The sequence below is a fragment of the Bifidobacterium hominis genome (genome assembly GCF_040095915.1).
Lineage (GTDB): Bacteria > Actinomycetota > Actinomycetes > Actinomycetales > Bifidobacteriaceae > Bifidobacterium > Bifidobacterium hominis.
Map to the genome: position 1 here is coordinate 230,687 of NZ_JBBMFR010000001.1, position 57,671 is coordinate 288,357.

General features: G+C 55.9%; 49 protein-coding genes and 5 tRNA genes (2 of these 54 running past the window's edge). 40 read left to right on the forward strand and 14 right to left on the reverse strand.

All coding sequences use genetic code 11. The annotated features are described in order from the left end of the window. On the reverse strand, positions 1 to 275 hold the 5' portion of the coding sequence (gene phoU / locus WMO36_RS01060) for a phosphate signaling complex protein PhoU (protein WP_349076463.1). The gene continues 406 nt to the left of window position 1, outside the view; only the first 275 of its 681 coding nucleotides appear in the window; the start codon lies at positions 273 to 275; its stop codon lies beyond the left edge, outside the window. A gap of 191 nt (positions 276 to 466) precedes the next feature. Between phoU and WMO36_RS01065 the strand changes: the two genes are divergently transcribed. Beyond that, positions 467 to 1,648: a sensor histidine kinase gene (locus tag WMO36_RS01065; RefSeq protein ID WP_099570926.1), complete on the forward strand. Its 1,182-nt coding sequence runs from the start codon at positions 467 to 469 to the stop codon at positions 1,646 to 1,648. Positions 1,649 to 1,760: 112 nt separating this feature from the next. Here WMO36_RS01065 and WMO36_RS01070 read toward each other — a convergent pair whose 3' ends face one another. Beyond that, positions 1,761 to 2,015, reverse strand: coding sequence for a DUF2530 domain-containing protein (locus WMO36_RS01070; RefSeq protein WP_144090075.1), 255 nt, complete (start codon positions 2,013 to 2,015; stop codon positions 1,761 to 1,763). Between the two features lie 21 nt (positions 2,016 to 2,036). Beyond that, on the reverse strand, positions 2,037 to 3,179 hold the full coding sequence (gene serC, locus WMO36_RS01075) for a phosphoserine transaminase (RefSeq protein WP_349076467.1): 1,143 nt from the start codon (positions 3,177 to 3,179) through the stop codon (positions 2,037 to 2,039). Between the two features lie 182 nt (positions 3,180 to 3,361). Here serC and WMO36_RS01080 point away from each other — a divergent pair, with 182 nt between their 5' ends. The 3 genes from WMO36_RS01080 (at position 3,362) to WMO36_RS01090 (ending at position 6,377) form a co-directional block, all read left to right on the forward strand. After that, entirely contained in the window at positions 3,362 to 4,303 is a 942-nt protein-coding gene (locus WMO36_RS01080; RefSeq protein WP_271745258.1) for a CHAP domain-containing protein, read from the forward strand. Between the two features lie 122 nt (positions 4,304 to 4,425). After that, positions 4,426 to 5,181: a C40 family peptidase gene (locus WMO36_RS01085; protein ID WP_211128844.1), complete on the forward strand. Its 756-nt coding sequence runs from the start codon at positions 4,426 to 4,428 to the stop codon at positions 5,179 to 5,181. Between the two features lie 161 nt (positions 5,182 to 5,342). Continuing rightward, entirely contained in the window at positions 5,343 to 6,377 is a 1,035-nt protein-coding gene (locus WMO36_RS01090) for a universal stress protein (RefSeq protein ID WP_195523622.1), read from the forward strand. A gap of 77 nt (positions 6,378 to 6,454) precedes the next feature. Here WMO36_RS01090 and WMO36_RS01095 read toward each other — a convergent pair whose 3' ends face one another. After that, the gene (locus WMO36_RS01095; protein ID WP_117611790.1) at positions 6,455 to 6,868 is read right to left on the reverse strand and encodes an OsmC family protein; all 414 of its coding nucleotides are present in this window, start codon (positions 6,866 to 6,868) and stop codon (positions 6,455 to 6,457) included. Between the two features lie 238 nt (positions 6,869 to 7,106). On the opposite strand from WMO36_RS01095, the gene WMO36_RS01100 reads away from it, so the two are divergent. Genes WMO36_RS01100 through WMO36_RS01110 form a run of 3 tightly spaced genes read left to right on the forward strand, consistent with a single transcriptional unit; the run spans position 7,107 to position 9,132 of the window. Continuing rightward, positions 7,107 to 7,907 carry a thymidylate synthase gene (locus WMO36_RS01100; protein WP_171025347.1) on the forward strand — a complete coding sequence of 267 codons (801 nt, stop codon included), beginning with the start codon at positions 7,107 to 7,109 and terminating at the stop codon, positions 7,905 to 7,907. A gap of 57 nt (positions 7,908 to 7,964) precedes the next feature. Continuing rightward, a complete protein-coding gene (locus tag WMO36_RS01105; RefSeq protein WP_004219905.1) occupies positions 7,965 to 8,630 on the forward strand; it encodes a dihydrofolate reductase in 666 nt (221 codons plus the stop codon). Between the two features lie 4 nt (positions 8,631 to 8,634). Beyond that, positions 8,635 to 9,132 carry a low molecular weight protein-tyrosine-phosphatase gene (locus tag WMO36_RS01110; RefSeq protein ID WP_033524216.1) on the forward strand — a complete coding sequence of 166 codons (498 nt, stop codon included), beginning with the start codon at positions 8,635 to 8,637 and terminating at the stop codon, positions 9,130 to 9,132. Positions 9,133 to 9,297: 165 nt separating this feature from the next. On the opposite strand, the gene WMO36_RS01115 is transcribed toward WMO36_RS01110, so the two are convergent. Continuing rightward, positions 9,298 to 9,371: transfer RNA gene (locus tag WMO36_RS01115), tRNA-Asp, on the reverse strand. A 249-nt stretch (positions 9,372 to 9,620) separates the two neighbouring features. Beyond that, entirely contained in the window at positions 9,621 to 10,631 is a 1,011-nt protein-coding gene (galE, locus tag WMO36_RS01120; protein WP_034880509.1) for a UDP-glucose 4-epimerase GalE, read from the reverse strand. 175 nt (positions 10,632 to 10,806) lie between these two features. Between galE and trmB the strand changes: the two genes are divergently transcribed. From trmB to fucO, 14 genes are all read left to right on the forward strand, one after another. Then, positions 10,807 to 11,700: a tRNA (guanosine(46)-N7)-methyltransferase TrmB gene (gene trmB / locus WMO36_RS01125; protein WP_117793666.1), complete on the forward strand. Its 894-nt coding sequence runs from the start codon at positions 10,807 to 10,809 to the stop codon at positions 11,698 to 11,700. A 167-nt stretch (positions 11,701 to 11,867) separates the two neighbouring features. Beyond that, a tRNA-Glu gene (locus tag WMO36_RS01130) sits at positions 11,868 to 11,939 on the forward strand. 25 nt (positions 11,940 to 11,964) lie between these two features. Next, positions 11,965 to 12,038 (forward strand) — tRNA-Asp (locus tag WMO36_RS01135). A 21-nt stretch (positions 12,039 to 12,059) separates the two neighbouring features. After that, positions 12,060 to 12,135 (forward strand) — tRNA-Phe (locus WMO36_RS01140). 320 nt (positions 12,136 to 12,455) lie between these two features. Then, complete coding sequence (locus tag WMO36_RS01145) at positions 12,456 to 14,612, forward strand: NAD-dependent epimerase/dehydratase family protein (RefSeq protein ID WP_349076473.1); 2,157 nt, start codon at positions 12,456 to 12,458, stop codon at positions 14,610 to 14,612. Further along, positions 14,609 to 15,523, forward strand: a complete 915-nt coding sequence (locus WMO36_RS01150; protein ID WP_349076475.1) for a hypothetical protein — start codon at positions 14,609 to 14,611, stop codon at positions 15,521 to 15,523. The genes WMO36_RS01145 and WMO36_RS01150 overlap by 4 nt, the downstream gene beginning before the upstream one ends. Beyond that, positions 15,520 to 17,400, forward strand: a complete 1,881-nt coding sequence (locus WMO36_RS01155; RefSeq protein ID WP_349076477.1) for a DUF2194 domain-containing protein — start codon at positions 15,520 to 15,522, stop codon at positions 17,398 to 17,400. The genes WMO36_RS01150 and WMO36_RS01155 overlap by 4 nt, the downstream gene beginning before the upstream one ends. Then, positions 17,397 to 18,833, forward strand: a complete 1,437-nt coding sequence (gene pelF / locus WMO36_RS01160; RefSeq protein ID WP_349076479.1) for a GT4 family glycosyltransferase PelF — start codon at positions 17,397 to 17,399, stop codon at positions 18,831 to 18,833. Before WMO36_RS01155 ends, pelF begins: the two co-directional genes overlap by 4 nt. A gap of 1 nt (position 18,834) precedes the next feature. Beyond that, on the forward strand, positions 18,835 to 20,379 hold the full coding sequence (gene pelG / locus WMO36_RS01165) for an exopolysaccharide Pel transporter PelG (RefSeq protein ID WP_195327657.1): 1,545 nt from the start codon (positions 18,835 to 18,837) through the stop codon (positions 20,377 to 20,379). Further along, positions 20,376 to 22,190 (forward strand): CotH kinase family protein, encoded by a 1,815-nt coding sequence (locus WMO36_RS01170; RefSeq protein WP_349076481.1) that lies wholly within the window; start codon positions 20,376 to 20,378, stop codon positions 22,188 to 22,190. Before pelG ends, WMO36_RS01170 begins: the two co-directional genes overlap by 4 nt. Continuing rightward, on the forward strand, positions 22,180 to 23,004 hold the full coding sequence (locus WMO36_RS01175) for a polyphosphate polymerase domain-containing protein (protein WP_080789766.1): 825 nt from the start codon (positions 22,180 to 22,182) through the stop codon (positions 23,002 to 23,004). Before WMO36_RS01170 ends, WMO36_RS01175 begins: the two co-directional genes overlap by 11 nt. Positions 23,005 to 23,093: 89 nt before the next feature. After that, the gene (locus WMO36_RS01180; RefSeq protein ID WP_349076485.1) at positions 23,094 to 23,759 is read left to right on the forward strand and encodes a DUF4956 domain-containing protein; all 666 of its coding nucleotides are present in this window, start codon (positions 23,094 to 23,096) and stop codon (positions 23,757 to 23,759) included. A gap of 33 nt (positions 23,760 to 23,792) precedes the next feature. Beyond that, entirely contained in the window at positions 23,793 to 25,961 is a 2,169-nt protein-coding gene (locus WMO36_RS01185) for a GGDEF domain-containing protein (protein ID WP_144165785.1), read from the forward strand. A gap of 183 nt (positions 25,962 to 26,144) precedes the next feature. After that, positions 26,145 to 27,296 carry a lactaldehyde reductase gene (gene fucO / locus WMO36_RS01190; RefSeq protein WP_118157779.1) on the forward strand — a complete coding sequence of 384 codons (1,152 nt, stop codon included), beginning with the start codon at positions 26,145 to 26,147 and terminating at the stop codon, positions 27,294 to 27,296. Positions 27,297 to 27,494: 198 nt separating this feature from the next. Here the strand turns inward: fucO and WMO36_RS01195 are convergent, their stop codons facing one another. Beyond that, positions 27,495 to 28,418 carry a glycosyltransferase family 2 protein gene (locus WMO36_RS01195; RefSeq protein ID WP_099570900.1) on the reverse strand — a complete coding sequence of 308 codons (924 nt, stop codon included), beginning with the start codon at positions 28,416 to 28,418 and terminating at the stop codon, positions 27,495 to 27,497. Between the two features lie 54 nt (positions 28,419 to 28,472). Between WMO36_RS01195 and WMO36_RS01200 the strand changes: the two genes are divergently transcribed. The 10 genes from WMO36_RS01200 (at position 28,473) to WMO36_RS01245 (ending at position 40,301) form a co-directional block, all read left to right on the forward strand. Further along, positions 28,473 to 30,020 carry an AI-2E family transporter gene (locus WMO36_RS01200; protein WP_144165763.1) on the forward strand — a complete coding sequence of 516 codons (1,548 nt, stop codon included), beginning with the start codon at positions 28,473 to 28,475 and terminating at the stop codon, positions 30,018 to 30,020. Further along, on the forward strand, positions 30,020 to 31,243 hold the full coding sequence (locus tag WMO36_RS01205) for a glycosyltransferase family 2 protein (RefSeq protein WP_072043308.1): 1,224 nt from the start codon (positions 30,020 to 30,022) through the stop codon (positions 31,241 to 31,243). The genes WMO36_RS01200 and WMO36_RS01205 overlap by 1 nt, the downstream gene beginning before the upstream one ends. Positions 31,244 to 31,336: 93 nt before the next feature. Continuing rightward, positions 31,337 to 32,782, forward strand: coding sequence for a D-alanyl-D-alanine carboxypeptidase/D-alanyl-D-alanine-endopeptidase (locus tag WMO36_RS01210; protein WP_349076488.1), 1,446 nt, complete (start codon positions 31,337 to 31,339; stop codon positions 32,780 to 32,782). 4 nt (positions 32,783 to 32,786) lie between these two features. Next, complete coding sequence (gene tilS / locus WMO36_RS01215) at positions 32,787 to 33,881, forward strand: tRNA lysidine(34) synthetase TilS (RefSeq protein WP_316104247.1); 1,095 nt, start codon at positions 32,787 to 32,789, stop codon at positions 33,879 to 33,881. Beyond that, entirely contained in the window at positions 33,868 to 34,431 is a 564-nt protein-coding gene (hpt, locus tag WMO36_RS01220; protein ID WP_180753654.1) for a hypoxanthine phosphoribosyltransferase, read from the forward strand. Before tilS ends, hpt begins: the two co-directional genes overlap by 14 nt. Then, complete coding sequence (gene ftsH / locus WMO36_RS01225; protein WP_302146418.1) at positions 34,428 to 36,530, forward strand: ATP-dependent zinc metalloprotease FtsH; 2,103 nt, start codon at positions 34,428 to 34,430, stop codon at positions 36,528 to 36,530. The genes hpt and ftsH overlap by 4 nt, the downstream gene beginning before the upstream one ends. Next, on the forward strand, positions 36,530 to 37,168 hold the full coding sequence (gene folE / locus WMO36_RS01230) for a GTP cyclohydrolase I FolE (RefSeq protein WP_302146420.1): 639 nt from the start codon (positions 36,530 to 36,532) through the stop codon (positions 37,166 to 37,168). The genes ftsH and folE overlap by 1 nt, the downstream gene beginning before the upstream one ends. Before the next feature lie 87 nt (positions 37,169 to 37,255). Beyond that, the gene (folP, locus tag WMO36_RS01235; RefSeq protein WP_302146421.1) at positions 37,256 to 38,137 is read left to right on the forward strand and encodes a dihydropteroate synthase; all 882 of its coding nucleotides are present in this window, start codon (positions 37,256 to 37,258) and stop codon (positions 38,135 to 38,137) included. Positions 38,138 to 38,232: 95 nt separating this feature from the next. Then, entirely contained in the window at positions 38,233 to 39,753 is a 1,521-nt protein-coding gene (folK, locus tag WMO36_RS01240; protein WP_349076493.1) for a 2-amino-4-hydroxy-6-hydroxymethyldihydropteridine diphosphokinase, read from the forward strand. Continuing rightward, on the forward strand, positions 39,750 to 40,301 hold the full coding sequence (locus tag WMO36_RS01245; protein ID WP_349076495.1) for a DUF3180 domain-containing protein: 552 nt from the start codon (positions 39,750 to 39,752) through the stop codon (positions 40,299 to 40,301). The genes folK and WMO36_RS01245 overlap by 4 nt, the downstream gene beginning before the upstream one ends. A 5-nt stretch (positions 40,302 to 40,306) precedes the next feature. Here the strand turns inward: WMO36_RS01245 and WMO36_RS01250 are convergent, their stop codons facing one another. From WMO36_RS01250 to WMO36_RS01265, 4 genes are all read right to left on the reverse strand, one after another. After that, positions 40,307 to 41,221 carry an acyl-CoA thioesterase gene (locus tag WMO36_RS01250; protein WP_349076497.1) on the reverse strand — a complete coding sequence of 305 codons (915 nt, stop codon included), beginning with the start codon at positions 41,219 to 41,221 and terminating at the stop codon, positions 40,307 to 40,309. Between the two features lie 430 nt (positions 41,222 to 41,651). Next, the gene (ettA, locus tag WMO36_RS01255) at positions 41,652 to 43,328 is read right to left on the reverse strand and encodes an energy-dependent translational throttle protein EttA (RefSeq protein WP_003835634.1); all 1,677 of its coding nucleotides are present in this window, start codon (positions 43,326 to 43,328) and stop codon (positions 41,652 to 41,654) included. A gap of 158 nt (positions 43,329 to 43,486) precedes the next feature. Beyond that, entirely contained in the window at positions 43,487 to 44,410 is a 924-nt protein-coding gene (locus WMO36_RS01260; RefSeq protein WP_099570889.1) for a serine hydrolase domain-containing protein, read from the reverse strand. 149 nt (positions 44,411 to 44,559) lie between these two features. Continuing rightward, a complete protein-coding gene (locus tag WMO36_RS01265; protein ID WP_349076500.1) occupies positions 44,560 to 44,985 on the reverse strand; it encodes a peptide deformylase in 426 nt (141 codons plus the stop codon). 3 nt (positions 44,986 to 44,988) lie between these two features. On the opposite strand from WMO36_RS01265, the gene WMO36_RS01270 reads away from it, so the two are divergent. Then, complete coding sequence (locus WMO36_RS01270) at positions 44,989 to 46,032, forward strand: bifunctional diaminohydroxyphosphoribosylaminopyrimidine deaminase/5-amino-6-(5-phosphoribosylamino)uracil reductase RibD (protein WP_337509530.1); 1,044 nt, start codon at positions 44,989 to 44,991, stop codon at positions 46,030 to 46,032. A gap of 228 nt (positions 46,033 to 46,260) precedes the next feature. Here the strand turns inward: WMO36_RS01270 and WMO36_RS01275 are convergent, their stop codons facing one another. Continuing rightward, positions 46,261 to 46,665 carry a hypothetical protein gene (locus WMO36_RS01275; RefSeq protein WP_186290998.1) on the reverse strand — a complete coding sequence of 135 codons (405 nt, stop codon included), beginning with the start codon at positions 46,663 to 46,665 and terminating at the stop codon, positions 46,261 to 46,263. Between WMO36_RS01275 and WMO36_RS01280 the strand changes: the two genes are divergently transcribed. Beyond that, positions 46,591 to 48,090: an amidohydrolase gene (locus WMO36_RS01280; protein ID WP_349076502.1), complete on the forward strand. Its 1,500-nt coding sequence runs from the start codon at positions 46,591 to 46,593 to the stop codon at positions 48,088 to 48,090. The two genes, WMO36_RS01275 and WMO36_RS01280, sit on opposite strands and share 75 nt — an antisense overlap. 298 nt (positions 48,091 to 48,388) lie before the next feature. On the opposite strand, the gene WMO36_RS01285 is transcribed toward WMO36_RS01280, so the two are convergent. Beyond that, on the reverse strand, positions 48,389 to 49,669 hold the full coding sequence (locus tag WMO36_RS01285) for an O-acetylhomoserine aminocarboxypropyltransferase/cysteine synthase family protein (RefSeq protein ID WP_144165678.1): 1,281 nt from the start codon (positions 49,667 to 49,669) through the stop codon (positions 48,389 to 48,391). Between the two features lie 233 nt (positions 49,670 to 49,902). Between WMO36_RS01285 and xylA the strand changes: the two genes are divergently transcribed. Next, positions 49,903 to 51,252 carry a xylose isomerase gene (gene xylA / locus WMO36_RS01290; protein ID WP_302694879.1) on the forward strand — a complete coding sequence of 450 codons (1,350 nt, stop codon included), beginning with the start codon at positions 49,903 to 49,905 and terminating at the stop codon, positions 51,250 to 51,252. 394 nt (positions 51,253 to 51,646) lie between these two features. On the opposite strand, the gene WMO36_RS01295 is transcribed toward xylA, so the two are convergent. Then, complete coding sequence (locus tag WMO36_RS01295; RefSeq protein ID WP_349076505.1) at positions 51,647 to 53,167, reverse strand: xylulokinase; 1,521 nt, start codon at positions 53,165 to 53,167, stop codon at positions 51,647 to 51,649. Positions 53,168 to 53,335: 168 nt separating this feature from the next. On the opposite strand from WMO36_RS01295, the gene WMO36_RS01300 reads away from it, so the two are divergent. The 6 genes from WMO36_RS01300 to WMO36_RS01325 form a co-directional block, all read left to right on the forward strand. Beyond that, the gene (locus tag WMO36_RS01300; RefSeq protein WP_349076508.1) at positions 53,336 to 54,562 is read left to right on the forward strand and encodes an ROK family protein; all 1,227 of its coding nucleotides are present in this window, start codon (positions 53,336 to 53,338) and stop codon (positions 54,560 to 54,562) included. 51 nt (positions 54,563 to 54,613) lie between these two features. Continuing rightward, positions 54,614 to 54,687, forward strand: a tRNA-Ile gene (locus WMO36_RS01305). A gap of 107 nt (positions 54,688 to 54,794) precedes the next feature. Next, on the forward strand, positions 54,795 to 55,007 hold the full coding sequence (rpmE, locus tag WMO36_RS01310) for a 50S ribosomal protein L31 (RefSeq protein ID WP_003808371.1): 213 nt from the start codon (positions 54,795 to 54,797) through the stop codon (positions 55,005 to 55,007). Between the two features lie 244 nt (positions 55,008 to 55,251). Then, on the forward strand, positions 55,252 to 56,340 hold the full coding sequence (gene prfA, locus WMO36_RS01315; protein WP_033500916.1) for a peptide chain release factor 1: 1,089 nt from the start codon (positions 55,252 to 55,254) through the stop codon (positions 56,338 to 56,340). Positions 56,341 to 56,348: 8 nt separating this feature from the next. After that, a complete protein-coding gene (gene prmC, locus WMO36_RS01320) occupies positions 56,349 to 57,323 on the forward strand; it encodes a peptide chain release factor N(5)-glutamine methyltransferase (protein ID WP_349076510.1) in 975 nt (324 codons plus the stop codon). A 243-nt stretch (positions 57,324 to 57,566) separates the two neighbouring features. Beyond that, on the forward strand, positions 57,567 to 57,671 hold the start of the coding sequence (locus WMO36_RS01325) for an ABC transporter substrate-binding protein (RefSeq protein ID WP_099570880.1). 1,092 nt of this gene lie beyond the right edge of the window; only the first 105 of its 1,197 coding nucleotides appear in the window; it begins with the start codon at positions 57,567 to 57,569; its stop codon lies off the right edge, out of view.

Consider the following 57,671-nt stretch of genomic DNA (forward strand, 5'->3'; position numbering starts at 1 on the left):
CGTTCGAAAGTGGTAGCCAAACGCATGGTGGAAACAACCACGCGCAGATCGGTGGCAACCGGGTTCTGCTTGGCCAGCAGCTTCACGCATTGGTCGACAACGCTGGCTTCGAGGGCGTCGATTTCGATGTCGCCGTCAATAACGGCCTGGGCGGCTTCAAGATTCTGGTTCAGCAGCGCGTCGCCGGCGCCGTTGATCGCCTTGCGAACGCCTTTGACCATATGGTCGAGATCATCGGCAACAGCCTTGAGCTCTTCGTTGAAAATAACGCGCATGTGACTTGCCTTTCAATGCTTCATAATTTCAGGTCTGGTAATACCTTTCATAAGTCTATTAGAGAAACGCCATATTCATAACCAGCGTTTGTGTTGTTCCGTGAAAGTTCACCGGCGCGTTCACCTTGCGTTCATGAACGGGCTGTGGTGTCGTGAACATAGGAGCCGTAGGAGTATGCGAGAATGAAACCATGGTTGAATCTTTGGGCTCGTGGTGGCGTTCATTGACGCACCGCAACGACGATGATGAGCATGATGCCGATGCTGATACATTGGATGATGCCACTAATGCGTTGCTTTCCGTGCTTCCGTTGGCTTCCATTGTGATTGATGAGCATGATGAGGTGATTCGTGCGCATCCTTCCGCATATTCGCTTGGCGTGGTGCGGGACGACGTCATCATCGAAGACAGTGTGCTTCAGGCGGTGCGCGAAGTGCGCTCCTTCGGTGGCAAAAAGCAGTTCGATCTGACCACCACCACCGCGTATGTTGCGCAGCGTGCGCCGAAAGCAGGCAGGCTTTCCACTCGCCAAGCCGCGAAACAGGCGCTGATTGGGCAACAGTCAGCCAGCAAGCCCACGGCAACCGTGTCAAGGCCAAACTGGTTGAAAGTCATCGTCGGCAAACTCAGCGACAATCTTGTGGTGGTGTTGATCAGCGACGTCAGCGAAAGCGTACGATTCTCGCAGATACGCGACTCCTTCATCACCAATGTGTCCGAACAGCTGCTCAAGCCCACGCAATCGCTGGAACAGTTGGCGGATATCGTGGAACAAGGTGGAACAAGCCAGCGGGATGTTGAGCGCGACGCCATGCAATTGCGTCAGTCCTGCTCTCGTTTGGAACATATGATTTCCGACCTGCTGCTGCTTATCAAGGCGCAGGAGCCGATTCTGCCGACCGCAGACAATCGCATCAATGTGATGGGCCCGGTACGGGCTGTGGTCGACTCCCATCGTGAGGTGGCGGCGCAACGCAATATCACCATCGATATGAAGGGCGACGAAAGCTTGGAAATCAATGGCGATGCCGAACAGATTCAGGCGGCGCTTGCCAAGCTGGTTGAAAACGCCATCACCTATTCAAAGGACGGTTCGACGATCAATGTTGTGGCCAAAGCCAATGAGGAGGGCACGGAGGCGGTGATCAGCGTGCTTGATCGTGGCGCTGGCATTGCCGTTGGCGAGCAAGGCCGCATTTTCGAGCGATTCTACCGTGGTAATAATCAGAATGATCATTCTGGCGATGGTATTGGTTTGGGACTTGCGATTGTCAAGCATGTTGCGTTGACACATCATGGTTCCGCTTCAGTGTGGAGCAGTCCGGGGCAGGGGAGCACGTTCGCACTGGTATTGCCGTTGGCTGGAGAATAATACAGGGAGACAACATGATGCCCGTCTTGCTTTCAACAAGGCAAGACGGGCATCATGCTTTTATTTATGAGAAAATTTTCGGGGGTATGCTGCCGGTTGTTCGTGTTGACGGTTACTCGCCGAGACGTCGGTAATCCCAGCGATCGAAATGTTCCCAAACTAGCATAAGCACACCGATGATCGTACCTGCTTCGCATACGGTCTGCGCGCGTTCGGCGTTGATGCCGAACGCAAGCAATACGATGCAGACGATCAGTGCGATGGCCCAAAGCGCGGTGCCGAACGTGAACACCTTGCGCAAGTCCACGCGCACTGGTTTTGGTGAGGGCTTCCTCACGCTGGGGTCAATGATCGGAGCAATCTTCATATCGCCATACCCTACCTTGCGTCACAGATGTTCCACCACATAGTCGATGCAGCGGGTGAGCGAGTCGACATCGCTCGGATCCACCGATGGGAACACGCCGATGCGCAGTTGGTTGCGGCCCAGCTTGCGGTATCCGTTGGTGTCCACAATGCCGTTTTCGCGCAGTGCGGCGACCACTTGGGTGGCGCTGATGCGTTCGTCAAGGTCGATGGTGACCACGGCGTTGGAACGAGCGTTCTTGTCGGCGACGAACGGGGAAGCGTAATCGGACTTTTCCGCCCACTGGTACAGCAGGGACGCCGACCTTGCGCAACGTGCCGAAGCCCAGGCGAGGCCACCGTTGTCGTTGAGCCAGCGCACTTGGTTTTCCAACATGATCAGCGTAGCCACAGCCGGAGTGTTGAGCGTCTGATCCTTGCGCGAATTCTCTATGGCCGAAGTGAGCGATAGGAACGGGGGAATCCAGCGGCGTGCGCCCGGAAGATCCACGCTTTTGGCGATGCCGTATGCGCGTTCGACCGCGGCGGGGGAGAGCACGGCGATCCACAGTCCGCCGTCGGAACCGAAGGCCTTCTGCGGGGAGAAATAATAGGCATCGGTCTGGCTGATGTCGACCGGCAGCGCTCCGGCGCCGCTGGTGGCGTCGATCAGCGTGAGCGCGCCCTGTTCCTTGGTGCCTGCTATGCGTTTGATCGGTGCGGCAACGCCGGTGGAAGTCTCATTATGGGCCCAGCAGTAGGTGTCCACGTATTCCGTGAGCTCCGGCAGACGGTAAGTTCCCGGCTCTCCTGCGAAAATCTCCGGCTCTTCGAGGAACGGCGCGGATTGCGCCGACTTGGCGAACTTCGAGCTGAATGAGCCGTACGTGCCGAATGCGGCCTTGCGGGTGATCAGCGAGGCACAGGCGATATCCCAGAACGCGCTGGCTCCGCCGTTGCCCAGCACCACTTCGTAGCCGTCGGGAATCTGGAAGAATTCGGACAGTCCTTCGCGGATTGAGCCGACCACCTGCTTGACGGGGGTCTGTCGATGGGAGGTTCCCAGAAGATTACGGGCTCCCTTATCGAGCGCTTGGATTTGCTCCGGGCGGATTTTGGTCGGCCCTGAGCCGAAACGTCCGTCTTCCGGAAGCACGTTGGAAGGAATGGTCACAGTATTCGTCATGACAACCTAGGGTAGTCAGATGGTCGGATTGTGCGTGGTGATGACCGCTTTTCGGAACCATGACGTGACGATGATGACTGCGATATCCCGGTGTCGGTGTAGCGTAAACTTCCGTGACGGTTCTGTAACCACGCGGCCATAAGTTTGCTGTGGTTGAAGTAATCCGCAAGGAGTGTTGATATATGAGGCATGCGGCGCATAAAGCTGCCAAGGTTTCGAATGAGCGTTTCAGCGTTGCCAAGGCGCTGTTCACCTCGAGCCGCGGTTCCCACACCGCCAAGGCCGTTCGTATGGTCCAGCTGGCAAATGGTGAGGGTGCCGTTGTAGGTCTTGAGCCTGCGGTTGCCAAGAAGCTGAATGAGGTGGCTCCGATGAGCCGCCGCGCCATGCGTGAGGCCGCTCGTGCAGCCGGCCGTCGCTCCGCATTCGTGACTTCCGCATCGCTGGCTGCGTTGGTTGGTACCGCGGCCACTGCCATGGCGGTCAGCCAGCAGAATGCGTCTGAAATGACTTTCGCTGACAATGCCACCACTACCACGCAGATGAAGCGTATCTCCGACGATGCGGCATCCCGTTCCGAGTCCCGCAGTAGTCTCGACTCCCTGGCCTCCACCAGCAACAATGGTGATTGGCAGCTCGGCGAGACCAACTCCTCCATGGATACCAATCTTCTGTCGAAGTCCATTGCTGACAATCCCAATGTCGCCGTTCTCATGGATCAGGATGCCGGTCAGCTTCCCTCGGATTTCAACCCGAACCACGACACCGGGGACACCGGCAATGACTACCCATACGGTCAGTGCACATGGTGGGCGTATACTCGTCGTGCACAGCTTGGTCTGCCTGTCGGAAGCCATTTTGGAGATGCGCGGAGTTGGGGTGATTCCGCTCGCGCTCTCGGCTATTGGGTTGATAATACGGCGCGTCATGTTGGCGATATCGTGGTGTTCGCTCCGGGCCAGCTGAATGCGGACAGCTTTTACGGGCATGTTGCAATTGTCGAAGAAGTGCATGCTGACGGTTCAATTAAGATTTCGGAATCCAATGTCAAGGGTCTTGGCGTGATTTCCGATCGTACGTTCACTGCGCAGGAAGCTTCGCAGCTGACATATATTCATTACTGATTTCACTGTTCTTCAGTCTATTTGAGTTTGCCTTCTCCTTTGGGATAGCGCGATTTTATCGGCGTGTCGCATGATATGGCACTGTTCCTGTTGTCTTGTTGTTCTGTTGTCGGGGAACGTTCATGGTAGCTTTAGATACGATGAATATTGCTAAACGTTTCACGAGTATCTTCGCCGTTGTTGCCGTCTCTGCCGTGTTGGGTGCGGCGGTTCCGATCGCAAGCGCAGGCAATGCTATGGCTGGTACCACGGTAACCGCTACGCGTTCTTTCCCGAAGACCACCGCGGCCAAGCGTAATTTCCTTGCCGAGCACACATCCACGGATGTTGAGTCCAACGCCGATTGGGGTGGCATTGAAAGCTTGGATGTTCCGCAGACTGAGTCTCAAGCGGAAAAAGACCAGAAGGCTCAGGCGCAAGCTGAGGCTGAAGCCCAGGAGCAGGCGGCTCAGGCGCAGGCGCAGTCTGAAGCCCAGGCTGCCAGCCGTTCCTCCGAACGCGCTGCAATCAGCGTTCCTACCGCCCCTGCGAGTGCTACTGGTCAGGCGTTAGCCAACTATGCTCTGCAGTTCCAGGGCTATCCGTATGTGGCTGGGGGCAATACTCCGTCCGGTTGGGATTGCTCTGGTTTCGTGCAGTGGGTGTTCGCCCAGTTCGGCGTGAGTCTCCCGCATTATTCCGGTGCTCAGATGAGCGTTGGAACGGCTGTTGGAAGCATTGCCGAAGCGGCTCCTGGAGACATTATTGTTAATGCACAGCACGCTGCGATCTATATTGGCAACGGCATGGTGATCAATGCGCTGAACCCAGCTCAGGGAACGCAGGTTACGTCGCTGGCCGTGTTCTCGGGTGGCTATGCTATTCGTCGTGTGCTCTGAGTGAACATACGGTTTGTTTTTTAAGGCGTGTCCTTTCGGGATACGCCTTTTTGTATGGAAATGGCCGAGTCGTTGCTGACAAAACCGCATGTCGCGCGGTATGGTGGAGCCTAGAGGCAATGCATGGTGGCGTTGCCGAGGTGATTCAAGGAGGTCGTCCCATGATTAACGACAAGGCAATCCTCGTTGGTGTTGATGGATCCCACGCCAGCTATAAGGCAACATGGTGGGCTGCAAACTATGCGAAACATGCGGGATTGACGTTGCAAATCGTATGTGCGTATTCGCTGCCGAGTTATGCGGCGGTTTCCTTCGATGCGACGTATACCGCCATGGGCGATGACAATGCGGCCCATAGCGACGCTCAGGAGATCCTGTCGAAGGCCAAGGCCATCGCCGATGAGCAGGGTGTGGAGGCGACGACCCTCATCGTCACCGGCGATCCGGCTTCCGTGTTCGTGGAACTGTCTCGCAACTACAATCTCATCGTCATCGGCAATCGAGGCAAGGGAGGCTTGGCGGAACGCCTGCTGGGCACCACCAGCTCCAGCTTGCCGGCATATGCGTACTGCCCGATCGTGGTTGTGCCGTACACCGACGATGATGGCAATCTGATGCATTTGAACAACACCATCACCAAGGTGGCCGTCGGTTCCGACGAATCCAAGTGGGGTTTGAAGGCTCTTGAGATCGCAGCCGATTTCGCTGCCGCGTGGGGTGCCGAACTTGACGTCATTTCCGCGGTGCCGAACATGAAGGGTTCCGATGACGAAGGCGTGATGGCCTCGTTCAAAGATGATCTTGAAGTGCGCATCAAGCCGCTGGAGGAAGCCCATCCGGACTTGAAGATCAACAAGCAGATCGTGCCTGGTCCGGCTGTCGGCGCGCTGACCAAGGCCAGCTATGACCATGACGTCGTTGTGGTTGGTTCTCGTGGCCGTGGCGGCTTCACGGGCCTGCTGCTGGGGTCCACCAGCCAAGGTCTGCTGCAGCATGCGGTCGGCCCGGTATATGTGGTGCCCCGCAAGTATGTCGAGGCGGCGGAAACCCGTCTTGATACGGTTCCAAGCTCGCCAGCCGAAGTCAAGCCAAAGGCTCTTGACGATATCAAGGGCGTCGAGGAAGTGCCGGTCTCCAAGGCCGAGCCGGATGTGGTCGAAGCCATCGAAACCAAGATCGATCCGGAACGTCAGTAAATCTAATAAATAGAAAATGGCGATTGCAATGCTATGAAAAGCGTTGCAATCGCCATTTTTTTTTAAAAAAGAAAACGTCAGTGCTTGATGGTGACGTCCATGCGGACCGGAGTCTTCTCCACATACGTATGCTTCACCGTGCAGCCCTTGTCGATATGTCGGGTGACGCGTTCCTTAAGCTTTGCCGCATCCTCATCACTCAGACCGGCGTCGGTGGCGTCGATGACCACCTGTTCGTCGAAACCGATGTATGCGTCATTGTCGGCGTCATAGGTGCCGTCCACAACGATTTTCGCGCCCTTGCCCTCGCCCAGCGTATGCTCGACGGCGAACTGGCTTGACAGTGCGGCGCAACCGGCCAGCGCGATCTTCATCAGGTCGCCCGGCGTGAACTGTCCACGACCCTTGCCGAACTTGATATGCGCGCCATCCTCGCCGAAAGCATCCCAAGAACCGTCTTTGTTACGCTCGACCCACAGTCTTTTGCCCATGGTGAACTCCTCATCGTCTTGCCGGGAGCGCCGTTCGCTCCTCGCCTACATACCTAATGTAATCCATTGATGCCTGTTCGCTAGGAGGCATTCCGAAAAGCGTAAACAATCAACGCGCGGGTGGCATATGCTTGACCTGCCGTTCTGTACTGTTAAGCTTGCAACCATGGCTTTGACACCTGAACAACTTGCAGATATCCGTACCCGTATTCCGGCACGCCCGGAAACCGACATTCCCATGCCATATGAAGACCTTGTGCGCAAGATCCTGACGGAAGGCACGTTGAAGTCCGATCGTACGGGCACTGGTACCGTCAGCCTGTTCGGCCAGCAGATGCGATTCGACCTGAGCGAGTATTTTCCGCTGCTCACGACGAAGACGGTGTTTTTCAAGGGACTTGCCTATGAGCTGCTGTGGTTCCTGAAAGGTTCCACGAACGTGCGTTGGCTGCAGGAGCGCAATGTGCATATTTGGGACGAATGGGCCGATGAGAACGGCGATTTGGGTCCCGTATACGGCGCGCAGTGGCGTAGCTGGCCGGCGCCCACGCCCGATGATCCGAACCGTACCATCGATCAGATCAGCAATGTGCTTGATCTTGTCGAGAATCACCCGGATTCTCGTCGTATGGTCGTGTCCGCTTGGAATCCTGCCGAAGTGGAGAATATGGCGTTGCCGCCATGCCACGCGCTCTTCCAGTTCTACGTGGCGGATGGCAAACTTTCGTGCCAGCTATATCAGCGTTCCTGCGACATGTTCCTCGGCGTACCGTTCAATATCGCATCCTATTCGCTGTTGACGTTGATGATCGCTCAGCAGGCGGGACTGCAGCCGGGGGAGTTCGTGTGGACGGGTGGCGACTGCCACGTGTACGACAATCACATCGACCAGGTGTTGGAGCAGTTGAGCCGCGATCCATACCCGTATCCGCAGATCCGTATTAACAAAGCCGATTCGCTGTTCGATTACGATTACAGTGATTTTGAAATCGTCGGCTACCAGCACCATCCAACCATCAAGGCGCCGGTGGCGGTCTGAGAGTCGTCGCCAGACGTTAGACTACTGACCCTAGTTCGACTGCAAGGAGTGAGTGAAATGGAGCATGACAGTAGCCGCAGTGGCTATCACGAACCCGAGCCCGGACTTGCCGGGCTTGAGGACGAGGAGGATTGGGGCGATGATTTCCCCAAGACGTTCTCGGTGAATCTGATTTGGGCGCAGGCCTGTGACAAGGAAGGTCATGACGGCGCCATCGGATTCGAGGGTGGCATGCCATGGCATCTGCCCGAGGATATGAGGCGTTTCAAGGAGCTTACCGTCTCGCATCCGGTCATTATGGGGCGTAAGACGTGGGAGTCCCTGAGCCCGAAGTATCGTCCGTTGCCGAATCGCGACAATATCGTGGTTTCGCGTGATCCGGCTTACACTGCGCCGGGAGCGACCGTGGTCGACAGTCTGGATGATGCGCTTGATCTGGCACGACAGGAAGCCATTCCGGATGACGGTCTTGACCGCAGCGAAATCTGGATTATCGGTGGCGGTCAGCTGTTCCGCGAGGCCATGCCATTTGCGGACAAGGCGTATGTGACGCAGATCAGCATGCATGCCGATGCCGATACCTACGCGCCCGACGTGAAGTCGCTGGTGGAATCCGGCGCTTGGAAGGTGCTTGAAGAGGGCGTGTGGCAGAACACGCGGAAGGGTTCCGGAGATATCGCCGGATTCCGTTTCATGACGTATGCGAAGAATCGCGAGGAGTAACCGTATGTATACCGTGATGACCGTGTGTACCGGCAATATCTGCCGTTCTCCCATGGCCGAAATCATTCTGCGCACTGAATTCGAGCGTCGTGGCCTTGCCGACAAGGTCAACGTCGAGTCCAGTGGCGTGAGCGACGAAGAGTATGGCAATCCGATCGATCGTCGTGCCGTCAAGGTGCTCCGTGAGCGTGGATATGAGCTGCCGGCACATCATTTCGCCCATCGCATCACCCGCGATGAGATCGAGCGTACCGACCTGTTTCTGCCGATGACCGCTTCGCATATGCGTGCGCTACTGCGTCAGCTGCCGCAGGCCAAGCGTGAGAACGTGCATATGTACCGTAGTTTCGATCCGAATCTTGCCAAGCCTGTCGCAGGCTACGAAAGTGAGATTGATTTGGTCGATCCTTGGTATGGCGGCGCCCGCGAATTCGAAGTGGCGATTGACCAGATTGAGGAAGTGGCCCCGTTCATCGTTGATTGGGTTGAGCGGCAGCTCTGACGATTGCATACGATTTTTCCGTCGAAAAGCCCGGTTCGCAAGAGCCGGGCTTTCTTGTATCCGTATGATTTCAATGATTTCGAAAGATCTTAAGAAATCGCAAGAGATTGCAAAAGTAATATTGCGCAATTGATGTAAATCAGAGAAAAATAGAAATAAAAAAAGCGACCCCGGCCGGACTTGAACCGGTGACCTCCGCCGTGACAGGGCGGCGCTCTAACCAACTGAGCTACGGGGCCGTTGTTTCAGCCTTGCGACTGGCAACAGATAGATATATTACGGCAAAGTCGCTATCGTGCAAATTTCGGCGTGTCATCGATGAATATTCGTATGAATTGCTGAAAGAAAGTATTTGCTTAAACTGCGGCAGTAGTAGGGAAGAAAAGCAACGGCCGGTCGCATATGAGGGGAAAACTTCTCATATGCGACCGGCCGTTACCGTTGCGGTGCCGTGTTGTCGCTCACGACACTACGAATTGCTGGTGGAATCAGTCGGTCTGTTTCCAGGTCTCGACGTCGATGTGGTGTTCCGGATTGGCCTGCCATGCATCCCAAGCGGACTTCACGATGTCTTCGACGTTGTACTGTGCGTGCCAGCCCATCTCTTCGTTGATGCGCTTCGGGGAGCCGATCAGGTGCGGCGGATCGCCTGCGCGACGGGCCATGACGGTCTCTTCGAACGGCAGGCCGGTGACCTTCTTGACCTCATCGACGATCTGACGCACGGAGGTGCCTTCGCCGGTGCCGACGTTGAAGGCGTCGTACTTGCGTTCATCGCGGTCCAGATACTTCAGGGCGGCGATGTGGGCGTCGGCCAGATCGGAGACGTGGATGTAGTCGCGCACGCAGGTGCCATCCGGAGTCGGGTAGTCGTCGCCGAAGATCGCAGGGGCCTTGCCCTTCTTCAGACGGTCGAACAGCATCGGGATGAGGTTCAGGATTGCCGGATCCTCAAGCTCGACCGGGCCGCAGCCGGCCACGTTGAAATAGCGCAGGCCGCAGAAGCGAATGCCGTACGGCTCTTCGCAGGCGCGTGCCATCCACTCGCCGAACAGCTTGGTCTGGCCGTACGGGTTGATCGGCAGCATCGGAACGACGTCTTCCGGAACCACGTCGACCGGCGGAACGCCGTAGGTGGCTGCGGAAGAGGAGAAGACGAGCTTCTTGGCGCCGGAGTCGCGCATGCCGATGAGCACGTTGAGCATGCCGTTGATGTTCTGCTGGTAGTACCACAGCGGCTTTTCAACGGATTCGCCGACCTGCTTGCGGGCTGCGAAGTGGATGACGGAATCGACGCCTTCGGCCTTCATGATTTCGGCGAGGCGTTCGCCGGCACCCGGTGCGGCGATATCCATGCCGTACAGGCGGGAGCCTTCGATGCGGGTTGGCTTGCCGTAGCTCAGATCGTCAACGACGACGACCTGTTCGCCGGCCTGGTGAAGAGCGTGGACGACGTGAGCGCCGATGTAGCCGCACCCACCAGTGACGAGAACTGTCATGTTCTGTCCTTTCCTCCAAAATGAGCGTTAAAGCGCTTTGGTTCGAAAAACAAACGTCCAACGAACGTTGTTCACTTTTGCTCTAGTTTGTTACCTTTTGAACAATTTGAGTATAACACATGAACAGGAACGCACATAATCGACCCTTTCCTGCGTTTCCTCTATAAATTAGGGTATGCAAGAAGATGTGAACACGCCGACTGAAAATCAAGTTAACGGCGAAAACGAACAAAACATGTCAAAAACGCAAGATGAACAACGGGCTGATGCTGGCCAGCGTCCTGCCTTGTATGGGCGCAAGGTGTTGTCCTTCGTGCGTCGTTCCGCCAGGCTCGACGCACGCTTGCAGCGTGCATGGGATGCCTATGCAGATACGTATCTGCTGAAAATCAACGCGGGCGAGGGGTCGCTTGATGTGCGAGGCGATCTGGTGTTCGATCGGGCGTATATCGCGGATGTGTGGGGCAATGTCAATCCTCTGATTGTGGAAATCGGCACCGGCCAGGGGGAAAACGTTGTTGCGGCCGCTGCTGAACACCCCGATATGAACTTCCTGGCGCTTGAGGTCTATGATCCGGGCGTGGCGCATACCATGCTGCTCGCAGGCAAGCAGGGCCTGACCAATCTGCGCATCGCGCAGGTCAACGCTCCTGAGCTCTTCAAAGCCGCGGCGGATGGATCGATCGCTGAAGTATGGACCTTCTTCCCTGATCCGTGGCCCAAGATGCGCCACCACAAGCGTCGTATCGTGCAGCCGGAGCTTGCCGGCGAGATTCATCGCACGTTGCGGGATGGGGGAGTGTGGCGTATCGCCACCGACATCGAAGACTATGCATTGCATGTGCATGAGGTGATGGATGGTCTTGAAGGATTCCATAATGACGGCATGCTTACGGTGAGTTTGCCGGTCGAGCATGTTGGCAAGGGAAATGCCGACGAAGCGGCCGGTCTGCGACACGCCGATTTCACCGAATCCGAGCGTTTTTCCGGACGAATTCTCACGAATTTTGAGAAAAAAGGACTTGCTGCCGGTCGTGTGATTCATGACTTCACCTATCGCTGCGTATAGTGCCGGTTGGTCTGTTGTTGAAGTGCTGAAATGGCTTGATTTCAACGATTTTCAGCACTTTGGCAACGGGTTGATGGCGATTTTGCGACGCTGCGACACGCCGAGATTTGCATGTTCTGAGGATTCGCGTATAGTTAAGCGAGTTGTCAAGCGGAAACGCTGAAAGCGCCCCCTTCGTCTAACGGTTAGGACACCAGACTTTCAATCTGACAACGAGAGTTCGACTCTCTCAGGGGGTACTTACCTTGGTAACAAGGTGGCAATGGCCCCGTAGCTCAGTTGGTTAGAGCGCCGCCCTGTCACGGCGGAGGTCACCGGTTCAAGTCCGGCCGGGGTCGCTCGAACAGGTTCCTGTTCATGGCTCTGTAGCTCAGTTGGTAGAGCGAACGACTGAAAATCGTTAGGTCAGCGGATCGATGCCGCTCGGAGCCACCATGGCTTTGAAACCTCGGAAACATCCGAGGTTTTTTGTTTTTGCCCACACGTATGACGATTGCGGCCGTATGTCTAGCGCCAAGCCACTGATGCCGGCTGTTGGTTGAATACGCGCTCGCATTGCGGGTAAGCCCCCTAAAATGGTCGACGCAAGTCATGTTGACTTGCGAGTTACTGAGAAATGACTAAGAAAACCTCCGTTAGAGGGGAGTCTGTCTGCTATTTGGCTACACTGGAACACCGTAAGGCAGTAACAATGGGGGTTTGTGGGCAGAGTTATGCCGTAACCCCGTTAAGGGAGTATTCGCTGGGGTGGCGGCATGGAAGTGCTTCTGGTCGGCAACACCGACTTCATTACCAAGCAGTGGATTCAGCATTCCTTTCCCCGAGACCATGTGGTGATAGCGGAACGAGAAGGCACCGTAGACGGCAATGACCGTCTCAGAATCGTCAACATGTCTGACGCCAACACCCTTGCCGAAACTCTTACCACATACGAATTCGATCGCATCGTATTCTTTTCCGAAGGCCTCACCCCGCGAAGTGAGCGTGACGGCGATCTCGGATATCTTCGCAGATTGCTGCACGCCATACGTAACAGATCCACGCAAATGCTGATGGTATGCGGACCGGAATCCGAATTCACCTATCCGGAAAACGCCGACGTACGTGATACCAGCAAAAGTCTGACGTCTCGAGCGTCGGAAGAACTCTGCCTGTATTACGCGCGCACCTACCGTCTGGAAGCGAAAATCATTCGCTGTCCATACTTGTATGCACCCGAGCGCAATGGAGCAACCGCATATTTCGGCAGACTGTTCGAACAGGCATCGGCAGGGTCGATCTCATTCTGCGAACGCAAACAGCAACAGACATGCTTTCTCTGCGCCGACGATCTTGCCGAACTGATCTACCGCATGTTCGACGATTGGACCGCCGAAAGCGAAATCTTCCATGTGCCCAACGTGTTCGACTTCACATACGGTGATTTGGCTGATGCGATCAGCGCGGCATTTCCCGGATTATCGGTGACTTTTGGCGAAGACAGACCCCAACATTACCCAGCAGACGATCATGTGCTGCGATTGCGCTATGGCTGGTCGCCGCGATATTCGCTCAAACAGGATCTTCCCCCTGTGCTTCAGCGCTGGAAAGAAGCGCGTGCTCAGGAACAATCCAAGAAGCACCCGGTCTGGGATTTTCTACGCAACCATTCAAAACCATGGATCGCAATCGAAATCTTCATCGCGTTCATATTGGAAGAACTGCTTCGCACCGCGGTACAAGGCAACAGCCAGTTGGGAACCGTGGATTTGCGCCTGTTTTTCGTGGTGATCGTCGGCACGATGCACGGACTGAACGCAGGCGTGTTCGCGGCCGTGCTCGCATGTGTCGGCATGGCGTTGTCGTATGCATCGAAGGGCGCTTCATTCGCTCCGCTGTTTTACGACACGTCGAACTGGCTTGCGTTTGTGGTGTATTTCGTTGCCGGCGCGGTATGCGGGTATGTGCAGCTGCGTAATCGCGAAAACCTGCGATTCATGCGTGACGAAAACAGTTTGCTGCGTGAACGACTTGCGTTCCTGCGTGACCTGTACCACGATGTGCTCGATGATCGTCGTATGCTGCGCGGGCAGATTATCGGCAGGCGTGACAGTTTCGGCAAAATGTATGCGATGACACGTGAATTGGACGAAGTGCAGCCGCAAAAGCTGTATCACACGACCATTCGCATTATGCAAGACACATTGGGCGGCGATAGTTTCGGTGTTTACCGCATTGACAGCGGCGGTCGATTCGCGCGTTTGATGGCTGCGAGTCCGCAAACCGAATCCCTGTTCAGCAAGTCGGCGCTGCTTGAGAATTATGCCAACATTATTACAGCTTTGGATCATGGTGGATTGTGGGTAAACCGCAATCTCGAACCGGACCTTCCGATGTATGCGGCAGGCGTGCATGCCGATGGCAAGCTGGCCGTGGTGATTGTGCTTGCCAAAGCGCAGCCCGACCAAATGAATCTGTACTTCCAGAACCTGTTCACCATCATGTGCGGCTTGGTGGAATCCGCGATGGTGCGTGCGTTCGACTATGAGAATGTGGCGCGTCAGGCGATGCTGGTGCCGGGCACCGAATTCCTGAACACTCGGGCGTTTCTGCCCAAAGTGCTTGCCGCCAACGAACTCAAGCACGACCATATGGGCGATCACCTGCTGCTGCGTGTGGATGATGCTTGGCAAGACAATGGCAGCCGTCTCATGGGGGCCATTCGTCAGACGGACGAGGCGGGTGTACTGCAAGACGGCAACGTGTATGTGTTGATGAACCAGGCCGGCAAGCATGAGCTGCCTATCATCAACAAGCGTTTGGCCCAAGCTGGATTGCATGTGACACGCGTTTCCGGGCAAGAGGAAGACGCGCTGCTGGATGAGGCTTCGGAACAAGTGGCCGCCGAATCGCACGAAGGCGGCACGGCATGAACACAACGGTAGTGACGATGCTGCTTATCGTCATACATGTGCTGGTATGCGTGCTGATGTGCGTATTGTCTCGTTTTGGCGTGCTTCGTGTGGAAGGGCGTCTGCTTCCTTTTATGCTGTTGGTGCCGCTGTGGGGGCCGTTATGCGTGCTCTTGCTGCATGTGCGTACGCTGATTCGTACGGGCGAGCATACGGCTCCAGATCTCGAACAGATGCGCGTGGACGATGAGGAACGTCGAAGCATTCTGGTTGAGGAACGAGCCGATTTCGTCAATACCGTGCCGCTGGAAGAGGCGTTGATCGTCAACGATTCGAGTCAGCGTCGCAGTCTGGTGATGTCCATTCTCAACGACAATCCCAGCCATTATATCGATGTGCTGTCGCAGGCCCGACTGAATGAGGATGTGGAGGTCGTGCATTACGCGGCTACCGCCTTGGCACAGATCAGTGCCAAGGAAGATCTTGCATTGCAGCGCTGCCGCAACGATTATCTGCAGCATCGAAATTCCGAAACGATGTTGGAACGCTATTGCGATGCGCTGGAACGATATATCAATTCCGGTATTGCGCAAGGATACGCATTGCAGTTGCAGAAGCAGCGATATGCCGAAGTATTGCAGGAACGACTTCGCCAACATGGCGATTATTACGTTGCGTGCCGTCTTGCGCAAATGCAAATCGATCTTGGACTCTTTGATGATGCCGCGCACACCATTGACGGCGCTATGGAACGGTGGCCGGATCAAGGCGATGTATGGCTGATGCGTCTACGACTCGATGCCGCACGCAATGATGGCGATGCGTTGCGCCACACTGTTCAGCAGATCGAAAGCAAGCATATTTATCTCGGTGGCCAAGGAAGACGTGTGCTGCGGTTCTGGACCGGAACCAAGGAGGCTGAACGCGCATGATCAGAGGATTCCTGTCAGACGTGTTGGCCAAGTGGAAACGATTCCGCTGGCAAGGTTTGGTCAAAGTGTGGGCCGTGTTCATGGCCATCGCATTGGTGTTGCTGGTGGAAAGCTTGGGCGTGCATTACGGTGTCACGCGGTTCGACATCACGTATTTGGATCGAAACAAAGCCATTCCTGCAGCCAATGCCATCGCTGGCGAAAAAGCTACGAATCTGTTGGTGGTCGACAGTTCGCAGGAGGGCGTCAGCGATGCCGAAGCCATGCTCGACCAGATTCTGCTTGATATGAAAGTCCCCACCACTGTGGTTGACGTGGCTGACGAAAACGCTGAATTTCCAGCGTTGACTCACTACAGCACCATAGTGGTGGCCATGCCTAATCTCGACCGTCTGGGCGAGCATGTGCTGCAAATCATGCAATGGGCCAAAAAAGGCGGAGGAGTCATGTTTGCCATGACTCCCGAAAAAACCGGCTATTTGGATGTGATCGGCCCGCAGATCGGCATTGAATCGTCCGCATACGAATATGTGCTGACTAAGGGCATTACACCCTCCAAGGATTTCATGTTGGGCGGCGGCCAGACATACACATTCAGCGATCCGTTTGAATCGTCGCTGAGTGTCGCATTGAATGATCGCGCACAGGTCAAGGCCGTCAGCAGTAATGGGCGCACACCGTTGATTTGGAGCACGTTCGTGAATTCAGGTTCGGCGGTGGTGTGCAATATCGGTATTTACGGCAAGGTGTTTCGAGGATTTTACGCTTCGGCGTTCAGCCTGCTCGGTTCTGCCACGGCCTATCCGGTGATCAACAGCGCGGCGTTCTACTTGGATGATTTTCCCTCTCCGGTACCGTCAGGCAATGGCAAATACATCAAACGTGACTACAACATGAGTATTGCTGAATTCTATTCTCAAGTATGGTGGCCGGATTTGGTGCGTCTTGCGGAACGGTACGGTATTCGTTTCACCGGTGTGATGATTGAGAATTACGGCGATGACACCAAGGATGATCCGGTACGGCAGACGGACGGCGCACAATTCGAGTATTACGGAGGATTGCTGCTGCGGCAAAACGGCGAAATCGGATATCACGGGTACAACCATCAGCCGTTGGTGTTGCCGAATACGGATTATGGTAAGGAATACGCGTATGTGCAGTGGCCGAATCGCAAAGCCATCGTCGATTCGTTGAACGAACTGATCGCATTCCAGAAAGACGTATTGCCTGCCGCAACATCGTCGGTATACGTGCCGCCGTCGAATATCCTCTCCCAAGAAGGACGGAAGATCATAGGCGAGGATATGTCGCAGATTCGCGCCATCGCCAGTACGTATATGCCTTCCGACAGTTCCTTGACGTACGTGCAGGAGTTCGGTGTTGCGGCCGATGGCGTGGTGGAGGCTCCACGTATCGTGTCCGGCGGCATGGTGGGTGACATGTACATGCGTCTTGCCGCGGTTTCCGAACTGAACATGCACTATGTGAGCACGCACTTCATGCATCCCGACGATTTGCTTGATGAAGATCGTGGAGCGAAAGAAGGATGGAAGAAGTACTACCAGGGATTGGAAAACTATCTTGACTGGCTGGAATCGTCGGCACCGTCCATTCGTATGCGGACAGGCGCGGAATGTGCCGCAGCCATCCAACGTTTTTCGGGATTGACCGTTTCGATGGAAACGTCCGACGATGGTTGGGATCTGAAACTTGGCAACCTCACCGATCAAGGGTGGCTCATGTTCCGTGCCAACAATGGCACGCCTGGCAGGGTTCGTGGCGGAAGCCTCACCAAGCTGACCGGCAACTTGTATCTGCTCAAAGCCACGAACGCCACGGTTCATATCGAACGCAAGACTGGGGGAGAGGCATGAGAATCTGCCTGGTTTTGGAAGGATGCTACCCGTACGTGCATGGTGGAGTGTCCACGTGGATGCACAGTTATATCGAAGCGATGAAAGAGCACGAGTTCGTATTGTGGGTGATCGGCGCCAAAGCCGAAGACCGCGGCAAATTCGTATATGACCTGCCCGACAATGTGGTGGAAGTGCATGAGGTGTTCCTCGACGACGCCTTGCGTCTGAGCGGTGAACGCGCGCAAGTGTCGTTCACCGAAGAAGAATTGCGGTCATTGCGCGAACTGGTGAATCTTGGCAGCCCGGACTGGGATGTGCTGTTCAACCTGTTCCACACCAGAGGCGTGCATCCGCTGTCGTTCCTGCAAAGCCGTGAATTCATCGACTTGTTTACGCAAATCTGCATGGAAGAATATCCGTATGCGGCCTATGCCGACGCTTTCCATACCGTGCGCTCCATGTTGCTGCCGGTGTTGTACTTGATGGGCTGCGAAGTGCCGGAAGCGCAGATCTACCATGCGATTTCCACTGGATATGGCGGATTGTTGGCTTGTTTGGGGGGGGGGGGTATCAACCATGCGCCGGTATTGCTTACGGAACATGGCATTTATACGCGTGAACGAGAAGAGGAAATCATTTCCGCCGAATGGGTGTCGCCAGCGTTCCGGCCGCGTTGGATCCGCTTCTTCTACATGCTTTCGGAACAGATCTACCATCGTGCGTGGCGCATCACCAGCTTGTTCGGTCGTGCCCGTCTTATCCAAATTGGCATGGGTGCGCCCGCCGATGCCTGCCAGGTGATTCCCAATGGCATTCAATGCGAACGTTTCTGCGATATTCCTTTCAAACCCGACGACGGTTGGGTTGATATCGGCGCGGTGGTGCGCATGGCGCCCATCAAAGATGTGAAAACCCTGATTCACGCGTTCCATGAGCTTTCCTCTCGCGTTGACAATGTGCGCTTGCATATTCTCGGCGGTGTTGACGATCAGGAGTATGCCGACGAATGCTATGAGCTTGTGGAACAGTTGGGTGTGCGCAATCTTGAGTTCACCGGCCGTGTGAACGTGGTCGAATACATGCGCAAGCTTGATTTCACCGTGTTGACCAGCATTTCCGAAGGCCAGCCGCTGTCGGTGCTGGAATCGTTCGCAGCCGCACGCCCCTGCGTGACCACTGACGTCGGCTGCTGCCGTGAGCTTTTGGAAGGCGAGGAAGGCGACGATTTCGGCACGGCAGGCTTCTACGTGCCCCCGATGTACCGCGAGGGCCTGAGCCGAGCCATGGAACGCATGTGTTCCAGTCGCACGCTGCGTGAGACCATGGGGCAGATTGGCCGTAACCGTGTGAACGCCTATTACCGGCATGAGCGCATGCTTGACGATTATCGCAAGCTGTATAGCGATACCGCGGATCAGTTCGGATTGAATCAGTTCGGATTGGAGCGCTGATATGGCCGGTATTGGATTTGAACTGAAGAAACTGTTCCACCGTAGAGGCTTGATGGCGATGCTGCGAGCCTACGGCTATGCCGGCGTGATTTGCGCTGGTCCGATGCTGTTGGGTGTACTCCTGCAGTTCGGCGTGCTGATCGTGAGCAGCTGGTGGCAGGTGGGCCGCCCCGACCGCGATCTGCTCGTATGCATGATCACCTACACGCTGCTTGCCTCGTTGGTGTTGACGAGTTTTCTGTCGATGCCGGTCACCCGTTTTCTGGCGGATATGTTGTTTGATCACGATGAGAAGATGATTCTGCCGTCGTTCTGGGGGTCTACTGGCATCATGCTGGTGGTGGGCGCGGTGTTGTACACGGTTTTCCTGCTGTTTTCCGGTGCCACGTTGATGCAGGGCGCGTTGTGCTTGTGGCTGTTTCTTGAAATGATCGTCAACTGGAATGCGATGAGCTATTTGACGGCCATCAAGGATTACAAAAGCATTCTGTATTCTTTCGTGGCTGCGGTGTTGGTGGCGTTCGTTACGTCATGCGTGTTGCTTGCGTTGGCCTGCCCTCCTGTGGAGTCGCTGTTGTTTGCAGTGGTGCTTGGCTATGGTGTGATGCTGGTGTGGGATGTGCTCTTGTTGCATCGTTATTTTCCGCAAAGTCGTAAGCATCCGTGGCTGTTTTTGCAGTGGGTCGATCAGTTTCTGCCGTTGGCGTTGACCGGATTGTTCACCACCATCGGACTGTTCGCCCATTTGGTGATCACATGGTGCGGTCCGCTCGGCATCAAGGTGAAGGGCCTGTTTTATGGCGCGCCATATTACGATGTGCCCGCCATGCTGGCGTTTTTGACGATTCTGATCACCACGGTGAATTTTGTGGTGTCGGTGGAGGTCAATTTCTACCCAACATATCGGTCGTATTACAGTCTGTTGAATGATGGAGGCACGGTCAAAGACATTACCGTTGCCGAAAACGAAATGTTGGCTGTGCTCAATCGAGAATTGCATTACACGGCGTTGAAGCAATTGTTGGTGACCGCTGCCGTGATTTCGTTGGAAAAAACAGTGCTGAACGCGCTTCCTTTGGGTTTCAATGATGCGATGCATGGATATTTCCGTGTGCTCTGCGTAGGGTATGCCCTTTATGCGGTCGGCAACACCGTGATGCTGATTCTGCTGTATTTTACCGATTATTCCGGTGCATTGACGGCGTCGGCATTGTTTGCGGGTTCGACGGTTGTGTTCACAGTAATCGGACAGTTCTTCACTACGTCGCTGTTCGGTTTCGGTTTTCTGATGGGGGCATCGCTGTTCGCCATATATGCGACATTCCGGCTCGCCTCATACACCGACAATCTGCCATACCGAGTGCTGGGGCAGCAGCCGATTGTGGCGCAAACGAAACGTGGACGTTTCACCGAACTGGGCATACTGCTTGAACATGGCGAACAGCGGGTCGACCAATCATTGCATCGCTCAGGGCATGCACGGTCTTCTGACAAGGCGAATATTGCAGAAACGGATGTCATAATCGGGAGGAATCGTAAATCATGACATGGTGGAACCGACGCAACACAAAAGCCATTACCACGCTTGTCAAGCAAATAGCGGCATTGACGGCAATGCTGACGGTGCTTTCCTGCGCCGGATGTGCGACTTCGTCACCCAACGATAATGAACAATCGCAATCATCGGATTCGTCACAGACGCATGAGCAAGTCAAGAAAAGCGCTGAACAAAGCATCGACGGCGCACACTTGCGCGACAACGAATCGTTATACAAGGTGTATGACGATAGCGGTGTCGAAACCATGTATTTGACGGTATCGCGCGGTAATTCGTCGGAAGGCACCGACCATAGCTGGAGTGAAATCAACCAGTATTCCGTTGATGACTATGCGGCCATGGGCGTTGACCGCTACAAGGTCAATGGTTTGCTGCAGGTCGGCGACGAACAAGGACCGGTTTCCGGGGAGCTTGGTTTTGGTGAAAGCGCGCCGAACGCCACCGTGCAGATACGTGGCCAGTCATCGAGCAAAAACGAGCAGAAGAACTACAAGATCGAGTTGAAAAGCGGCAAAGGCAAGTGGCGTGGGCAGCGTACCATCGCATTGAACAAGCATATGGGCGAAGGTCTGCGTTTCCGTAACAAAATGGCGTACGATCTCATCAAAGGCATCGACCAGATGATGGGACTGCGCACGCAATTCGTGCACTTGTACGTGAAAGACGAGACCAGCGGATCGGATTCCTTCGACGATTACGGTCTGTACACGCAAGTCGAACAGCTCAACAAAACCGCATTGCAGGTGCACGGACTCGATAAAAACGGCCAGCTGTACAAAGTCAATTATTTCGAATTCTATCGAGATGAAGACGTGATCAAACTCGCCGATGATCCTGACTACGATCAAGCGAAATTCGAAGAAAAACTGGAAATCAAAGGCGACAACGACCATACCAAACTGATCGCCATGTTGAACGCGCTCAACGATTATTCAGTGCCGATGAGCGACATTCTCGGCAAATATTTCGATACCGAAAATCTCGCATACTGGATGGCATTCCAGCTGTTGACCGGCAATATCGATACGCAAAGCCGCAATATGTACCTGTATAGTCCTACGAATTCGGATACTTTTTACCTGCTCGACTGGGACAACGACGGCATGCTCATGCGCAAGGAATATGAGATCAAACAACGTTCCGACGGCAAAAGCTGGGAGAACGGCATCAGCAACTACTGGGGCAATATGCTGTTTAGCCGCTGCTTGCAGACCAAGTCGTTCCGAACTGCGCTCGACAAGGCAATACAAGACGAATACAAGTACATGAATGCCAATCGCATCAACTCCATGGTGAAGCATTACCGCAGCATTACGGAACAATATGTGTGGAAAATGCCTGATTCCATGTATGAAGGCGTCACCAAAAGCCAATATGATGTGATCGCGAACCAGCTGCACAGCGAAATCGAACAGAACTACCAGACGTACCGAACCGGGTTCAATAAGCCCATGCCGTTCTATATCGGCAAGCCGACTCCTACCAACGGCAAGCTCAAACTCAGCTGGGATGTCTCCTATGATTTCAACGATGAGGATCTGCGCTATACCGTTACCATGGCCAAGGATTACGAAGGCAAAGACGTGGTGTTCACACAGAGCGACCTCGTATTGCCGGAAGCCGTGATGGATATGCCTGGTGAAGGCCAGTACTTCATCAAGGTGAGCGTGCGCAATGCATCAGGCGAGACGCAGGACGCGTTTGACTACTACGTCACCGACGGCAACAAGATCTACGGCACCAAGTGTTTCTATGTGAAAGCCGACGGCAGCATTATGGAGGATGCCAATGTGCAGTGATGGTGGCAATCGCGGAACGTCGCTGCTGCAACGTATCAAACATCGCGTCGGCGAGGAATTATCCGTTCCACCGCGCACAGCCAAGGAACGGTTCCGCCATGAGCTCAAATATCTGATCTCATACGCGCAAAAAGCCGACTTGAACGTGCGTATGGCGCCGCTGCTTGGCCTCGACAAGCATGCGAAAAACGGCGGCTATATGATTCGCAGCCTGTATTTCGACGATTATTGGAACACCGCATATCAGGAAAAAGTCGACGGTGTGCTGCTGCGTAGGAAATACCGTATTCGCATCTACGATTACAGCGATCGTGTGATCAAACTGGAACGCAAACGCAAAAGCGACAGTTGGATCTACAAGGAGGATGCACCGCTCACGCACGAGCAGTTCGACCGTATTCTTGCCGGCGATTACGAATTTCTGCGTGACAGCGAGTATCAGTTGTGCCGCGAGTTTTATGTGGAATGCATGTGCAATGTGATGCGCCCTCGCGTGATCGTCGATTATGAGCGCGAACCGTGGATTCTTGACGCCGGAACCGTACGCATCACCTTCGATATGAACGTGCGTGCGGCGGTCGGCGGATTCGATATTTTCGACTCCACACTGCCGGTACTGCCCGTGCTTGAGCCGGGCAAGCTGGTGATGGAGGTCAAATTCACCGAGTTCCTGCCGCAAGTGGTGCGTGATCTGCTGCCCGGCAAGGCGCAGGAGTTGACATCGGCTTCGAAATACGTGCTCTGCTACGACAAAGCCTCGTATTTGCGGGGATTCGACTACTGGCAGGAAGGCTGGAGCGTGCCAAGCCTGTAAAGCCAAGCCTGTAATCGGCTGGCATGTTGACTGGCATTCCAGCAAAAACAAACGTTACGAATCAAGGAAGCAGGAGAGAAAGAAACCATATGAGTGTCAATGACATGATCAAAAAGTCGGTGCTGAAATCCTTCGGCCAATACAATGTGCCCAAAATGGCGCTGGCGTTGCTGGTGGCGTTGATCGTCGGCATCGTCATTTACTGCGTGTACCGCCGTTTCTACACGGGTGTGGTGTATTCGCGCAGTTTTGCCGTTACGTTGGTGGGCATGTGCGTGCTCACCTGCATGGTCACGCTGGCCATCAGTACGAATATTGTGATTTCGCTTGGTATGGTCGGTGCATTATCGATTGTGCGCTACCGTACCGCGGTCAAGGATCCGATGGATCTGTTGTATTTGTTCTGGGCGATCACGTCTGGTATTGCGGCGGGCGCCGGCATGTATGTGCTGGTGATTGTTGCCGGATTGGTGATGATCGGCATGCTGGCTCTGTTCTACTCGCGTCAAGACAAGGGGCGCGTGTACATTGCGGTGATCCACTATGTGGGCGATGTAGTCGGAGATGAGATCACGCGCGCGTTCGGACGCACCAAATTCTTCGTCAAATCCAAAACCATGCGTGGCGAACGCACGGAAATGGCGGTTGAAGTATTCTGTGATGATAAGGACATGACGTTCGCCGAGCGTATCCGTGCGATTGACGGTATCGAGGACGTAACACTGATACAGTACAACGGCGAATACCACGGATAGTTTTTTCGACGAGAGGGAGACCGCGTGACCGACATGCCGGAAATGGGCGGAATGCCGTCTAACGACGAGCTGGTGCCTTTCTTTACATTCGAAGACATCGATCATGCGCTCGAAAACGGCGAATTCTGCTGTTATCTGCAGCCTAAATGCAATGCGGAGACGGGAACCATTGTAGGAGCCGAGGCGTTGGTGCGCTGGAATCACCCCAAATATGGCGTGATTCCCCCAAGATGGTTCGTCCCGGTATTGGAAAGAGCCGGGCGTATCTGCCATGTGGATGTGTTCGTATGGCGCTTCGTGGCTGAGATGCTGGGCAGATGGGAGCGTGAAGGACGCAATCTGGTACCGGTTTCCGTGAACGTGTCCATGATGGATATCAACCAGATGGATGTGGCCGACGTGATCGGCGGGCTGCTGAACGAATATAACGTCGACGCGCGTCTGTTGCAGGTGGAAATCACCGAAAGCGCCGTGGCGAAAAACCTGCCCATGGTGGAGGGCACCATCCGCAAACTGCATGCGAGAGGCATCGTGGTACTGATGGATGATTTCGGTTCGGCGTATTCCTCGCTGAACATGCTCAAAGACATTAATGTCGATGTGATTAAACTGGACACGAAGTTCATCGAACTGAGCGATGAGAATGCCGGTAAAGGCATGAAAATCATCCAATCCATGATTATTATGGCCAAGAAGCTGCATCTGATGATCATCGCCGAGGGCGCCCAAACCAAGGAACAGGTTGATCGGCTGAAAGCACTCGGATGCGGATACATCCAAGGATATTATTTCTACCCTCCACTGCCGGTGAAACAGATGGAAACGCTATTGGCCGAGCGTGCCGACGGTCGGCACTATTGGGATATGTCGTGCGATTATCTGCATCGCGATCATGTGACCGTCAACGGCCGGGTGCTGTTGAGAGTCTCCGCGTTGGCGGCTGACGCCTTTGAAATCCTGGCTGATGGTCTGGCGGAAATATCTCGGTTGAATGTGGCAACAGGCGAATACCGTGTCATCAAACGAGATGGGGTGATTCCCGATCCGGAAGTCGACGAATTCGGTGCCTACATGCGTGCGGTGGCCGTCAACCGGGTGGTGCATCCTGACGATGTCGGACGATTCTTCGCCGATCTGAATCTGCCTTCAATCCGGGAACGGCTATACAGGCAGGAAACCGTGCTGGGGATATACCGCAGCGAGGTATTGGCCAAAACCGGCGTAGTTACATTCGCGGTGATTCCCACTCACGTATGCTCCCCATCCGACCCTTGGGCTGTGGTGCTGGTCGGACAGAATCTGTCCATGGAACTATTGACATGCGGCGATGCCGATAATTACCGCAGGGACTCGCTTACGGGGCTGCTCAACCGCAATGCCTACGATGACGACTTGGAGTACATCCAGGCCACGCATGACCAGCCGTTGACGGTGGTGTACGTCGACATGATCGGACTGCATGAAATCAACAACCATTTGGGGCATGCCAAGGGCGATTCGGCGTTGTGCGGACTTGCGAATGCGATGCGTGCCTGCTTCGGGGACGACAGGATCTACCGCGTCGGAGGCGACGAGTTCGTGATTATCAGCTGCAACCATACGGTGAGCCAAAGTATGCGTCGGATGGAGCGTATGCGTCGGGATTTTCTGGAAGGTGATTGGGATATATCCGTAGGCATGGCCGAATCCGATGACGGAGAGGACCTTTCGGACCTCATCAATCAGGCGGAAATCCGTATGCGTCAGGATAAGAAACAGTATTACGTCAATGGCGGAGGCAAACGCCAGCTCCGCATGCTCAACAACCGGCTTGAGGATATTCTGGTGCGCGATGAGGATATGAAAATGCTGCTTGAACATCTGAATGTACGTTATCCGGTGTCATTTATAGTCAATCTGAATACCGATACGCAGCGTTCGATCATGGTGCCCGATTTCTTTCAGCGTATGCTTGATGGTCATGGCGGTTCCTTCCGCGAAGCATTACGTGAGTTTTGCTGTGTGAGGATTGCTCCCGAATATCAAGAAGGTCTCCTGCGACTGCTTGACTACGATGTCGTCCGTAGCCGGCTCAAGTCGGAAGGTGCAGTGCAATGCGGTTACGTGAAGAACAACGGTGAGCGGTTCATGTTGACGATTCTTACCGACAACAGATCCACGGACGAGACCATGTGGGTGTTCGAACGTAAGGACCTGCCGTAGCGGAAGGGCAGGTTGTTCGATGGATGATTGCACCCCCATCTTATTTTATTTTGTGAGAATGGTCACATAATGTCGCGGTGTCGTTGATCGCATGACAGTTGAAAATGGGTTTATGATGGAAACGTTGGCTTCGGCAAGGTATGACGAAGCCTATGAACGCACAGTAGCTTAAAGGAGAGCGCTATGGTCTATCGCATGATTTTCAACCAGACGGCGTATTTCGGCCGCGGAGCCATCAAGGAGATTCCGGGTGTTGCCAAGTCGCATGGCTTCACCAAGGCATTCATCGTCACCGATCCGGTGCTGCTGGAAACCGGCACCGTCAAGAAGGTCACCGATGTGCTCGATGAGGCAGGCATGCCGTATGAGGTTTTCGACAACGTCAAGCCGAACCCACCGGTCGAATGCATTCAGGACGGTGTCGCCAAGTTCGCCGCATCCGGTGCCGACTTCCTGATCGGCTTGGGCGGCGGCTCCCCGCAAGACACCTGCAAGGGCATCGGCATCATCACCGCCAACCCGGAATTCTCCGACGTGCTCTCCCTGGAAGGCGTTGCCGACACTAAGAATCCGTCCGTGCCGATCTTCGGCGTGCCGACCACCGCCGGCACCGCTTCGGAAACCACCATCAACTATGTGGTCACTGACACCGCCAACAAGCGCAAGTTCGTGGCCGTCGACCCGCACGACATTCCGATCGTCGCATTCGTCGACCCGGATCTGACCGATTCCATGCCGCGTGGCCTCAAGGTTGCTACCGGACTCGACGCCCTGACCCACGCCATTGAAGGTTACATCACTCCGGGTGCCTGGAGCCTGTCCGACTGCCTGTCCATGCAGACCATCCGTATGATCGCCAAGAATCTCGCCAAGAGCGCAGACGGCGACATTCCGGCAGGCGAGCAGATGGCATACGCCTCCTACATCACCGGTATGGCCTACTCCAACGTCGGCCTCGGCCTGGTGCATGGCATGGCCCACCCGCTGGGTGGCCGTCTCGGCGTGGCCCACGGCGTTGCCAACGGCATTCTGCTGGCCCCGGTCATGGAATACAACAAGGACTACACCGGTGAGAAGTACCGTGACATCGCTGACGCCTTCGGCATCGCGGACGCCTACACCGGCGATATCGAAACCGTGCGCGAAGAGGCCGTCCAGGCTGTGCACAAGCTCACCGTGGACCTGAAGAACCCGACCACGATCTCCGAGGTCGGCGCCACCGAAGCCGATCTGGAGCCGCTGGCCCATGATGCCTTCCACGATGTGTGCACGCCGGGCAACCCCCGTCAGGCCACGCAGGAGGATATCCTCGCCATCTATAAGAGCCTGATGTAATGCGAAAGCTTCCACGAATCGGCAATCGCATGCAGTGAATCTGCAGTGAAAACCAATCGTGAGGGCATATCATTATAAGCATGAAAAACGTGGTGCGAATCTTCGAAAGATATTCGCACCACGTTTTTGCATATCTGTATGTAAATCGCAGATCAATCGCAATAATAATTCGTGATTGTCAATTGCGATTGCGTGAAATTATTCGTGCTTTTCGCTCCACTCCTCATCGGTGGGAGTGTCGTCATACCATTCACGGCCTTCCTGCTCGGCCAATTCCATCTGCTCGTTGATCCACGCAGCCTCCGCAGGATTGATGTCGGCAGTGTCAAGCACCTTCTGCCATACCGGATACAGCAAATGCATCACCGGATACAGCGCGGTGAGCAGAATCTCCGGCTTATGCCTGCGCGAATGCTGCGGATGCGCGTCGAACGTGTTCTTGAAACGACGCATGTAATTGTTGAACGACGTGAGCGACGTGTCCATACGGCGGGCGCTGATGCCGGCGATCATGCGTGGGCAGTACACGGTTTTTAGATCCTTGCCCAGCAGATGCAGCGAAATATCAATATCCTCATGCATCACATCGGCCTTGTCGCGGCACACCTCGTCGCAAATTTCACGCCAAGCTGAAGCGCGGACCGCCATATTCGAACCAAACAGCAACGGCTGGCCGCCATCGGCCTTGTAAATGCGTTTGCGTGTGGAATTATCCCCACGCAAACCAAAATGGCGGCTCGGTAGGTCGTAATACATAACCGGACCAGTGGCACCCATGGCCTCCGGATCCTCAGTGAAAATGCCGGACACCACTTCGACCCAATCCGGGCGAATCATGCAATCAGCGTCGAAACGGCCAAGAATATCGCCGGTGGCGTGGTTCAAGCCATAATCACGCGTCGGAATCAATCCTTGCTCCTCATCCTGATGCAACAAACGGACGGGAGCTTGAGGGTGATCTTTCATGAACTGCTCCACCACGGCTACCGTCGAATCGGTGGAACGATTGTCGACAACGATCACTTCATGGGGCATCACGGTTTGCCTAGTGGCATTCAACAGGCAATCGTTGATACGCTCCTCTTCATTCCAAGCGGGGATGACAATTGAAACGTTCAGCATAACTACCACAATAGCTCAGCCTGTACACGACGCCTATCGCTACAATAGGAAGCCATGAGCGAAAGCGAACAGCGAATGAACAATACGCAGAGCGAAAACGGTACGAACACCAGCGAACAACGTTGGGATCTCGGCACCCTGTTTCCAGCCAAAGGAGATTCCCGAAAACCGCCGGAATGGTTGGGACGTGCGCTGCTATACATCGCCATAGCCATCGTGGTGTTTACTTTCTGCTGGCGCAGCTGGGGTAAGATCGAATATCTGGTGATCGACATCATCGTCTCGCTGTTCATCGCGCTCGCGGTGGAGCCTATGGTGGTGCCGCTGGTCAAGCATGGCTGGAAACGTTCGGTCGCCTCGCTGTTCTCGCTGCTGATGCTGGCCGTGATTCTCGGCGTGCTCTTCACGCTGTTCGGCAACCTGTTCGTGCAGCAGATGATCGCATTGGGGAACGGTCTGCCCGACCTGTATGAGCAGATGTGCCAGTTCGTCAGTCAATACGCGGATTTCCAACTTCCTGAGATCAATAATCTCGGCAATGAGATTCTGAAGAACGTTCAAACGTCGTGGGTCACCGATTTCGCGGGTACCGCGCTGAATACGGTGTCGGGATTGTTCTCGTTCCTGATCAACCTCATGACGATAATCATGACCACGTATTACATTTCAGCGGCTGGTCCGAAACTGCGTCGTGCCGCATGCCAGTGGATGGCTCCGGCGGCTCAGCGGCGATTCCTGTTCGTATGGACGGTGAGCCAGAGCCAGATCTCGTCGTTCCTGTTCTCCCGTGCCATTCTCGCGTTGCTGAACGCGTTCTTCACCGGAATCTGTCTGATGTTGCTGCATGTGCCCTATTGGATGCCATTGGCGCTGTTCTGCGGTATGGTTTCGCAGTTCATTCCCATGTTGGGTACGTATATTGGCGGCGCGTTGCCGGTGCTGTTCGCATGGGGCAGCTGCGGATTGTGGCAGGCTGTGGTGGTGTTGGTGTTCATTTGCGTGTACCAGCAGATTGAGAATCTGATTTTCGCGCCGAAGATCTCCCAGCGCACCATGGATGTGAACGATGCCGTGGCGTTCCTCGCGGTGCTGGCGTTCACCTCGCTGTTCGGCGCGTTGGGTGCGTTCCTCGCATTGCCGGTGGTCGCGTCCGTGCAGACGATTTTCCGCACCTATACGAAGCGGTACGAGCTGGTCGATTCCCCGCTGATGGACGATCCGGTGCCTGAAAAGAAGTCGAAGCTGGTGGAAGGCGCCGAAGTGATCAGCGAGCATCTGCACAGTATGCCTCGCGCGGTGCAGGGATCCAGTGCGCATGTGCCTATTTCCGACGAAGTGCGGCAGTTGCAGGAGCAGGCGTACAATATCACCCGTTCCGAGGAATCGCTGGAATCGGACGAAACCGTCGCCATTCCGAAGCATGTGTTGGGCAAAACGAGCAAAACGGAACGCAAGCCATTGCGGGGTCTTGAGAGCGAAAACGCATCGCAGGAATCCAACGAAAATCCGGAATCCGGCAATGAACGGAAGAACGGTGAATCGCGGGAAACTGGAGGAAGCGCGAAAAACGTGGATGACAATCCAAGAAGTAGGTGGCGTTAATGGTACTGCTGAGTGTACTTGACATTCTGTTGGTCATCGTCGGCGGCGCAGGTGTGGTCTATCAGGCGGTGTGCATTCTCATCTCCCTGTTCACCAAGCCGATCAAATTTCCCGACGCACCGATGAACAAGCATTACGCGGTGCTGATTTCCGCACGAAACGAGGCGAAAGTCATTGGCAACCTCATTACTTGCATCCAAACGCAGACGTACCCGAGCGAGCTGATCGACATTTGGCTCGTCGCCGACAACTGCACCGACAATACTGCCGAAGTGGCGCGCAACATGGGCTGCCATGTGATCGAACGCTTCAACAAGGAACTTGTGGGCAAGGGCTACGCATTGACGTATCTGCTTGACCGGATGAACGAATCCGGCGCATCCGACCCGTACGACGCGTTCTTCGTGTTCGATGCCGACAACAAGCTCGACAAGCATTACGTCGAAGAGATGAACAAGGCGTTCCAGTCGGGTTTCAAGATTCTCACCAGCTACCGCAATTCCGTGAATTTGTCCGACAATTGGGTCTCTTCCGGTTCCGCATTGTGGTTCATCCGTGAATCTCGATTCCTGTCGGCCTCGCGCATGTGGCTCGGCAACAGCTGTCATGTAGGGGGTACGGGTTTCATGTTCTCGCAGGAGATCATGCGTCGCAATAACGGTTGGAAATTCCACCTTTTGACTGAGGATTTGGAATTCACCATGGATTCCGTGCTGCACGGCGACCGCATCGGCTACTGCGGTACCGCGATTCTGTATGACGAGCAGCCTGTCACCTTCGCGCAGAGCTGGCGTCAGCGTTTGCGTTGGAGCAAGGGCTTCCTGCAAGTGTTCCGTTATTACGGGCCGGACTTGATCAAACGCGCCATCAGGGAACGCGATTTCTCCGCCGTTGATTTCACACTGTTGTTGTGTCCGTTCACGGTGATCGGTATCATGCGCGTTCTGCTGGGACTGTTGTTCGCGACCTGCGGATTCGTGACATGGCAGAGCCAGTTGAGCTCGTTGACCAGTTGGACGTCCGGCATTGTGACGTCGGTGATCGGCATGATGGCGTTGGCCGCGTTGACGATCATTGTGGAACGCGATCAGATCGGCGCCACCAACAAGGAACTGTTCGCGTATGTGCTGAGCTTCCCGATCTACATGTTCAGTTATGTGCCGATCTCGTTCCAGGCGATGTTCGCCAAGTCGGAATGGAAGCCAATCGAGCATAAGGGATGACGTTCGTTCGCAGGCTTGCGTGTTTCCTGCTTTTTCGTTTTCATTTCGATTTTTCATTTCGATTTCCGCTTATGACTGGAGTGTTGTTGTTCCATGGATGATTCGGCTGAATACCGGCATGTGAAACGCCGCCGATACATTACGGTGGCGCTTTCCGTGGCACTCACCACGGTATTGTGCGTCGGCTATGTCGTGGCCGACATTTTCGACAAGCTGCCGGGCGTTCTTACCCTGCAGGAAGTCGAACGCATCACCGCCAAGACGCCGGGCAACGCCGTTCCTGCGGCAACGGTGGTCGAAGGGCTTGACGCTTCGAAGACCGTGGATGAAGCTGCAGCGAAGGCGCTGATCAGCCAATTCGAAACGGCCGCCTCCGATTTCGGTGGCGAATATGGCATCGCCATCGCCGATGCGGCTGGCAATGTGGTGGCCGAGCATGATCTCGACAAGTCGTATACGCCGGCATCCACCATGAAAACGTTGACGGCATATGCTGCGGCGACCACGCTCGACATGGGTAAGACGTTGGACACGCAGACCTATCTGGAACAGCGTGAGGACGGCACCGCGCGATTGGTGCTCAAAGGCAATGGCGACATGCTGCTCGGTGCCGGTGCATCCGATTCGGAACATATCAATGGGCGTGCCGGACTGGGAACGCTTGCCGCGAACACGGCTCAGGCGTTGCGCCAGCGGGACATCGCCTCCGTGACGCTTGTCTACGATGATTCCCTGTTCGGTAGAGACCGTTGGCCAAGCGGTATCGCAGAACTAGACTCGGACCACGTGTACTACGCGCCGACCGCGTCCATGGCGGTGGATGGCGGGCGCAACTGGAACGGTGCCAATCCCGCGGATCCCGATGTGTTCAGCGCATACCCCGCTTTGAGTACGCAGCCTGCCCGCGAGGCCGCGCAGGTGTTCGCGCAGCGTTTGGCTGAACAGGGCATTGCCGTGAATTCTTCCGTGGAACAGGGAACGGTTCCCGAAGGCACCAGTCCCATCGCGGCCGTGCATTCCGCATCGCTGAATGAGATCATGGCGTTCATGCTTCGGCATTCCGACAATTCTCTGGCTGAGGAATTCGGCAGATTGCTGGCTTTGCATATCGGTGCCAATAATTCGCCGGCCGGCGCGGTTCAATCGGTCGAACAGGTGCTGACTCAGCGGGGAATCTCCACCAATGGCCTCACCATGCTCAACTGTTCAGGGCTGTCTGATGATTCCAAACTCACCGCGCATACCTTGCTCGACGTGCAGCAGCGTAATCTGACGGCCGGCGCCGGTGCCGCCGCTGCCGAAGGATTGTCGGTCGTGGGTTTTGTGGGTACCGCTGCGAATCGTTTGAACGATGCCGACGAAGCTGGTCTCATCCGTGTCAAAACCGGCAGTTTGGGGGAAGTGACCTCCATGACCGGCAATGTGTCGCGTCATAGGGGGGGTGCGTTGAGCTTTGCCGTGATCGTCAACAATCCCGATGATTTCGAGGCTGCGAAATCCGCTATCGACGCATTCGTGGCCTCACTGCCGAAGCTGTGATGCCATGGTGTATTCGTCTCGTTTGCGTAAGGGTATCGGCGAGTTACGGGCCGCTCTGGAATCGGCTGGATTTGGATTGCAGGATGCCCGTTTCGCCCATCATGGCGAGCATGCGCCCGATGTGGACGCTCCGCTGATTATGGTGTCCTGTTCCGGTGGGCGCGATTCGATGGCGTTGGCTGCGGTTGCTGCGAAAACGTGCGCTTCATTGGGATTGCGATGCGGGGCGATTATCATCGACCACCAGTTGCAGCAAGGCTCTGCCGGTGTTGCGCGGGCAACCGCCGATCGTTGCGTTGCGTTGGGTCTTGACCCAGTTCGTGTTCGTGCGATTGACGTACCCGACTCCCGCGGCATCGGTGTTGAGGCAGCGGCGCGTGAAGCACGCTATCATGCGATTGTCGACGCATGCTCCGATGCTTCGGCCGTGCTTCTGGCTCATACGAAAAACGATCAGGCGGAAACCGTTATCATCGGTTTGTTACGTTCCGCTGGCCTTGATGCGGTTTGCGGTATGAACGGTTCCTTCATGCGAGACGGGGTGCGTTTTCTACGCCCGTGGCTGAATGTTACACGCGAAGAAACCACAGGCATCTGCGAGGATTTACGGCTTGCCTGGTGGGACGATCCCACAAATGGGCCGGATGTAGGGAATTCGGATGGAAACGAGCCTCTTCCCGCGAACTATCCGTTGCGATCCCGCGTACGGCACGATCTCATGCCATATCTTGAATCATTTGCGGGAAGCGACGTCGTATCGAGACTTTCGCTTGGAGCGAGGCTTGCCGAAGCCGACCGCACATATCTTGACGGCGTGACGCAACGTGTATCGGAACAAGCCGTAACCGTGAACGACGGCGATATAATCATCGACGTGCGTGCGCTGCAATCGCAAGACATTGCCATCAGAAGACGGGTGATTGTGCGCTCGCTTGCAGAAGCCGGCATTTCGTGCATGGCACGGCAGGTTGAAGGGATCGACAGGCTGATATGCGACTGGCATGGTCAGCAAGGTGTGAATCTTCCCAGCGGATATTCAGCATATCGCCAGAAACACGTCATTCGCGTGTGCCAAGATGGTGGGCATGCGAATCGCTGACGTACAAGAAGACATTGATCACGAGCTGATCAGTAAAGAAGAGATTGCCGACATCATCAACCATGCCGCGGCCCAGGCCAGTGAAGACTACCGTGGCAAGAACCCGCTGCTGGTTTGCGTGCTCAAGGGTGCGGTGAACACGCTTGCGGCGTTCTCGCAGGCCATGAGCATCCACGCGGAGATGGATTTCATGAGCTTGTCGAGCTACGGTTCCGGCACTCAATCGAGCGGCAAGATCACCGTGCGGCAGGATCTGTCCACCGATGTTCGCGGTCGTCACGTGCTTATTGTGGAAGACATCATCGATTCGGGCGTCACGTTGGCGTGGCTCGTCGATGAGCTCAAAAGCCGTGGTGCCGCTTCCGTGGAGATTTTTGCGCTGTTGGAAAAGCCGGCGCGCCGTAAGGTGGAGGTTCCTGTGAAATATAAGGGACGTGAGATTCCCGATGAATTCGTGGTCGGTTTCGGCTTGGATTATGACGAGCGATACCGCAATCTTGATTCGATCGCGGTGCTGAAGCCGGAAGTGTATGAAGGAGGTCAGGCATGAGTTTTCCTGGTCCGGGCCAGTCGCCGAATAACAACGACGGTGGCAATAACCCGTTCACCAATCCGTTTGGACGCAATAATAACGCCGGCAATGGCAACGATTCCAACGGCAAGGGTGACAAGTCCAACGGCAACGGATCCAATGGCGGTCCGCGTCCGTTCTGGCAGTCCCCATGGCTGTGGGTTGTGGTTGTGGCATTGCTTGCCGTGACCATGTTCCAGATTTTCGCCGGAACCGGTTCTCAGACCATCGACACCAAGAATGGTCTGCAGATCCTCAACGGCAACAATGTTGAATACGCGCAGATTGTAGACAACACCCAGCAGGTCAAGCTCAAGCTCAAGAGCGATTACTCCGCTACCGACCCTGATACCGGGCGTATGAAGAACTACGGCAAGAGCGTGCAGTTCTACTACACGTACGCGCAGTCCGCCACCGTGGTCAAGGCCGTTGAAAAGGCCGATCCGGCCAAGGGCTGGACGGCGACCATGCAGCAGAGCAGCATTTGGACGTATCTGCTGACCTCGCTGCTGCCGTTCCTCATTATCTTCGGTCTGTTCTGGTTCATGATGAGTCGTATGGGCGGTGCCGGCGGCATGTTCGGCATGGGCGGCAAGAAGAACAGCGGCAAGCTGCTCGAAGGTCAGACCCCGACCACCAAGTTCGCCGACGTGGCCGGCGAAGAGGCTGCCGTGCAGGAAGTCGAGGAAATCAAGGACTTCCTGAAGGATCCGTCTCGTTACAAGGCTTTGGGTGCCCGTATTCCGCGTGGCGTGCTGCTCTACGGTCCTCCAGGTACCGGTAAGACGTTGCTGGCACGAGCCATCGCAGGCGAGGCCGGCGTGCCTTTCTACTCCATGGCAGGCTCCGACTTCGTGGAAATGTTCGTGGGTCTTGGCGCCTCTCGTGTGCGTGACCTGTTCGATGAGGCCAAGAAGAACGCTCCGGCCATCATCTTCATCGATGAGATCGATGCCGTCGGTCGTAAGCGTGGCGGTTCCGGCATGAGCGGTGGCCATGATGAACGTGAGCAGACTCTGAACCAGCTGCTGGTTGAGATGGACGGCTTCAATAACGACACCAATCTGATCATCATCGCGGCGACCAACCGCCCCGACGTGCTTGATCCCGCTCTGCTGCGTCCCGGCCGTTTCGATCGTCAGGTGGCCGTCGAAGCGCCTGATCTGGAAGGCCGCGAGGCTATTTTGAAGGTGCATGCCAAGGGCAAGCCGTTCGTGCCTGACGTTGATTTGCGTATGATTGCCGTGCGTACGCCGGGCTTTACCGGTGCTGATCTGGCCAATGTGTTGAACGAAGCCGCATTGTTGTGCGCCCGCGCCGGTGCGCAGCTGATCGACAACCGCGCCATCGACGAGGCTATCGACCGCGTGCAGGCGGGGCCGAAACGCCGTTCCAAGGGCATGGCGCTCGACGAACTGCGCAATACCGCATACCACGAGGGTGGTCACGCGCTGGTGGCAGCCGCCATGAACGATACCGATCCGGTCACCAAGGTCACCATTCTGCCGCGTGGCCGTGCGCTCGGCTACACCGCGGTGATGCCGACGGAAGATCGCTATTCCATGTCGCGCAACCAGCTGCTCGACCAGATGGCGTACGCCATGGGCGGTCGTACCGCGGAGGAGGTCGTGTTCCATGATCCGACCACCGGTGCTTCCAACGACATCGAGAAGGCAACGAACATCGCACGTCAGATGGTGCTCGACTACGGCTTCTCCGACAAGCTGGGTGCCATCAAGTGGTCCGATGACGAGCAGAGCGACCTTGGATCGCTGAACCACAAGTATTCCGCACGCACCGCCGAAATCATCGACGAGGAAGTGCTCAAACTGGTGGAAACCGCGCATACCGAAGCGTGGAACGTCATCAACGAAAATCGTGAGATTCTTGACGAGCTTGTACGTCAGTTGCTCGTCAAGGAAACACTCAATGAAAAGGAACTTGCGGAAATCTTCGCTAATGTCAAGAAGGCTCCGAAGCGTGAAGTGTGGCTGAGTGACAGCAAGCGCCCGGATTCTGACATCCCGCCGGTCCCGATTCCCGAATCCCTGAAGAAAAGCGCAGGATTAACCAACTGATGAGCGATACCGAAGCATTCGATACCCTCTCCGACGACAAGGCCCGTGCCGCCCATGCGGCCGGGCCTGTCGGCTATGACGAGGAAGGCGTGCGCCAGGCAGTACGTCTGTTTTTAAAATCCATTGGCGAAGATCCAGACCGTGAAGGCCTGCTCGACACCCCAGACCGTATCGGACGTGCCTGCAAGGAGCTGTTCGCAGGCCTTGGACACGGCCCCGAGGAAGTACTCAAAACCAAGTTCAAAGTCGATACCGACGAAATGGTGCTGGTGCGCGATATTGAACTGTTCTCGGTATGCGAGCATCACCTGCTGCCGTTCCATGGCGTGGCCCACGTCGGCTATATTCCGTCGAATGGCCAGGTGGCAGGCTTGAGCAAGCTTGCACGACTGGTGGAACTGTATGCCCGCCGGCCTCAGGTGCAGGAGCGCCTCACCCAACAGGTGGCCGACGCGCTGATGGAAGGTATCGAAGCACGTGGCGTGATCGTGGTCACCGAATGCGACCACATGTGCATGGCCATGCGTGGCGTAAAGAAGGCACAATCGCGTACGGTTACGTCGGCGGTGCGCGGCTGCATGCGAGACGCGACGACGCGAGCCGAAGCCATGAGCCTGATCCTGTCGCAGCATGCGTGATCGGCGTGTGACGCAGCTTGGCCGCTGACATGGCTTGGTGAAATCGAATCGTAAATAACAACAACCGGATATAGGAGGGGAAACCGGATGACCATTGATATGAAAGCGATTCACGACAGCACACATACGCTGGTGATGGGCGTGCTCAACATTACGGAGGATTCGTTCTCCGATGGAGGGCTGTGGCTCGACCCTGCGAAAGCGAAAGCGCACGGCGAAGCGATGATGAAAGCCGGCGCCGATATCATCGACATCGGCGCCGAATCCACTCGCCCCGGAGGAGCCAAACGCGTCAGCGAGGAAGACGAGCAGACCCGCGTACTAGGTGCCGTGGATGCGCTGATTTCGGAAGGCGCGGTGCTGTCCATCGACACAACGCGCGCCTCGGTAGCTCGAATGGCACTGGAACATGGAGCGCAGATCATCAACGACGTGTCCGGCGGTCGGCTGGACCGCGAAGTGCCCCATGTGGTGGCCGAACATGCGGAAAGCCTCTACATCGTGCAGCATTGGCGTGGATGGCTTGCCGGCTCCGCAGGCAATGTGCCCGACGCCGATACGTCCGTGTATGTCAATGGCGTGGTGAACGACGTGTATGACGAGCTTATGAAACAGGTTGACGACGTGCTTCAGGCAGGCGTCTCGCCGTCACAAATCATCATCGACCCGGGTCTTGGATTCTCCAAACCGAGCGTCGAACATAACTTCCCGCTAATGGTGGCATTGGAGCGGTTCAACGCCACCGGGTATCCGGTGCTGATCGGAGCCTCGCGCAAACGATTCGTCGGCGCGGCGCTTACCGATGCCGGTATTGACGAGCCAGGCATGGATGGCAAAGACAATGCGACTGCCGCCATCAGCGCCCTATGTGCCGAACATGGGGCATGGGCTGTGCGCGTGCATGACGTGGAGAAAAGCCGTGACGCGGTGGCGATCGGCAATGCGTGGCGTGCCTTCGCTAACGCCTGATACGCGGTGCTCGCATACGTCGTGCGTTCCTGACAGCGTAGGAGCGGCAACGCATTTCCACCATTAAACCTTGAGATATGCAAAGAAAGGCTGGCATGGATCAGATTCGATTGACTGGCGTTCGCGCGGTCGGCAAACACGGTGTGCTTGATTTCGAACATGAGCGTGCGCAGACGTTCGTCGTCGACGCTACGTTGTTTCTTGATCTTGCGCCAGCCGGGCATTCCGACGATCTGCACGATACCGTTGATTACGGTGCCATCGCCAAGGGAATAGTCGCCATCATCGAAGGCGAGCATGTCGATCTCATTGAAAAACTGGCGGATCGCATCGCCAATATGATCCTTGAATATCCTGCCGTGGCGCAAACGCAAGTGACCGTGCATAAGCCGGGCGCACCAATCGTCGTACCATTCGACGACGTGAGCGTAACCGTGGAACGTTCCCGTGAAACAACTTTGACTGCATCGCAAGTGCATCATGCCATCATTGCCATGGGTGGCAATCAAGGCGATGTGGCGGCCACCTTGCGTGACGCGGTGCGTTCGATCGACGGACTGGCGTCCACTCAGGTTACGGGCGTTTCGCCGCTGTACCGTACCGATGCGTGGGGCATGCCCGATGGTACCCCTGACTTTTACAATGCGGTTGTTTCCGTGGCCACCAAGCTGTCGGCCTTGGAACTGTTGCGCGGATTGCAGCGTATCGAATCCGACCATGGCCGCGTGCGTACCGATCATTGGACCTCGCGCACACTCGATCTGGATATCATCGATTTTGACGGGCAGAGCAGCGATGATCCGGACCTGACGCTGCCTCACCCCCGTGCATGGCAGCGTGCGTTCGTGCTGGGGCCGTGGCTGGCACTCGAACCGGATGCCGAACTGTCGGGCGAACATGCCGGTTCCGTGGCTCAGCTATTGCACGAGGCATCTGACCGTGATCATATCGACGAAATCGCCGACGATTGGATGGTCGGAGGCACGATCGACAGCGATCATACCGACCATACTGATACTGAAGAAATCGATGAATCGTATGTGGTGGAAGAACCATATAGTGCAATCGACGCTGCCGATCTTCCGGAAGGCACCGTCGCATCCAAAGCGGCCGCATCGGCATCCGTGCAATCCGGTCCCGCATCCCGACGCGCAGTAATCTCGCTGGACAGCCCATCAACCGATGCCGAACAGCAGTTCCGCATGGCCATCGTCACGTTGGACGGCATTCCCGGCAACCAAGTCGAGGGAATCTCACCCCTCTACCATGTGAGCCAACTCGACGGACTCCCCGACAAAATGGCCGCGGTAATCCAGCTTTCCACGCGCATGGGCGCCCATGATCTGATCGAAGCATTAGGCAATGTGGAAGCCTCCGTCGGCGAAGACCTCGATCTCGACCTGATCGACCTGGAAGGCGTGGCGTGCGACGAACCCGACTGCAAGGTGCCGTGGCCCACCGCACGCAACCATGCCGCAGTGCTTGCGCCATGGCTCGACATGGATCCCGATGCGCGACTAGGCAAGGATCCGGTATCATTCCTGCTGGCCATGGCCCCCGATACCGCGCAGGTGGGACTGCTGACCGATAATTGGATCATCGGAGGTACGCTATGAAAGCGCGCAGAACCCCTTGGTGGTGCTACGTTCTCGCTACCGCATTAGGATTGCTTGCCGGTATAGGATTAGCGAAATATGGCGAGATTTCAGGTTTTCCATTGGTCGGCGCTCCATGGATTGTGCCCGTGGTGTTGGCGATTCTGGGATTCGTCGTGCTTTATATGGCATTGCAGATCCATAAATACACCACCACAGATTCCGAAAAACGCGCGCAGCTGAAACCTTTGGACCCGCAGAAGGCGTTCGCCACGCTGGTGTCGTGCAAAGCGTTGGGCGTGGCAGGAGCGGCGTTGGCCGGCTGGTATGGTGGGCAGCTCATCATGAGCCTGCCGCATGGCGAAGCAACGTTCTACAGCCAAGCCATCTTCGAATGCGCGATCGCGGCAATCGTATGCATAATCGATATGATCATTGGCATTGCGGGGGAGTGGCTGTGTCAAATCCCACCAATCGACGGCCCGGAAAGTCCGAAAATGAAAACGGCCACGCAACGCAATCGTTACGCGGCCGCGGCTACCAAATCAGCGACACAATCGAAAGTCTGATTACCTCACTTCTTCAGATCCCCTTCGGGAACGCGAAGCATCACCTCCTGTGTCATGCAGGCAACAAGCTCACCATCCTGCGTATACACCTTCGCCTGACCCAAGCCACGGCCGTGAGCTGCAGTAGGCGTATCTTGCACATACAAATGCCACTGAGTGATATCAATATCGCGATACCACCACATCGAATGATCGATCGAAGCGAACGAAATACCAGGCGTGGCAATACTCAACCCAGCGCGACGTAACACCGGCTCCAACATCACCTGATCGCAACCCATCGCCAACATCGCACGATGCATGACCTGCGAAACATCAACCGTGCCATCAGCCTTCATCCACACCATCTGTTTACCGGAATCATTGTTGGCGCTCTTCTTATCAGCGCCCAACATAATCGTGCGCGTCACATGACGAATGTCGAACGGCGACTTTTCCGCATAATATTTGGCAAACGAAGACTTCTCGGCAAATGGTTCCATAAGCTGCTTCGCGCTGGTCAACGCTTCCGGCTCCGGTACGCCCTCCGGCATCGGATCGGCGAACTCAACACCCTCCTGACCCTGCTCCTGAAAACTGGCGATGGCGGTAAGAATCGAACCCTGAGCCTGCGTGACATTTACACGACGAGCCGAAAACGAGCGGCCATCACGCAGACTCTCCACATCAAACAGCAAATCCTGACGAATATCACCGGCAGAAATGAAATAGCCATGAATCGAATTCGGCAGGCGAGACGGCGACACCGTTTTGGATGCGGCCATCATAGCCTGTGCAATCACCTGACCGCCATACACGCGGCCAGTGGGGAAATACAGGCTTTCACCATTCACATACATATGATTGCGGTACATAGATGGCGTGCCCAGTTGAAGCACCTTTGCTAACCGTTGCAATGGTGTGATTGCCGTTTCTGTCATGACACTCCTCGATTCTTTTGAGTCGCATAGGTAACGCTTCATTCCGGATTCGAGTCTACGCAAAGGCGGTAAATTTCGTCGGATTGTTTTGTAACGAATGCGTGAGAAGCGTGAACGGCAGGTAATCGTCAACGATTCACATACGGCAAAGCGCCGCACTTCGTAACGAAGCACGGCGCTTTACTGAAATATGGGGTTAACCGGCCCTGCAATTATGAACTTGCTTTGCAAGGCTCATTGTTGCCTTCGTTCGGTTGTCGCCTCACTCAGACTGACCCTACGAACGGTCCACAGGACTGTCTGCTTAACGGCTAGCCTGTGGCCCTGCAATTATGGTCTTGCTTCGCAAGGCTCATTGTTGCCTTCGTTCGGCTGTCGCCTCACTCAGGCTAAGCCTACAGACAGTCCACAGGACTGTCTGCTTAACGGCTTAGCGCGTTAGCTTGCGATGGAGACGGTGGGGGCGAGCCGCGTCTTCGCCGAGACGAGCGACACGGTTCTCCTGATAGGCCTGGAAGTTGCCTTCGAACCAGTACCACTTGGCTGGGTTCTCATCATCGCCTTCCCACGCGAGAATATGCGTGGCCACACGGTCGAGGAACCAACGGTCGTGAGAGATCACCACAGCGCAGCCCGGGAAGCCAAGCAGTGCGTTTTCAAGCGATTCAAGGGTTTCGACATCAAGATCGTTGGTCGGTTCGTCGAGCAGCAGCAGGTTGCCGCCCTGCTTCAGAGTCAAAGCAAGATTCAGACGATTGCGTTCACCACCGGACAGCACGCCGGTGAGCTTCTGCTGGTCGGAACCCTTGAAACCGAAGGACGCCACATACGCGCGGGTCGGCACTTCAACGCCGGCAACCTCGATGAAGTCAAGCCCGTCGGACACGGCCTCCCACAGGTTTTTATTCGGGTCAAGACCAGCACGATTCTGATCGACATAGCTGATCTGCACGGTCTCACCGATCTTCAACGAGCCAGACGTCAACGGTTCAAGGCCGACAATGGTCTTGAACAGGGTGGACTTACCCACGCCGTTCGGGCCGATCACGCCGACAATGCCGTTACGCGGCAGCGTGAAGCTCAAATCGTCGATGAGCACGCGGTCGCCGAACGCCTTGTGAATATGCTCGGCTTCCAGCACAGTAGAGCCCAGACGCGGACCAGCCGGAATCTGAATCTCGGAGAAGTCAAGCTTCTTATTGTTACGAGCCTCTTGCTCCATCTGGTCGTAACGTTCCAGACGAGCCTTGTTCTTAGCCTGACGGGCCTTCGGCGAAGAACGCACCCAATCAAGTTCGCTCTTCAAACGCTTGGCGAGCTTGGCGTCCTTGGCGCCCTGGATCTCCATACGCTTGGCCTTCGTCTCCAAGTACGTGGTGTAGTTGCCCTTATACGGGTACAGCTGACCACGGTCGACCTCGCAGATCCACTCAGCCACGTTATCCATGAAGTAACGATCGTGGGTAACGGCGATGACGGCACCCTTGTACTGGTGCAGGAACTGCTCCAACCACAGAATCGACTCGGCATCAAGATGGTTGGTAGGCTCGTCAAGCAGCAGCAGATCAGGAGCTTCCAGCAGCAGCTTGCACAATGCCACACGACGGCGTTCGCCACCGGAGCACACCGTCACTGGAGTATCCGGATCCGGGCACTGCAGAGCATCCATAGCCTGCTCAAGCTGAGAATCAAGATCCCAACCGTTTGCAGCATCGATATCGTTCTGCAGCTTGCCCATCTCATCCATCAAAGCATCGAAATCGGCATCCGGATTGGCCATCTCTTCGCCAATCTGATTGAAACGAGCCACCTTTTCCGCGATCTCGCCGAACGCCATCTTGATGTTCTCGCCAACAGTCTTGGTGTCATCCAGCGGCGGTTCCTGCTGCAGAATGCCAACGGTATAACCCGGAGTCAAAGAAGCCTCGCCATTAGACACGGTGTCGAGTCCGGCCATGATCTTCAGCAGCGTGGACTTACCCATGCCGTTCGGGCCAACAACGCCAATCTTCGCGCCTGGCAGGAAGCTCAAAGTCACGTCATCGAGAATCACACGGTCGCCGTAAGCCTTGCGGGCCTTGATCATCTGGTAAATGAATTCAGCCAATGTTGTGTTCCATCCTTAAGAAACGTTGGAATTCCAGCGTGTTGCATGAGCGGTCAACGGAAACTCAATCAAGGATTCCGGAACGCAACCCACGCACAATACCATGCATAATTATCCCATACCCCATCTACACGGCGGTATGGGCGAAAGTCGTGCGCTCAGGCAGTAAGCGGAAGCAGCAGATGCTCATGCAAAGCAGGACGAACGATATTGTCGAAATCGCCAGATTCCGGGCATTGAATCGCAACAACCAAACCCTGCTTCGGCAAAATCGTAGTGATCTGACCGTACGCACCATCCGCACGATATGCCCCCTCATAAGGCGACATCCAGAACTGATAGCCATAACCGCACGTCCAAATATTGCTATACGGAGTGTCGATTTGCTTGCCGGAAGCCTGCTTGACCCACGATTCGCTGACAATGCGCGTGCCATGCCAAGTGCCATCATTCAAATAGACCTGGCCAAGTTTCAACATATTCGCAAGCGACATGTAGATTCCGCCGCCTGCAATCGGATGACCTTGCGGATCACATTCCCAAACAGGCCAACCCTGATCCAACTTGGAAAAAATCGTGCCATACAAATACTCGCCAAGACGCATGCCGGCAGCCTGCTCCAACATGCGGCCCGCCAAATCAGAATCCGCAGACGAATAGCAGAACGTGCTGCCGGGCTCCACCTCAACCCTGCGAGAGAACATGTACCGTAAATAATCAGGTGCGCCAACACCACTGCGCCGGTCAGGGTTCATCAAATATGCATGATTGAAACCGCTCGACATAGTCAGCAAGTGCCTCAGCGTGATTTGACCCAACTCCAGTTGCGCATCGGAGGGAACATACTCGGGGAACGAGTCGACCAATCGCGAATCGAGTGACAGCAAGCCATCTTCAATCGCAATGCCGATAGCCGTCGAAACATAACTTTTCGTATGGGAATAAATATTGCGATCCTGGTCGGGAACGAAATGACGTTCCGCGATAATGGCGTCGCCATCCGCAATCGCAACGGCTTCGACGGGCAGGGACTTGCTTTCAATGAGTTTGACGAAATCGTTGAACATATCGATGGCACCCATGAAATCTCCTTTGACACTGCCCTACGGTGCATTACGGAAACTGTAACGTAAGGCGGTTACGTACGATTGTTACATCAAACGATTTTTCCTAAGCCTGTCGCTAGATAGAGCGCCCGAAAAGCCGCTAGGTGCCATGCCTGAAAAAGTCGTTAAATGATAATGCCTTCGCAATGATCGATCTCGTGCTGGATGATCTGTGCGGTGAAGCCGATGAATGTGGCATGGCGTTCGCGGAACTTGCGATCCGCATACGAGACCTCGATGCGCTGGTAGCGTATGGTTCGGCGCTCGCCTTTGAGGGAAAGACAGCCTTCGGAAGCGTCGTAGGCACCGTCCTGCGCGGTGATGCGAGGATTGAACATGACAGTGATACGGCCACCTAAATCCTCGTCCACAAACGCGATGATGCGTTTGGGCATGCCGATCATATTGGCCGCCATGCCCACGCAGCCATTGCGATTCGTGTCAAGCGTGTCCTTCAAGTCCTGTGCCACGGCTAAATCCGCTTCGGTGTTTTCGGCCTCGACGGACGGTTGGCTCAGAAATGGGATAGACGTCATGATTTCACGCTGCATGTGGTGCTTCCTCTCGCTGGTTCCTTTGCTGGTCTGCCAACATTGTATGGCGTTATTGTGCGACGCCGTACGGCGATGGAACGGATGACCGGTTCGCGCCTATCCATTTACGAAATGTCTCATGGCGATTTTGAAATGTGGGACCGCAATCGACGTAATATGCTTGGAACCATGGATGACATGCCTCAATATCGGAAATACATGACGCAGGCGCTGGAACTGGCCCATAAGGGAGCCGGTTGGGTGAATCCGAATCCGTTGGTCGGCATGGTGGTGGTTCGCGACGGCGAGATTCTCGTAGCCGGATACCACGACCGCTACCGCGGACCGCATGCGGAACGCATGGCCTTCGACTACGCCGACAAGCATGGTATTGACATGCATGGAGCCACGGTCATCGACACTCTCGAACCTTGTTGCCATGTCGGATCGCAGCCGGCATGCACCGATCTAATTCTTTCGCACGGCATAACGCGCGTCGTGGTCGGTTCGATCGATCCGAATCCCATCGTGGCCGGCAAAGGACTTCGTATTCTTGAGGAAACCGGTGTGGAAGTGGTATATGACGTGATGCGGGCGGAATGCGACGCCATCAATCGCCATTTCTTCCACTACATCACCACAGGAATGCCGTACATTGTGGACGGCAGAAAACATGCGGAGGAATCTGATGCCGAATATGCTGTACGTCGACGCGGGCTATATGACACGTATGCGGCGGTGTTGGGTATATGTCCGACTGGTGGCCGTGCGGGTGTCCCGGGTAATTCGAACGGTACGGAAGGATCGGTGGGAAGTGCCGCACGCCTTCCGGGTCGGACGGATCAGTTGGATGTTCCGGATGGTGCCTTTGCCCATTTCGACGGGCCGGTCCAAGCTGTGGATGCTAACGAGGTGGTGGTCGGAAGGCACAAGCCGTTGCATCTCGACATCCGTGCGCTCGCCGATACGGAACCCGACGAATGGCTGCGCGAACTCGGCCGCCGCAAAATCGATAGCCTCGTCGTCGATGATGATGACGTTTTCGAAATGCTGTCTTCGATCTGACGAAAAAGGTGATATGTCTATGCCGTGTTTTCAGTTTGAAATGTCCTATATGTGGCAGTTTTTGGCATTTCAGAAAAATGATTTCCGTTATATGTGGCAGTCTCCCAAGGAAAATCTCGTCTAGGGGGTACTGATTGGGGTCTTTTGAAGCTTGAAACCAGTCTTGTCTGCCACATATAGCGGTTTTGGTTTGTCCGGGGATGGCAAATCTGCCACATATAGTGGCTTTCAGATGAGAATCTTTCTGCTTCCATTGGCGAGAGACGTTATGCGGATGTGTATCCTTCCCGAGGGCATTCTTTGACAGAGCATGATGGGCTTGCTTAATCGTTGGCTCATCCGGTCGGCCACGCGTTGCGCGAGTGCCCGTTCCTCGAAGTCGTTCATAAGGTTTTCGGCGGTCACTTGAATGTATGCCCAACCGTCATCTTCTAAGGCTTCACGTCTCTTGCTGTCGGCGAGCCATTGGCCGGCATGCCTGATTGAGACGAACGTGCGCTGCTGCGCTGCTGCGGGATACCATGGCACGGGTAGAACATCACGTTGAAATGAGGATGTATGGGCGAGCCGTGTGTGATTGAAAACGTGTGTTTCGTAGGTTCGGATAAGCCGGTCGACATTGCTGTCGGTCATGGGCGAATAGCTTCGGTGCGACCTTCGGAAAGGCCAACGGATGCTGCTTCGAAGATATGGGTGATTCCCGGATTGTGGGACTGCCACACGCATTTCACGCAGTGGTCGTACACGTTGGGACGGCTCGATCTGATTGATGCACGCAGTGCCGGCGAAGCGCTCGACATGTTGCGTCGACACTTGGAGGAGCGTCGTGAAAGCGGCGCAATCGACCCGAACCAATATGTGGTCGGCATGCGCTTCCGGCATTCCCTGTGGTCCGATGACGCCCAGCCGACCCTGGCCGCGATCGATGCGGCGGCGGGAGAACAGCCGGTGGCGCTGTCAAGTGCCGATATGCATTGCGGTTGGGTGAACTCTGCCGCCGCGCGCAAGCTTGGCGTAGATGTGGACGAATCCGGACTCGTCGGCGAGCTTGAGTGGTTCGACGCCTACTGCAAGCTGGACAAAGGACCTGGTGCGGCCAATGAGCTGATGCATCTGTTGCGCAACGCCGAACACGACGCTGCGAGCAAAGGCGTGGTCGGCGTGCGCGACTATGAGATGGCGGAGAACATCGACACGTGGATTAGCCGATTCTCGCAAGGGCTTGATGGTCTGCGTGTCGAGGCTGGCATATATCCCGAGAGACTCCGGCAAGCCATCGACGACGGCTGGCACACCGGCAGTGAACTTCCGGGCAGTCACGGGCTTGGGCATGTCGGTGCGATGAAAATGATTTCGGACGGTTCGCTCAACACTCGTTCCGCCTATTGCTCCACACCATATTCGGGGGTGTCGCCGGAAACGTTCGGTACGCTCAGCTATTCGCCGGAACAGATTGAATCGTATATGCGTTTGGCTACGGAGCATGGTTTCGATATCGCCTGTCATGCCATTGGCGACGAGGCGAACGCCATCGTGCTCGACTGTGCGGAACGCACGCATGCGCATGGTTCCATAGAACATGCGCAAATGCTTAAGGAACGCGATATTCCAAGGCTGGCACGCTTGGGTTTGGCTGCGAGCGTCCAGCCTCAGCACGCCATGGACGATCGTGACGTCATCGCGCGATTCTGGGGCACCCCCGCCGGAATCCCCTACGCATTCAATAGTCTGCATAAGGCGGGGACCAAACTGCTCATGGGGTCGGATGCGCCGGTCGCGCCGCTGGACCCATGGCTGGCCATCTCCGCGGCGGTATTCGGTACGGAAAGTTCCGACCGCGAGCCTTTCCAACCTGAGCAGTGCCTTGATTTTGAAACGGCGCTCGCTTCGTCCACCGCGGTCGGACGCGTGGCTTTGCGGGACGCAGACGCGGCCGATTTGGTGCTTCTGGACTGTGATCCGAGCATAATCGATTCTCCGGAGGCCATGCGTGCCATGCCCGAGCATGTGCTTGGCACTATGCTTGCCGGTCGCTGGACGTACCAACAGGCTGAATGAAAACCGTTATGTGTGGCAGATTCCACGGTGCTGGAAAAGTCAAAATCGCTATATGTGGCAGACCTGAGATTTCTTAACGGGATTTTTCTATAGATTTATAACCCCGAATGTAGTGTGAATCTGCCACATATAGCGCAAATCGGATTTCGAAGATGCCTTAATCTGCCACATATAAGGGATTTCAGATGATTGGTGTGCCCGTGCAAGATGAGTATGGCGTGCGAGTCCACTCGGATAGGAGGAAGACCGCACCTCTGAGTGGAGGATACGGCCTTCCTGATGTGATTTTGAGTGAGAATCACTGCACAGCGGCGAGTGCCTGATCGAGGTCGGCGATGATGTCATCGGCGTTTTCGATGCCGCAGCTCAGGCGCACCAGGTCAATGCCAACGCCGGCTTCGACGAGCTGCTCTTCGGTGAGCTGACGGTGCGTGGTGCCTGCCGGGTACAGGGTGCAGCTGCGCGCGTCGGCCACGTGCGTGGCGATGGACACCATCTTCAGGTGATCGAGGAATGCGGACACCTTTTCGCGTCCGCCCGGTACGCCGAAGGAAATAACGCCGCAAGTGCCGTTCGGCATGTACTTTTCGGCCAACGCATGGTATTTGTCTCCCTCAAGGCCCGGAAAGCTCACCCAGCTGACGCGCGGGTCGGCGCTCAGCCACTGTGCCACCTTGAGCGCGTTCGCGCAGTGGCGCTCCATGCGTACTCCCAGGGACTCCAAATGCATGCCCATGATCCACGAGTTGATTGGTGCCGGTGTTGAGCCGAAATCGCGCATGAGCTGTGCGGTGGCCTTGGTGATGTAAGCGGCCTTGCCGAAGTCCTTGGCATAGGTCACGCCATGGTAGGAGTCGTCCGGCGTGGTGAGTCCGGGGAATTTCTCCGCATGCGCCATCCAGTCGAAGTTGCCGGAATCCACGATCGCACCGCCCACGCAGGAGCCGTGACCGTCCATATATTTGGTGGTGGCGTGCGTGACGATATCCACGCCATACTGGAACGGTCGGCAATTGACGGGCGTCGGGAACGTATTGTCGACGATCAGCGGCACGCCGTGACGATGCGCCGCGTTCGCGAACTTTTCGAAATCAAGCACGATGAGTGCCGGATTGGAGATGGATTCGCCGAAGACCGCCTTGGTGTTCGGCTGGAATGCCGCTTCGAGCTCTTCTTCGGTGCATTCCGGGCTTACGAACGTGCATTCGATGCCCATTTTGCGCATGGTCACGTTGATGAGGTTGAACGTACCGCCGTAGATTGCGGAGGATGCGACGATGTGGTCGCCGTTGTTGCAGATGTTGAACAGTGCGAAGAAGTTCGCCGCTTGGCCGGATGAGGTCAGCATTGCGGCCGCGCCGCCTTCCATTTCACAGATTTTCGCGGCGATGGTGTCGTTGGTTGGATTCTGCAGTCGAGTGTAGAAGTATCCGGATTCGGATAGGTCGAACAGTCGGCTCATCTGTTCGCTTGACTTGTATTTGAAGGTTGTCGCCTGAATGATCGGGGGAGTGCGGGATTCGCCGTTGCCGGGCTGGTAGCCTCCCTGCACGCAGATGGTGTCGACGTTTTCGCTCATGGATTCCTTCTTTCGATTGCGCGCTTCGTTGCGTAGCGCTGCGATGCAACAAACATGTTCACCTTATCACTGAGTTGACAATTGACTATTTTTCAATGGAAACGCCGAATAGTTCACTGAATTGACAAACTTAGGAAGTTGATTTTATTATGTACATCAAGACAGGCGGGAATCCGCTTGACGGGAAAAGCAAGGTCTTACGAAAGTAAAAACCAATAGCAAAGGAGCAACCCATGGGTCTGTGGGATATCGAAAAGATTCCGTATGTCGGTCGCGAAAAGGGACCGCAGGAGGGTCTGGCTTTCCATTATTACGATGCCGACAAGGTTGTTGCCGGCAAGAAGATGAAGGACTGGCTGCGCTTCGGCGTCGCTTGGTGGCACACGTTCGATCAAGAGCTGGTCGATCCGTTTGGTACTGGTACCGCCCAGCGTCCGTGGTACGGCAAGTACTCCAATGCTGAGGATGAGGCCCTGGCCAAGGTTGACTATGCCTTCGAGTTCTTCCAGAAGCTCGGCGTCGAGTACTTCTGCTTCCACGATCGCGACATCGCTCCGGAAGGCGATACCCTGCGCGAGACCGACAAGAACCTGGACAAGGTCGTCGACAAGATCGAAGAGAACATGAAATCCACCGGCATCAAGCTGCTGTGGAACACCTCCTCGCTATTCACCAACCCGCGCTTCGTGTCCGGCGCTTCCACCTCCCCGTTCGCCGACATCTACGCCTACGCCGGCGGTCAGCTGAAGCACTCCCTGGAGATCGCAAAGCGTTTGGGTGCCGAAAACTACGTGTTCTGGGGCGGTCGTGAAGGCTACGAGAACCTGTGGAACACGCAGATGAAGCGTGAGCAGGAGCACATGGCCAAGTTCTTCCACATGTGCCATGACTACGCGAAGGAAATCGGTCTGGACGCCCAGTTCCTGATTGAGCCGAAGGCCAAGGAGCCGACGATGTTCCAGTACGACTTCGACGCCGCCACCGCCATCAACTTCCTGCGCACCTATGATTTGATGGACGTCTTCAAGCTGAACCTGGAAGGCAACCACGCCAACCTGGCCGGCCACACCTACCAGCACGAGATCCGCACCGCCCGCGAGGCCGGCGTGCTCGGCTCCTTGGACGCCAACCAGGGCGACAAGCTCATCGGCTGGGATATGGATGAGTTCCCGACCGACCTGTACGAGACCTCCACCGTCATGTGGGAAGTCCTCGCCGAAGGCCAGATCGGCCCTCACGGCGGCCTGAACTTCGACGCCAAGCCGCGTCGTACCTCCTTCACCGCCGAGGACCTGTTCCGCTCCCACATCGCCGGCATGGATTCCTTCGCGGCCGGCCTCCTGGTCGCGGCCAAGATGCACGAGGACAAGGTCATCGAGAACCTGCAGGCCGAGCGCTACAGCTCCTTCGATTCCGGCATCGGCGCGACCGTCGAGAACGGTACCGCCTCGCTGGCTTCCCTCGAAGAGTACGCTCTGGATATCCCGCAGTCCAAGCTCATCGAGGCCACCAAGTCCGATCACCTCGAATCCGTCAAGGCTACGATCAACAACTACATCGTCGAAGCTCTGGCCGAGGCCTGATCTCGCGATAACAGCCTGACCCAGCTGCAAATCGGGTCATAGTACGAGCCGGGGCGCACTCCGTCCCGGCTCGCCTTTCATCATCTCTCCCTCCTTATCTTTCCTTCCGATTCCTTGCGTGAGCCGTTCGTTGACTGTGTTGTCTGCGGACGGCTTCCGCATGCTTAAATATGGGATATAGGATTGATGTCCTCTAACCGGTATCTTCATCTCACGATTCGTAAATTAATAAGAAAAGGGGAATCGTGAGGTCAAATAAAGAGGAACGTGCGACAAAATAAAGAAATCGTGCGATTCTGATTTTGACGCAAAATGGGTGCCCGTCACGGTTTGGGCTGTGACGGGCACCCATTTGTGCATGTTGGATCATTCGCGATTCACGATGGCCGATTGGTTAGCCGCGTGCTTTTACATAGGCCTTGTACACGGCTTCAGTCGGTTCGCCGGTTTCCACGCCGTCGATGGTGAGCTGCCATGCGGGCGGTTCCGTTTCGCCGGACAGCACCCAGGCGGCCTGACGGGCGGCGCCGATGGCAACATACTCGTCGGTGGTCGGGCGGGTCACGTCCATACCGAACACGCTCGGCGCGAGCGTGCGGATTGCCTTGGACTTTGCGCCGCCGCCGATAAGTAGAATGCGTGAGATTTCAGCGCCGAGCGAGCGAATAAGCTCCAGACAGTCGCGCTGGGAGCACAGCAGGCCCTCGACGAACGCGCGGGCCATGTTCTCGCGTGTGGTGTTGGCCAGCGTCATGCCGGAAAGGGTTGCGGTGGCATCCGGGCGGTTCGGAGTGCGCTCGCCGTCGAAATATGGCACCAGCGTAATGCCGCCGGCACCCGGTTCGGAAGCGAACGCCAGCTGGGCGAGTTCTTCATAGTCCACGCCGAGGGCCGCGCGACCGGCGTCGAGAATACGAGAACCGTTGATGGTGCAGGCGAGCGGCAGGTAGTGGCCGGTGCAATCGGCGAAACCGGACACTGCACCGGTCAGATCGTAGGTCGGATTTTCGGAAATGGCCGCGGCCACGCCGGAAGTGCCCAACGAAACGGAAATGTCGCCCACGCTCATGCCAAGTCCGAGGGATGCCATGGCGTTGTCGCCTCCGCCCGGTGCGATGATGCAACCGCCCTCAACGTTCTTGCCGGCGATTTTCGGGCTTACCTTGACTGCGGCGACGTCACGCGGTCCAAGCACGGTCGGCAGCATGATCGCGTCGGCATGCTTGCGTGCCGCTTCGGCACCTTCCGCTGGTTCAAGCACCATGGCGATCAGATCGCGGCGGTATTCGTTGGAAGCGGCATCGTAATAGATGGTGCCGGAAGCGTCGGAACGGTCGGTGAACAGCGCTTCCAAGTGTGCGTCCTCACCTTCCACGACCGGGCCGTAGCCTGCGATACGCCAGCTCAGCCAATCGTGCGGCAGGCAGATCGCGGCGATCTTCTTGGCGTTTTCCGGCTCGTTTTCAGCCACCCACGCCACTTTGGTCAGCGTGAAGGAAGCAACGGGGGAGGATCCGACGGCCTTGACCCAGCGTTGCTTGCCACGCGCGATCACATCTTCCGGTTCGCCCTCTTCGGCGGGAGCCTCGCCCATCTTCTCGATGAGGGCCGCGGCCTGCGGCGCCGAGCTTACGTCGTTCCACAGCATGGCGTCGCGAATCACACTGCCCTGCTGATCGAGAATCACCATGCCGTGCTGCTGACCGCCGACGGCAAGTGCCTCAACGTCGTCAAGTCCACCAGCCTGTTGGGATGCCTCAAGGAACGCGTCCCACCAGTATTTCGGGTCGACAGACGTGCCATTGGGGTGCTTGGCCTGGCCGAAGCGCACCATTTCGCCGGTTTCGGCGTCGGTCACGCGCACTTTGCAAGACTGGGTCGAGGTGTCGACGCCGGCCACGAGAGTTCGAGTCATTGTGCCTCCTTGCAGTGAGCTGGCGCAACACGATGCAAGGAAAATGCACCGTTCGCCACCTCATTTAGTTAGATGAATGAACTATAATGTCTAGTGTACCATCATAAAGTGATTTAACTATTGAGACGGTGCGCTTTTTCGGCAAAACGCGTCAAAGAGGAGGGAACCATGGCTTCACTGCGGAGTATCAATCAAGACGATTTGCGAAACCATAATCTTTCCGTGGTGCTCGACTCGCTGTTGCGTGCCACCGAACCAATGAGTCGCGCCGATCTTGCCAAGAAAACCGGATTGACCAAAGCGGCCATGTCGGTACTGGTGTCGTTGATGCTCGACAATGAGATTCTGGTGGAAGGCGAGCCTTCCGGCCAATCGCTGTATGGGCGCCCCAGCATTCCGCTTGAAATCAAAGGTGGACGCCTATGCGGCATGGGATTGCAGGCCAACACCGACGGTTATGGCGTGGTGGTGCTCGATCTTGACGGTTCCGTTGTGGGGGAGCAGTGGGTCGACGCCGACATGGCCAACGCCGACGAGCAGGCGATTTTCGCCCGTCTCGACGAACTGGCTTTGCAGCAGGAAGAAGCGCTTGCCAAGAAAGGTTATGTGCTTGCCGGTACCGGTTTGGCATTGCCGGGTCTCGTCACCGATGATCTGCGATTGCTTGGCGCGCGCAATCTCGGTTGGGAACGTTTGGATCTCAAGCAGTTCGATGTGGTCAGGCGACTTGATCCTGTTGCCTGCAACGAGGCCAATGCCGCCGCGTTGGCACAGGTTCCCGGCTATGCCACGCAGCGTAAGGATTCTGGGCGGATCAAGCCGACGGATTCGTTTATTTACATGTCGACCGACGTGGGTATCGGCGGTGCAGTGATCCGTGAGGGACGTGTGGTGAGCGGCGATCATGGTTTCGGCGGCGAATTGGGTCATGTTTCCGTCGACATGCGTGGTCCGGTCTGCCGTTGCGGCCGTCGCGGCTGCCTTGAAGTGTATGCGGGCAGGCGTTCCGTGGTGAGCGCGGCCGGAATCGCCAGCAGCGACGCCGCCGCGACACGCAGTGCCATCGACGAACTGATCAACCGTTGGCGACAGCGTGACGCGCAGACCGTGGCCGTTGTGGAAAAAGCGTTGGAGGCCATATCCTCCGTAATCGCATCAACCATCAATGTCTGCGACGTCGACGTGGTGATGCTCGGTGGTCTGTGGGCACGTTTCGAACCTGAACTGATCCGCAGGATCGAACGCATGGTACGTCCGCAAGTGCTGGCATATCCGGAAGTCGAAGCGAGCGTGCTCGTGGCTGACGTCGTCGACCGTCCAGCCTTGATGGGCGCGGCCGAAATCGGCTTGCGACGCTTCATCGACAACCCGTTGCGTTTCATGGGGCAAAACTAGTCCACCCATTTGCTAAACTTGCCGAGTTGGCATGTTCGCATGTTGCAATGTGGGGCGTTAGCTCAGTCGGTTAGAGCATCGGACTCATAATCCGCCGGTCCACGGTTCAAGCCCGTGACGCCCCACTCTTTCCAAAGTCAAGACTTCTGATATAATCTGCAAGGTTATCCGGTTCACGCTCTGCCATAGGGGCTCAGCGACCCGGGTCCCCCGAATCTCTAGGAGACAAACTATGAAGCAGGGTATCCATCCTGATTATCACGCAGTGCAGGTTACCTGCTCTTGCGGCAACACCTTCGTCACCCGTTCCACCTACAACGGCGATCACATGACCGTTGACGTGTGCTCCAACTGCCACCCGTTCTACACCGGCAAGCAGAAGATCCTCGACACCGGTGGCCGCGTGGCACGCTTCGAGAAGCGTTACGGCAAGAAGGCCAAGTGAGTCTTATTGCTTAGGCAATGAAAAACGCCAGTCCGATTGTGGGCTGGCGTTTTTCATTATGCAACGGATGCGCATACGCTGACGTGCATGCGATTGGGATATTCGTAAGATGCGTGGAATGCCTGCGAAATACCGCGCTTCGGCAGCGTTTCCAAGGCACCTTATATGATGGATAGGTTGAGTGGAGTTCAGCGAAGCGTTCACGCTGAAGCGCAGATTTATAAGCAGACAGAAAAGGCGTACATTGGCAGACGAGCAGTTCCCCGCGGCAGTTACCGCACTTGAGGAATATCACAATATCGAACAGCAGATGGCCGAGCCGGAAGTCGCGTCGGATCCGGATAAGATGCGTAAGCTGGGACGTCGTCACGCTGAGTTGGGCGTCATCGTTTCCGCATACACCGCATACAAGCAGGTGAAAGACGATCTGGAGGCAGCCAAGGAAATGGCTTCCGAAGATCCGGATTTCGCGGAAGAGGCGAAACGTTTGGAGAGCGAGCTTCCAGCGGCGGAGGAGAAGCTGCGTACCGCGTTGATTCCGCGCGATCCCGATGATGCGCGTGACACGATCATGGAAATCAAGGCGGGCACCGGCGGCGAGGAAGCGGCGCTTTTCGCGGGCGATTTGCTGCGCATGTACATGCGATATGCGGAAAAGCGTGGCTGGTCGGTCGCCGTGCAAAGCGAAAACACCACCGAGCTGGGTGGCGTCAAAGACGTGCAGCTTGCCATTCGCGCTAAGGGTACTCCTGCGCCGGAAGATGGCGTATGGGCGTCCCTCAAGTATGAGGGTGGCGTGCATCGCGTGCAGCGTATTCCCGTCACCGAATCGCAGGGTCGCATCCAAACCTCCGCGGCTGGTGTCATTGTGTTCCCGGAAGCTGACGAAGACGATGATGAGATTGAAATCGATCAGAAGGATCTGAAAATCGACATCTTCATGAGCTCCGGCCCGGGTGGCCAGTCCGTGAACACCACATATTCTGCCGTTCGTATGACCCACATTCCGACCGGCATCGTGGTGAGCATGCAGGATGAGAAGAGCCAGATCCAGAATCGTGCGGCCGCACTGCGCGTGTTGAAGAGCCGCCTGCTCGCCATGAAGCACGAGGAAGAAGCCGCACAGGCCGCAGACATGCGTCACTCCCAGGTACGTTCGTTGGATCGTTCCGAACGAATCCGCACGTACAACTTCCCGGAGAACCGTATCGTCGACCATCGTACGAACTACAAGGCCTACAATCTTGACGCCGTGCTCGACGGCGATCTGCAGGCTGTGATCGATAGCGACATTCAGGCCGATGAGGCCGATCGTCTCGCCAACCAGAAGTAAGGCGTGGTGTGGCTACGGTATTCGAAACGGTGCGTTCCTCCGCGGCCATATTGAGCGCGGCGGGTGTCGACACTCCGGAACATGACGTCAAACTGCTGCTCGCCGAAGCCTTCCACGTTGATTTGCGGGACGTGGACAAGGCCATGCTTATGGGAGATGACGTTGGACATCTGAACAGTGCCTTGGCGTCCGATTCACCAGAATCGAGCGCTTGGGCGAATGCGAAAACCACCGGGAATACCGTCGCGGCGGCCATGGAACGGTTTCATTCCATGGTGGATCGTCGAGCCAAACGTGAGCCATTGCAACATATCACCGGCCATGCGCCGTTCCGCTATCTCGATCTGAAAGTCGGACCGGGCGTGTTCATTCCGCGACAGGAAACCGAACTTGTGGTGCAGGAGGGTATTGACTGGATCACCAAGCAAGGCATGTATTCGGCGAAGGTGGTTGATTTATGCGCGGGAAGCGGCGCAATTGGCCTATCATTCGTGTCGGAAGTGCCTGGAAGCGAAGTGTGGGCGGTCGAAAAAAGCGAGCAAACCGCGGAATGGACCCGTATCAATCTCGACGAAACCGCAAAGACGCATCCCAATATCGCCAGCAACTATCATCTGGAAATCGCCGATGCCACGCAAATGCCGACGCTGAACCAGCTTGACGGCACCGTCGATATCGTGCTCACGAACCCCCCGTATGTGCCTCTTGCGAGCATTCCGCAGCAGCCGGAAGTACGCGATTACGATCCCGATCTGGCGCTGTACGGCGGTTCCTCGGATGGCACGCTCATCCCGGAGCGCATCATCTCACGCGCTTCAAAGCTACTCAAGCCAGGCGGGCTTCTGGTAATGGAACACGACGTCACGCAGGGGGAGCGGCTTGCCGCTTTCGCACGTACTTGCGGTTTCGTCGATGCCGTTGTTCACAACGATTACACCGGTCGTCCGCGTTATCTGACGGCGGAAAAGCAAGTAATCGGATAAAACAAGACGTTCCGCGGCATGCCGGTGAAGATATAGCCGGAAGTTGAGTCTCACTATAAGAACATTTTATGCATGGCGCTGTCCGTCGGGCTATAAAGAACAATCGGAATGCACATGAAGAACGGATGGCAGCCATAAGCGGCCATTGCGGTTCCGCGCACGGGATTGAGATGAACATGAATGGCTTTCATGGTGCGCGTTGAGAGGAATGTGCGGCATTTTCAAGAAAAGAGGAAGAACGGAATGAACGTCAAGTTCTCCGCAAAGTGCGTTGCCGTGATCGCGGCAGGCGCAATGTCAATGTCCCTCGCTGCCTGCTCTGGCGGCAGCATGGACGGTTCTAGCAGT

Excerpts from the sequence above, each read along its gene's own strand:
- WMO36_RS01250 (WP_349076497.1), bottom strand. The coding sequence starts at position 41,221 with ATGACAGAAACGGCAATCACACCATTGCAACGGTTAGCAAAGGTGCTT.
- WMO36_RS01150 (WP_349076475.1), top strand. The coding sequence starts at position 14,609 with ATGAACACAACGGTAGTGACGATGCTGCTTATCGTCATACATGTGCTG.
- WMO36_RS01205 (WP_072043308.1), top strand. The coding sequence starts at position 30,020 with ATGGTACTGCTGAGTGTACTTGACATTCTGTTGGTCATCGTCGGCGGC.
- xylA (WP_302694879.1), top strand. The coding sequence starts at position 49,903 with ATGGGTCTGTGGGATATCGAAAAGATTCCGTATGTCGGTCGCGAAAAG.
- WMO36_RS01300 (WP_349076508.1), top strand. The coding sequence starts at position 53,336 with ATGGCTTCACTGCGGAGTATCAATCAAGACGATTTGCGAAACCATAAT.
- WMO36_RS01180 (WP_349076485.1), top strand. The coding sequence starts at position 23,094 with ATGAGTGTCAATGACATGATCAAAAAGTCGGTGCTGAAATCCTTCGGC.
- WMO36_RS01175 (WP_080789766.1), top strand. The coding sequence starts at position 22,180 with ATGTGCAGTGATGGTGGCAATCGCGGAACGTCGCTGCTGCAACGTATC.
- hpt (WP_180753654.1), top strand. The coding sequence starts at position 33,868 with ATGCGAATCGCTGACGTACAAGAAGACATTGATCACGAGCTGATCAGT.
- pelG (WP_195327657.1), top strand. The coding sequence starts at position 18,835 with ATGGCCGGTATTGGATTTGAACTGAAGAAACTGTTCCACCGTAGAGGC.
- galE (WP_034880509.1), bottom strand. The coding sequence starts at position 10,631 with ATGACAGTTCTCGTCACTGGTGGGTGCGGCTACATCGGCGCTCACGTC.
- WMO36_RS01260 (WP_099570889.1), bottom strand. The coding sequence starts at position 44,410 with ATGGGTGCCATCGATATGTTCAACGATTTCGTCAAACTCATTGAAAGC.
- folK (WP_349076493.1), top strand. The coding sequence starts at position 38,233 with ATGGATCAGATTCGATTGACTGGCGTTCGCGCGGTCGGCAAACACGGT.
- WMO36_RS01095 (WP_117611790.1), bottom strand. The coding sequence starts at position 6,868 with ATGGGCAAAAGACTGTGGGTCGAGCGTAACAAAGACGGTTCTTGGGAT.
- WMO36_RS01170 (WP_349076481.1), top strand. The coding sequence starts at position 20,376 with ATGACATGGTGGAACCGACGCAACACAAAAGCCATTACCACGCTTGTC.
- WMO36_RS01080 (WP_271745258.1), top strand. The coding sequence starts at position 3,362 with ATGAGGCATGCGGCGCATAAAGCTGCCAAGGTTTCGAATGAGCGTTTC.
- tilS (WP_316104247.1), top strand. The coding sequence starts at position 32,787 with ATGGTGTATTCGTCTCGTTTGCGTAAGGGTATCGGCGAGTTACGGGCC.
- rpmE (WP_003808371.1), top strand. The coding sequence starts at position 54,795 with ATGAAGCAGGGTATCCATCCTGATTATCACGCAGTGCAGGTTACCTGC.
- WMO36_RS01185 (WP_144165785.1), top strand. The coding sequence starts at position 23,793 with ATGCCGGAAATGGGCGGAATGCCGTCTAACGACGAGCTGGTGCCTTTC.
- WMO36_RS01265 (WP_349076500.1), bottom strand. The coding sequence starts at position 44,985 with ATGCAGCGTGAAATCATGACGTCTATCCCATTTCTGAGCCAACCGTCC.
- WMO36_RS01100 (WP_171025347.1), top strand. The coding sequence starts at position 7,107 with ATGCCATATGAAGACCTTGTGCGCAAGATCCTGACGGAAGGCACGTTG.
- folE (WP_302146420.1), top strand. The coding sequence starts at position 36,530 with ATGAGCGATACCGAAGCATTCGATACCCTCTCCGACGACAAGGCCCGT.
- WMO36_RS01245 (WP_349076495.1), top strand. The coding sequence starts at position 39,750 with ATGAAAGCGCGCAGAACCCCTTGGTGGTGCTACGTTCTCGCTACCGCA.
- WMO36_RS01155 (WP_349076477.1), top strand. The coding sequence starts at position 15,520 with ATGATCAGAGGATTCCTGTCAGACGTGTTGGCCAAGTGGAAACGATTC.
- trmB (WP_117793666.1), top strand. The coding sequence starts at position 10,807 with ATGCAAGAAGATGTGAACACGCCGACTGAAAATCAAGTTAACGGCGAA.
- WMO36_RS01065 (WP_099570926.1), top strand. The coding sequence starts at position 467 with ATGGTTGAATCTTTGGGCTCGTGGTGGCGTTCATTGACGCACCGCAAC.
- folP (WP_302146421.1), top strand. The coding sequence starts at position 37,256 with ATGACCATTGATATGAAAGCGATTCACGACAGCACACATACGCTGGTG.
- fucO (WP_118157779.1), top strand. The coding sequence starts at position 26,145 with ATGGTCTATCGCATGATTTTCAACCAGACGGCGTATTTCGGCCGCGGA.
- WMO36_RS01195 (WP_099570900.1), bottom strand. The coding sequence starts at position 28,418 with ATGCTGAACGTTTCAATTGTCATCCCCGCTTGGAATGAAGAGGAGCGT.
- WMO36_RS01200 (WP_144165763.1), top strand. The coding sequence starts at position 28,473 with ATGAGCGAAAGCGAACAGCGAATGAACAATACGCAGAGCGAAAACGGT.
- WMO36_RS01275 (WP_186290998.1), bottom strand. The coding sequence starts at position 46,665 with ATGACCGACAGCAATGTCGACCGGCTTATCCGAACCTACGAAACACAC.
- WMO36_RS01090 (WP_195523622.1), top strand. The coding sequence starts at position 5,343 with ATGATTAACGACAAGGCAATCCTCGTTGGTGTTGATGGATCCCACGCC.
- WMO36_RS01285 (WP_144165678.1), bottom strand. The coding sequence starts at position 49,669 with ATGAGCGAAAACGTCGACACCATCTGCGTGCAGGGAGGCTACCAGCCC.
- pelF (WP_349076479.1), top strand. The coding sequence starts at position 17,397 with ATGAGAATCTGCCTGGTTTTGGAAGGATGCTACCCGTACGTGCATGGT.
- serC (WP_349076467.1), bottom strand. The coding sequence starts at position 3,179 with ATGACGAATACTGTGACCATTCCTTCCAACGTGCTTCCGGAAGACGGA.
- WMO36_RS01110 (WP_033524216.1), top strand. The coding sequence starts at position 8,635 with ATGTATACCGTGATGACCGTGTGTACCGGCAATATCTGCCGTTCTCCC.
- WMO36_RS01105 (WP_004219905.1), top strand. The coding sequence starts at position 7,965 with ATGGAGCATGACAGTAGCCGCAGTGGCTATCACGAACCCGAGCCCGGA.
- WMO36_RS01085 (WP_211128844.1), top strand. The coding sequence starts at position 4,426 with ATGGTAGCTTTAGATACGATGAATATTGCTAAACGTTTCACGAGTATC.
- WMO36_RS01145 (WP_349076473.1), top strand. The coding sequence starts at position 12,456 with ATGGAAGTGCTTCTGGTCGGCAACACCGACTTCATTACCAAGCAGTGG.
- WMO36_RS01280 (WP_349076502.1), top strand. The coding sequence starts at position 46,591 with ATGGGCGAGCCGTGTGTGATTGAAAACGTGTGTTTCGTAGGTTCGGAT.
- WMO36_RS01210 (WP_349076488.1), top strand. The coding sequence starts at position 31,337 with ATGGATGATTCGGCTGAATACCGGCATGTGAAACGCCGCCGATACATT.
- WMO36_RS01295 (WP_349076505.1), bottom strand. The coding sequence starts at position 53,167 with ATGACTCGAACTCTCGTGGCCGGCGTCGACACCTCGACCCAGTCTTGC.
- ftsH (WP_302146418.1), top strand. The coding sequence starts at position 34,428 with ATGAGTTTTCCTGGTCCGGGCCAGTCGCCGAATAACAACGACGGTGGC.
- WMO36_RS01070 (WP_144090075.1), bottom strand. The coding sequence starts at position 2,015 with ATGAAGATTGCTCCGATCATTGACCCCAGCGTGAGGAAGCCCTCACCA.